The organism is Aquimarina sp. 433 (genome assembly GCF_054054605.1).
The window spans coordinates 1-56,597 of record NZ_JBSWZK010000017.1 but is presented as its reverse complement, the minus strand read 5'-3'; the positions used below and the strand labels follow the sequence as shown (position 1 = coordinate 56,597).

The 56,597-nt window shown below is 30.7% G+C and carries 70 protein-coding genes (1 of these 70 running past the window's edge); 7 read left to right on the top strand and 63 right to left on the bottom strand.

Annotated features, from left to right (window positions below; genetic code table 11):
- Together gltB and ACWNT5_RS23500 are read left to right on the top strand one after the other, a co-directional pair.
- Positions 1–634, top strand: the final stretch of a protein-coding gene (gltB, locus tag ACWNT5_RS23505) for a glutamate synthase large subunit (RefSeq protein WP_456518757.1). The gene continues 3,866 nt to the left of window position 1, outside the view; 634 of the gene's 4,500 nt are visible here — the last part of the coding sequence; its start codon lies beyond the left edge, outside the window; the stop codon is at positions 632–634.
- A gap of 12 nt (positions 635–646) precedes the next feature.
- Positions 647–2,110 carry a glutamate synthase subunit beta gene (locus ACWNT5_RS23500; RefSeq protein WP_299607333.1) on the top strand — a complete coding sequence of 488 codons (1,464 nt, stop codon included), beginning with the start codon at positions 647–649 and terminating at the stop codon, positions 2,108–2,110.
- Between the two features lie 81 nt (positions 2,111–2,191).
- Here the strand turns inward: ACWNT5_RS23500 and ACWNT5_RS23495 are convergent, their stop codons facing one another.
- The gene (locus ACWNT5_RS23495) at positions 2,192–2,926 is read right to left on the bottom strand and encodes a LytR/AlgR family response regulator transcription factor (protein ID WP_456518756.1); all 735 of its coding nucleotides are present in this window, start codon (positions 2,924–2,926) and stop codon (positions 2,192–2,194) included.
- 11 nt (positions 2,927–2,937) lie between these two features.
- The gene (locus ACWNT5_RS23490) at positions 2,938–4,101 is read right to left on the bottom strand and encodes a sensor histidine kinase (protein WP_456518755.1); all 1,164 of its coding nucleotides are present in this window, start codon (positions 4,099–4,101) and stop codon (positions 2,938–2,940) included.
- 245 nt (positions 4,102–4,346) lie between these two features.
- On the opposite strand from ACWNT5_RS23490, the gene ACWNT5_RS23485 reads away from it, so the two are divergent.
- From ACWNT5_RS23485 to ACWNT5_RS23470, 4 genes are all read left to right on the top strand, one after another.
- Complete coding sequence (locus ACWNT5_RS23485) at positions 4,347–5,288, top strand: hypothetical protein (protein WP_456518754.1); 942 nt, start codon at positions 4,347–4,349, stop codon at positions 5,286–5,288.
- An 18-nt stretch (positions 5,289–5,306) separates the two neighbouring features.
- On the top strand, positions 5,307–6,368 hold the full coding sequence (locus tag ACWNT5_RS23480) for an alpha/beta hydrolase (RefSeq protein ID WP_299607325.1): 1,062 nt from the start codon (positions 5,307–5,309) through the stop codon (positions 6,366–6,368).
- An 81-nt stretch (positions 6,369–6,449) separates the two neighbouring features.
- Positions 6,450–6,854: a nuclear transport factor 2 family protein gene (locus tag ACWNT5_RS23475; protein ID WP_299607323.1), complete on the top strand. Its 405-nt coding sequence runs from the start codon at positions 6,450–6,452 to the stop codon at positions 6,852–6,854.
- A 67-nt stretch (positions 6,855–6,921) separates the two neighbouring features.
- Positions 6,922–7,830 (top strand): hypothetical protein, encoded by a 909-nt coding sequence (locus tag ACWNT5_RS23470; RefSeq protein ID WP_299607322.1) that lies wholly within the window; start codon positions 6,922–6,924, stop codon positions 7,828–7,830.
- Between the two features lie 124 nt (positions 7,831–7,954).
- Here ACWNT5_RS23470 and ACWNT5_RS23465 read toward each other — a convergent pair whose 3' ends face one another.
- The 7 genes from ACWNT5_RS23465 to ACWNT5_RS23435 form a co-directional block, all read right to left on the bottom strand.
- Positions 7,955–10,714 carry a M56 family metallopeptidase gene (locus tag ACWNT5_RS23465; RefSeq protein WP_456518753.1) on the bottom strand — a complete coding sequence of 920 codons (2,760 nt, stop codon included), beginning with the start codon at positions 10,712–10,714 and terminating at the stop codon, positions 7,955–7,957.
- Positions 10,714–11,073 carry a BlaI/MecI/CopY family transcriptional regulator gene (locus ACWNT5_RS23460; RefSeq protein ID WP_280936580.1) on the bottom strand — a complete coding sequence of 120 codons (360 nt, stop codon included), beginning with the start codon at positions 11,071–11,073 and terminating at the stop codon, positions 10,714–10,716. The genes ACWNT5_RS23465 and ACWNT5_RS23460 overlap by 1 nt, the downstream gene beginning before the upstream one ends.
- Positions 11,074–11,226: 153 nt before the next feature.
- Positions 11,227–12,162, bottom strand: coding sequence for a threonine ammonia-lyase (locus ACWNT5_RS23455; protein ID WP_456518752.1), 936 nt, complete (start codon positions 12,160–12,162; stop codon positions 11,227–11,229).
- A 110-nt stretch (positions 12,163–12,272) separates the two neighbouring features.
- Positions 12,273–12,929 (bottom strand): hypothetical protein, encoded by a 657-nt coding sequence (locus ACWNT5_RS23450; protein ID WP_456518751.1) that lies wholly within the window; start codon positions 12,927–12,929, stop codon positions 12,273–12,275.
- A 70-nt stretch (positions 12,930–12,999) separates the two neighbouring features.
- A complete protein-coding gene (locus ACWNT5_RS23445) occupies positions 13,000–13,542 on the bottom strand; it encodes a DUF5655 domain-containing protein (RefSeq protein WP_456518750.1) in 543 nt (180 codons plus the stop codon).
- Between the two features lie 33 nt (positions 13,543–13,575).
- The gene (locus ACWNT5_RS23440) at positions 13,576–14,349 is read right to left on the bottom strand and encodes an anti-sigma factor (protein WP_456518749.1); all 774 of its coding nucleotides are present in this window, start codon (positions 14,347–14,349) and stop codon (positions 13,576–13,578) included.
- Complete coding sequence (locus tag ACWNT5_RS23435) at positions 14,349–14,906, bottom strand: RNA polymerase sigma factor (RefSeq protein ID WP_456518748.1); 558 nt, start codon at positions 14,904–14,906, stop codon at positions 14,349–14,351. The genes ACWNT5_RS23440 and ACWNT5_RS23435 overlap by 1 nt, the downstream gene beginning before the upstream one ends.
- A gap of 121 nt (positions 14,907–15,027) precedes the next feature.
- On the opposite strand from ACWNT5_RS23435, the gene ACWNT5_RS23430 reads away from it, so the two are divergent.
- Positions 15,028–15,546: a fasciclin domain-containing protein gene (locus ACWNT5_RS23430; RefSeq protein ID WP_299607313.1), complete on the top strand. Its 519-nt coding sequence runs from the start codon at positions 15,028–15,030 to the stop codon at positions 15,544–15,546.
- A gap of 119 nt (positions 15,547–15,665) precedes the next feature.
- Here the strand turns inward: ACWNT5_RS23430 and ACWNT5_RS23425 are convergent, their stop codons facing one another.
- The 54 genes from ACWNT5_RS23425 to ACWNT5_RS23160 all read right to left on the bottom strand — a co-directional run bounded on the left by ACWNT5_RS23425 (position 15,666) and on the right by ACWNT5_RS23160 (position 56,457).
- Positions 15,666–16,433: an MBL fold metallo-hydrolase gene (locus ACWNT5_RS23425; RefSeq protein WP_456518747.1), complete on the bottom strand. Its 768-nt coding sequence runs from the start codon at positions 16,431–16,433 to the stop codon at positions 15,666–15,668.
- 60 nt (positions 16,434–16,493) lie between these two features.
- Positions 16,494–17,072, bottom strand: coding sequence for a Crp/Fnr family transcriptional regulator (locus tag ACWNT5_RS23420; RefSeq protein ID WP_343913760.1), 579 nt, complete (start codon positions 17,070–17,072; stop codon positions 16,494–16,496).
- Positions 17,073–17,185: 113 nt separating this feature from the next.
- Positions 17,186–17,608 carry a DUF3592 domain-containing protein gene (locus tag ACWNT5_RS23415; RefSeq protein WP_299607310.1) on the bottom strand — a complete coding sequence of 141 codons (423 nt, stop codon included), beginning with the start codon at positions 17,606–17,608 and terminating at the stop codon, positions 17,186–17,188.
- Positions 17,609–17,749: 141 nt separating this feature from the next.
- Positions 17,750–18,220 (bottom strand): YHS domain-containing (seleno)protein, encoded by a 471-nt coding sequence (locus tag ACWNT5_RS23410; protein WP_456518746.1) that lies wholly within the window; start codon positions 18,218–18,220, stop codon positions 17,750–17,752.
- Between the two features lie 37 nt (positions 18,221–18,257).
- Positions 18,258–18,611, bottom strand: coding sequence for a hypothetical protein (locus ACWNT5_RS23405; RefSeq protein ID WP_456518745.1), 354 nt, complete (start codon positions 18,609–18,611; stop codon positions 18,258–18,260).
- 75 nt (positions 18,612–18,686) lie between these two features.
- Positions 18,687–19,745 carry a helix-turn-helix domain-containing protein gene (locus tag ACWNT5_RS23400; RefSeq protein ID WP_456518744.1) on the bottom strand — a complete coding sequence of 353 codons (1,059 nt, stop codon included), beginning with the start codon at positions 19,743–19,745 and terminating at the stop codon, positions 18,687–18,689.
- A 118-nt stretch (positions 19,746–19,863) separates the two neighbouring features.
- Positions 19,864–20,229 carry a DUF2200 domain-containing protein gene (locus ACWNT5_RS23395; protein ID WP_299607304.1) on the bottom strand — a complete coding sequence of 122 codons (366 nt, stop codon included), beginning with the start codon at positions 20,227–20,229 and terminating at the stop codon, positions 19,864–19,866.
- A 90-nt stretch (positions 20,230–20,319) separates the two neighbouring features.
- The gene (locus ACWNT5_RS23390) at positions 20,320–21,066 is read right to left on the bottom strand and encodes a Type 1 glutamine amidotransferase-like domain-containing protein (RefSeq protein ID WP_456518743.1); all 747 of its coding nucleotides are present in this window, start codon (positions 21,064–21,066) and stop codon (positions 20,320–20,322) included.
- Positions 21,067–21,123: 57 nt separating this feature from the next.
- Positions 21,124–21,711, bottom strand: a complete 588-nt coding sequence (locus tag ACWNT5_RS23385) for a hypothetical protein (protein ID WP_456518742.1) — start codon at positions 21,709–21,711, stop codon at positions 21,124–21,126.
- Between the two features lie 15 nt (positions 21,712–21,726).
- Positions 21,727–22,125 (bottom strand): hypothetical protein, encoded by a 399-nt coding sequence (locus tag ACWNT5_RS23380; protein WP_456518741.1) that lies wholly within the window; start codon positions 22,123–22,125, stop codon positions 21,727–21,729.
- Between the two features lie 239 nt (positions 22,126–22,364).
- A complete protein-coding gene (locus tag ACWNT5_RS23375) occupies positions 22,365–22,889 on the bottom strand; it encodes a GNAT family N-acetyltransferase (protein WP_456518740.1) in 525 nt (174 codons plus the stop codon).
- A gap of 69 nt (positions 22,890–22,958) precedes the next feature.
- Complete coding sequence (locus ACWNT5_RS23370) at positions 22,959–23,900, bottom strand: alpha/beta fold hydrolase (protein ID WP_299607295.1); 942 nt, start codon at positions 23,898–23,900, stop codon at positions 22,959–22,961.
- A 1,060-nt stretch (positions 23,901–24,960) separates the two neighbouring features.
- Positions 24,961–25,419, bottom strand: coding sequence for a hypothetical protein (locus tag ACWNT5_RS23365; RefSeq protein ID WP_456518739.1), 459 nt, complete (start codon positions 25,417–25,419; stop codon positions 24,961–24,963).
- A gap of 93 nt (positions 25,420–25,512) precedes the next feature.
- Positions 25,513–26,187 (bottom strand): SIMPL domain-containing protein, encoded by a 675-nt coding sequence (locus ACWNT5_RS23360; RefSeq protein ID WP_299607293.1) that lies wholly within the window; start codon positions 26,185–26,187, stop codon positions 25,513–25,515.
- Between the two features lie 100 nt (positions 26,188–26,287).
- A complete protein-coding gene (locus ACWNT5_RS23355; RefSeq protein ID WP_456518738.1) occupies positions 26,288–26,872 on the bottom strand; it encodes a GrpB family protein in 585 nt (194 codons plus the stop codon).
- Between the two features lie 114 nt (positions 26,873–26,986).
- Positions 26,987–28,360, bottom strand: coding sequence for a S41 family peptidase (locus ACWNT5_RS23350; RefSeq protein ID WP_456518737.1), 1,374 nt, complete (start codon positions 28,358–28,360; stop codon positions 26,987–26,989).
- Between the two features lie 66 nt (positions 28,361–28,426).
- Entirely contained in the window at positions 28,427–29,554 is a 1,128-nt protein-coding gene (locus ACWNT5_RS23345) for a helix-turn-helix domain-containing protein (protein ID WP_456518736.1), read from the bottom strand.
- Between the two features lie 152 nt (positions 29,555–29,706).
- Complete coding sequence (locus tag ACWNT5_RS23340; protein ID WP_456518735.1) at positions 29,707–30,300, bottom strand: hypothetical protein; 594 nt, start codon at positions 30,298–30,300, stop codon at positions 29,707–29,709.
- 48 nt (positions 30,301–30,348) lie between these two features.
- Positions 30,349–30,879 carry a hypothetical protein gene (locus ACWNT5_RS23335; RefSeq protein WP_456518734.1) on the bottom strand — a complete coding sequence of 177 codons (531 nt, stop codon included), beginning with the start codon at positions 30,877–30,879 and terminating at the stop codon, positions 30,349–30,351.
- 40 nt (positions 30,880–30,919) lie between these two features.
- On the bottom strand, positions 30,920–31,648 hold the full coding sequence (locus ACWNT5_RS23330) for a DUF2071 domain-containing protein (protein WP_456518733.1): 729 nt from the start codon (positions 31,646–31,648) through the stop codon (positions 30,920–30,922).
- Positions 31,649–31,663: 15 nt separating this feature from the next.
- Entirely contained in the window at positions 31,664–32,212 is a 549-nt protein-coding gene (locus tag ACWNT5_RS23325; RefSeq protein WP_456518732.1) for a VOC family protein, read from the bottom strand.
- 138 nt (positions 32,213–32,350) lie between these two features.
- The gene (locus tag ACWNT5_RS23320) at positions 32,351–32,767 is read right to left on the bottom strand and encodes a DUF3997 domain-containing protein (protein ID WP_456518731.1); all 417 of its coding nucleotides are present in this window, start codon (positions 32,765–32,767) and stop codon (positions 32,351–32,353) included.
- 124 nt (positions 32,768–32,891) lie between these two features.
- Positions 32,892–33,179: a biotin/lipoyl-containing protein gene (locus ACWNT5_RS23315; protein ID WP_456518730.1), complete on the bottom strand. Its 288-nt coding sequence runs from the start codon at positions 33,177–33,179 to the stop codon at positions 32,892–32,894.
- 76 nt (positions 33,180–33,255) lie between these two features.
- Complete coding sequence (locus ACWNT5_RS23310) at positions 33,256–33,516, bottom strand: hypothetical protein (RefSeq protein WP_456518729.1); 261 nt, start codon at positions 33,514–33,516, stop codon at positions 33,256–33,258.
- Positions 33,517–33,546: 30 nt separating this feature from the next.
- Positions 33,547–34,344, bottom strand: a complete 798-nt coding sequence (locus ACWNT5_RS23305) for a hypothetical protein (protein ID WP_456518728.1) — start codon at positions 34,342–34,344, stop codon at positions 33,547–33,549.
- Between the two features lie 106 nt (positions 34,345–34,450).
- Positions 34,451–34,906: a DoxX family protein gene (locus ACWNT5_RS23300; RefSeq protein ID WP_456518727.1), complete on the bottom strand. Its 456-nt coding sequence runs from the start codon at positions 34,904–34,906 to the stop codon at positions 34,451–34,453.
- Between the two features lie 65 nt (positions 34,907–34,971).
- Positions 34,972–35,538 carry a Crp/Fnr family transcriptional regulator gene (locus ACWNT5_RS23295; RefSeq protein ID WP_456518726.1) on the bottom strand — a complete coding sequence of 189 codons (567 nt, stop codon included), beginning with the start codon at positions 35,536–35,538 and terminating at the stop codon, positions 34,972–34,974.
- A gap of 153 nt (positions 35,539–35,691) precedes the next feature.
- Positions 35,692–36,510: a hypothetical protein gene (locus tag ACWNT5_RS23290; RefSeq protein WP_456518725.1), complete on the bottom strand. Its 819-nt coding sequence runs from the start codon at positions 36,508–36,510 to the stop codon at positions 35,692–35,694.
- A gap of 205 nt (positions 36,511–36,715) precedes the next feature.
- On the bottom strand, positions 36,716–37,093 hold the full coding sequence (locus ACWNT5_RS23285; protein WP_456518724.1) for a lipocalin family protein: 378 nt from the start codon (positions 37,091–37,093) through the stop codon (positions 36,716–36,718).
- Positions 37,094–37,170: 77 nt separating this feature from the next.
- Positions 37,171–37,770, bottom strand: coding sequence for a hypothetical protein (locus ACWNT5_RS23280; protein ID WP_456518723.1), 600 nt, complete (start codon positions 37,768–37,770; stop codon positions 37,171–37,173).
- Between the two features lie 197 nt (positions 37,771–37,967).
- Positions 37,968–38,462, bottom strand: a complete 495-nt coding sequence (locus ACWNT5_RS23275) for a hypothetical protein (RefSeq protein WP_299902013.1) — start codon at positions 38,460–38,462, stop codon at positions 37,968–37,970.
- Positions 38,463–38,744: 282 nt separating this feature from the next.
- Complete coding sequence (locus ACWNT5_RS23270; protein ID WP_456518722.1) at positions 38,745–39,185, bottom strand: hypothetical protein; 441 nt, start codon at positions 39,183–39,185, stop codon at positions 38,745–38,747.
- 88 nt (positions 39,186–39,273) lie between these two features.
- Complete coding sequence (locus tag ACWNT5_RS23265) at positions 39,274–39,924, bottom strand: hypothetical protein (RefSeq protein ID WP_456518721.1); 651 nt, start codon at positions 39,922–39,924, stop codon at positions 39,274–39,276.
- Positions 39,925–40,089: 165 nt separating this feature from the next.
- A complete protein-coding gene (locus tag ACWNT5_RS23260) occupies positions 40,090–40,599 on the bottom strand; it encodes a lactoylglutathione lyase family protein (protein ID WP_456518720.1) in 510 nt (169 codons plus the stop codon).
- A 97-nt stretch (positions 40,600–40,696) separates the two neighbouring features.
- Positions 40,697–41,293 carry an RDD family protein gene (locus ACWNT5_RS23255; RefSeq protein ID WP_456518719.1) on the bottom strand — a complete coding sequence of 199 codons (597 nt, stop codon included), beginning with the start codon at positions 41,291–41,293 and terminating at the stop codon, positions 40,697–40,699.
- 65 nt (positions 41,294–41,358) lie between these two features.
- Positions 41,359–42,237 (bottom strand): MBL fold metallo-hydrolase, encoded by an 879-nt coding sequence (locus tag ACWNT5_RS23250; protein ID WP_456518718.1) that lies wholly within the window; start codon positions 42,235–42,237, stop codon positions 41,359–41,361.
- Between the two features lie 194 nt (positions 42,238–42,431).
- Complete coding sequence (locus tag ACWNT5_RS23245) at positions 42,432–42,887, bottom strand: hypothetical protein (RefSeq protein ID WP_456518717.1); 456 nt, start codon at positions 42,885–42,887, stop codon at positions 42,432–42,434.
- Between the two features lie 38 nt (positions 42,888–42,925).
- Positions 42,926–43,354 carry a hypothetical protein gene (locus tag ACWNT5_RS23240; RefSeq protein WP_456518716.1) on the bottom strand — a complete coding sequence of 143 codons (429 nt, stop codon included), beginning with the start codon at positions 43,352–43,354 and terminating at the stop codon, positions 42,926–42,928.
- A gap of 4 nt (positions 43,355–43,358) precedes the next feature.
- The gene (locus ACWNT5_RS23235) at positions 43,359–43,904 is read right to left on the bottom strand and encodes an NIF family HAD-type phosphatase (protein ID WP_456518715.1); all 546 of its coding nucleotides are present in this window, start codon (positions 43,902–43,904) and stop codon (positions 43,359–43,361) included.
- A gap of 69 nt (positions 43,905–43,973) precedes the next feature.
- Positions 43,974–44,381 carry a hypothetical protein gene (locus ACWNT5_RS23230; protein ID WP_456518714.1) on the bottom strand — a complete coding sequence of 136 codons (408 nt, stop codon included), beginning with the start codon at positions 44,379–44,381 and terminating at the stop codon, positions 43,974–43,976.
- A 183-nt stretch (positions 44,382–44,564) separates the two neighbouring features.
- Complete coding sequence (locus ACWNT5_RS23225; protein ID WP_456518713.1) at positions 44,565–45,344, bottom strand: hypothetical protein; 780 nt, start codon at positions 45,342–45,344, stop codon at positions 44,565–44,567.
- A gap of 110 nt (positions 45,345–45,454) precedes the next feature.
- Positions 45,455–46,375: an NAD(P)-dependent alcohol dehydrogenase gene (locus ACWNT5_RS23220; RefSeq protein ID WP_456518712.1), complete on the bottom strand. Its 921-nt coding sequence runs from the start codon at positions 46,373–46,375 to the stop codon at positions 45,455–45,457.
- A 63-nt stretch (positions 46,376–46,438) separates the two neighbouring features.
- Positions 46,439–47,476 carry an RNA ligase family protein gene (locus ACWNT5_RS23215; RefSeq protein ID WP_456518711.1) on the bottom strand — a complete coding sequence of 346 codons (1,038 nt, stop codon included), beginning with the start codon at positions 47,474–47,476 and terminating at the stop codon, positions 46,439–46,441.
- A gap of 176 nt (positions 47,477–47,652) precedes the next feature.
- Positions 47,653–48,030 carry a hypothetical protein gene (locus ACWNT5_RS23210; protein ID WP_456518710.1) on the bottom strand — a complete coding sequence of 126 codons (378 nt, stop codon included), beginning with the start codon at positions 48,028–48,030 and terminating at the stop codon, positions 47,653–47,655.
- 332 nt (positions 48,031–48,362) lie between these two features.
- Entirely contained in the window at positions 48,363–49,766 is a 1,404-nt protein-coding gene (locus ACWNT5_RS23205; protein WP_456518709.1) for an SMI1/KNR4 family protein, read from the bottom strand.
- A 61-nt stretch (positions 49,767–49,827) separates the two neighbouring features.
- Positions 49,828–50,796, bottom strand: a complete 969-nt coding sequence (locus ACWNT5_RS23200; protein WP_456518708.1) for a peptidase — start codon at positions 50,794–50,796, stop codon at positions 49,828–49,830.
- A 160-nt stretch (positions 50,797–50,956) separates the two neighbouring features.
- Positions 50,957–51,619: a hypothetical protein gene (locus ACWNT5_RS23195; protein WP_456518707.1), complete on the bottom strand. Its 663-nt coding sequence runs from the start codon at positions 51,617–51,619 to the stop codon at positions 50,957–50,959.
- Between the two features lie 181 nt (positions 51,620–51,800).
- A complete protein-coding gene (locus ACWNT5_RS23190) occupies positions 51,801–52,400 on the bottom strand; it encodes a hypothetical protein (RefSeq protein ID WP_456518706.1) in 600 nt (199 codons plus the stop codon).
- 183 nt (positions 52,401–52,583) lie between these two features.
- Positions 52,584–53,027: a hypothetical protein gene (locus ACWNT5_RS23185; protein WP_456518705.1), complete on the bottom strand. Its 444-nt coding sequence runs from the start codon at positions 53,025–53,027 to the stop codon at positions 52,584–52,586.
- A 110-nt stretch (positions 53,028–53,137) separates the two neighbouring features.
- Positions 53,138–53,809: a hypothetical protein gene (locus ACWNT5_RS23180; RefSeq protein ID WP_456518704.1), complete on the bottom strand. Its 672-nt coding sequence runs from the start codon at positions 53,807–53,809 to the stop codon at positions 53,138–53,140.
- Between the two features lie 193 nt (positions 53,810–54,002).
- Positions 54,003–54,515, bottom strand: coding sequence for a hypothetical protein (locus ACWNT5_RS23175; protein ID WP_456518703.1), 513 nt, complete (start codon positions 54,513–54,515; stop codon positions 54,003–54,005).
- Positions 54,516–54,599: 84 nt separating this feature from the next.
- Positions 54,600–55,034, bottom strand: a complete 435-nt coding sequence (locus tag ACWNT5_RS23170) for a 2-dehydro-3-deoxyphosphooctonate aldolase (protein WP_456518702.1) — start codon at positions 55,032–55,034, stop codon at positions 54,600–54,602.
- 196 nt (positions 55,035–55,230) lie between these two features.
- Positions 55,231–55,734, bottom strand: a complete 504-nt coding sequence (locus tag ACWNT5_RS23165; protein ID WP_299611272.1) for a hypothetical protein — start codon at positions 55,732–55,734, stop codon at positions 55,231–55,233.
- Between the two features lie 81 nt (positions 55,735–55,815).
- On the bottom strand, positions 55,816–56,457 hold the full coding sequence (locus ACWNT5_RS23160; protein WP_456518701.1) for a hypothetical protein: 642 nt from the start codon (positions 56,455–56,457) through the stop codon (positions 55,816–55,818).
- Positions 56,458–56,597 lie beyond the last annotated feature (140 nt).

Genomic DNA, 56,597 nt, shown 5'->3' with positions numbered 1-56,597 from the left:
CTTTACTGGAGCAGCAGGACAAAGCTTCGGAGCATTTGCTACCAAAGGTCTTACCATGGTGGTTAATGGTAATACTAATGATTATTTAGGTAAAGGATTATCTGGAGCTAAATTAATTATTAAAGTACCAGACGAAGCGACATTAATTCCTGAACATAATGTGATTACGGGTAATGTAACTTTATATGGAGCTACAGATGGAGAAGTGTATATCAATGGTAAAGCAGGTGAGCGATTCTGTGTTCGTAATTCTGGAGCCAAAGCAGTAGTGGAAGGTATTGGAGATCATGGATGTGAATATATGACTGGTGGTGTTGCAGTGATTCTTGGAGAGGTTGGTAGAAACTTCGGAGCTGGAATGTCTGGTGGAATTGCATATATCTATGATGACAAGAAAACATTTGAAGCACATTGCAATAAAGAGGCTTTAAACCTAGATCCTGTAGTGATTCCTGAGGATGTTAAAGAGTTAAAAGATTTAATAGAGTCACATTATAATGCCACGTTAAGTCCATTAGCTCAGAGAATTCTTGAAAACTGGGAAAGTGAATTACCAAAGTTCATTAAAATATTCCCAGAAGAATATAAGCAAGCATTAAAACGATTAGAAGAAGAAAAATTAGCACAAGCATAAACGATAATAGACATGGGAAAGACAACTGGATTTTTAGAATTTGAAAGAGAGACGGAACAGTATGAACCTGTTAAAGATCGTATAAAAGGATATAAAGAGTTTACCGTTCCTATGACGGAAAGTAAACTTAAAGACCAAGGAGCAAGATGTATGGATTGCGGAATTCCATTTTGCCATAGCGGATGCCCATTAGGAAATCTAATACCTGATTTTAATGATGCGGTATATCGTGGGAAATGGGAGAAAGCAACACGCATTTTACACTCCACAAATAATTTTCCTGAGTTTACAGGGAGATTATGTCCAGCACCTTGCGAAGAAGCTTGTGTTTTAGGGATTAACGAAGATCCCGTAACCATAGAAAATATTGAAAAAAATATTGTTGAGGAAGCTTTTAAAAATGGATGGATTAAAGCTAATCCTCCCAAAGAAAGAACAGGTAAAACAGTAGCGGTTATTGGATCAGGTCCTGCCGGATTAGCAACAGCACAACAATTAAACCGTGCGGGTCATTTGGTGACTGTTTTTGAGAGAGATGAGAAGGTAGGAGGGTTACTTCGATATGGAATTCCGGATTTTAAGATGGAAAAAAATGTAATCGATCGTCGAATTGAAGTGTTAGAAGAAGAAGGAATTATTTTTAAGACAAATACCTTTATCGGAAAAGATGTAAAGGCGGATGCATTAAAAGAAGATTTTGATGCAGTTGTATTATGTACAGGAGCAACGGTTCGAAGAAATTTACCGGTAAAAGGTTCTGATCTAAAAGGTGTTGTGCAAGCAATGGACTTTTTACCACAAAACAACCGTAGAGTCGATGGTATTAAGGATTTAGGAGAAGAAATTTTAGCGACAGGAAAAGATGTTATCGTTATCGGTGGTGGAGATACAGGATCTGATTGTATAGGAACTTCTGTACGTCATGGAGCTACTTCTGTAACTAATTTTGAAATCATGGGCAAAGGTACTACAGCTAGACCCGCGAATCAGCCTTGGCCGTTTTGGCCAATGAGATTGCGTACAAGTTCTTCTCATGAAGAAGGAGTAGAGCGTAACTGGAGTATATCTACAAAGGAATTTTTAGGAGATGAAAATGGAAATCTGAAAGGATTAATAACATCTGAGGTAGAATGGATCAAAGAAAATGGACGTTTTACACTAAAAGAAGTTCCAAATACCGAAAAAGAATGGAAGTGTGAGCTAGCATTACTAGCGCTTGGATTTACTGGTTCAGAACCTACTATCGCAGAACAGTTAGGTGTTGATATGGATGCTAGAACAAATATCCAGGCTTCAGAAGATAATTATGCTACCAATGTAAAAGGAGTTTTTGCAGCTGGAGATACAAGAAGAGGTCAGTCTCTAATTGTATGGGCTATTGCCGAAGGAAGACAAGCAGCATATCATGTAGATACATATTTAATGGGAAGCTCTAATCTACCATTAAAAGGAGATGGAGATTTACCAAGAATTTAGTTTTTTAGAATCTAATATTCAATATTAGTGTTAATTAAAGGCTGCTAGTGAGCGTATGTGCTAGCAGCCTTTTTTTGGATACTATTTTTTGAGAATTTTATTGTGTACGATCTTTTCCATTATTTTAGATCTATAATTTCTGCCTAATGGAATATGATTAGATGCAATAGTAATCCCCTCCGCTTCTATAGAATCAATTTTATGGATACAAACGATATAAGATTTATGAACCTGCAGAAAAATATCAGCATCTAATTGCTTGGCAACTTCCTTTAGAGGAATTAGAGAGAGATATTTTTTTCCATCAGCTGTATGAAATGCCACGTAGTTTTGCATGGATTTTATAAAGAGAATATCATCAAAATATAACTTTTTATAACTGTTGTCACATTTTATAAAAACATAATCTGATGTTGTAGTATCACTAGCAGATATAGTTTCAGTTTTGTTATGGAGTAAGAGATATTGCTCCTTTACCTTACAAACTGCTTTAAAAAAACGAGTAAAAGTAATTGGTTTTAATAGGTAATCCATTACGTCTAAATCAAAGCCTTCTAAAGCGTAATTCGGAAATGCTGTCGTAATGATGACCATCGGTTTTGACTTCATGGATTTCAGAAATTCGATTCCATTCATTCTTGGCATTTGAATATCCAGAAATAAGAGATCTGCTTCATGAGCATTCTTAATTTTAGTCATTTCTAATGGATTCGAACAGCTACCATGTAATACTAAAAAATCTACTTCTGCTATATAATTCGAAATACACTCTCTTGCTAAAGGTTCGTCATCAATTACAATACATTTTAAAACCATACTTTATTTTTTTAAGATTGTAATGAGGTAATTGGATTGATTATCGGTTCCGAAGATATAGAGAGCGATTGTAACAATAATTGAAGCTCTATCGTAAATATATTATTGGTTTTTTGAATATCAAGATGATATTGATTTTTGTATACTAAATCCAATCGTCTTCTAACATTTTTTAAACCAATTCCACTATTTTTCATAAGATCTTCAGCGTTATAATTATCATAATTATTAATGCTGTTTTTTATTTTAAAGAGTATTTTCTCCTCATAACAATGAAGCTCAATTTCAATCCAGTTTTTTTGATCTTCTCCAAGAGAAACATGTTTAAAAGCATTTTCTACAAAAGGCATTAGAATAAACGGAGCAATTGAGATATTACCATATGCTTGATCTTTAATAGTAGTCGTAACTTTAACTGTATTGTCTAGTCTTAATTTTCCGAGGTTAATAAAATTTTTTAAGTAATTAATTTCCTTTTCTAATGGGATCTTAGATTCATTGCACTCATAGAGTTGATATCTCATGAGATCAGAAAAATTGGCTAAGGATTCAGAAGCCATGTCAGGGTTTTTATGGATCAAAACAAAGATAGAGTTGATGGTATTAAATAAGAAGTGAGGATTAAATTGAGATTTTAGAAATTTAAGTTCTGTTTCAATTTTTTCCTTTTCTAACAATTGCTGTTGCTGTTGAGATTTAATCCAATTTTTGGTAAGCTTTATACTCATTGCTAAGGTCATACTAGCCAGTGTAGAGGATATAGGTCCAGACCTTAGAAGTTTTGAAAAACTTTGATTGTCAAATAGCTCCGCAACAGTTGAATTTGCCACGTATGCTGTTACATAATAACCAGAAGTAAGAATAAATACAGTAACCAATATCGTTGCACCGAAAAAAAGAAGATAGGTAAGATATTTTCTTTTCTCTAGGAATTTAGGAATGAGGTAATATAAATTGAAATATACTGCTGCTGCCTGGAAAACAAAATAGAACAGAAATTTTACATTATATGGTGGAAAGAAAATATTATATGCAGCTTCTTTTGCACTTCCTATTCCAATAGCCCACCATATATAATGATATACAAACCAAAATAAAAGATGGTACGCTTTATAACGATATAAAACGTTCAGAATTTTAGAGTTCTTAAAGGTATCCAAGGATATAACGGACATACATGTATTACTTACAACTCATTAAAATAAGAAAATAGTTGCTAACCCTACTGTTCTTAATTGATTTATTGATCAACAGCGTTAAATTATTGACGAACGCAGAAAAACTCGTCTTTTTTTAATATCCTTTTTTACAGACTCCTAAAATTCGTCGAACATCAATACTTCAGTTCGTTTGATCAATTTTGTGTGTTAACAATTTAGTATTCAGGATATTTTAGCATAAATCACAAAACAAAATCATTATGAGACTTGTCCAAACATGCTTAAGTTTCTTGTTTTTAACTACTATTTGTTCTCAAGAAATACGGGCTAATACTACTCTAATAGATGAAGTAAGTATAGAAAAACAGCTTAGTGAGTTTATTAGAGACTACAATCAGGGAATGCAATCATCTAATGCAGAAATCATCGTGAAACATTATGATAAAGAAATGTATTTAATGCCAGCATTTCAAAAAACACTACTCGGAAAAGAGAATGCATTCTTATATCACAAAGCTTTCTTCGATCGATTTGATATTCTGGCATATGAAAGAGAAAATTTCGAAACCTTGGATTTAGGATCGCAACTCTGTGTACTGGGCGAATTTAAGATGAAGGTTCGATTAAAAAATGAAACTCAAGTAGTGGAATTAAATGGAAAGTATATGGATATATGGAAAAAAGGGCAAACAGATATTACTTTGATTTCTGAAATATGGAATTATAATCATCATACAGATCTTACCGAACAGCTAAAGTTTAACGATGTTCCGGGAACAGTACTTGCTTATCAAGGACATTTGCCGATTAATGATAATATCCGATTTGAAATAGCTTCTATTAACCATTTTACAGAAGAGTTTATAGCGCATCGGGATCATACCTTATGGAAACAATTATATGCAAAAGACGCGATTGCATTGTTTAGCTATAAACCAGTTTTTAAAGATAAAAACGCTTTAGATCAATTTATAAAAGATCATGTAGCGGAGCTTCCAATTTTCGAAAAACTAGATATAAGGAATAATTATATCAATGATCTTGGAGAATATGTGGTGAACTATGCAAGTCATATCGCAAACTGGAGAAATAATGAATATTCTGGAATTAGTACGGGTAAAGGAATAAAAATATGGCGAAGAGCACCAAATGGAACACTAAAAATAGTAAGGCAAATATCTACTTACGATTACAACTATTAATTTGAAAATCATTCTCTTATGCAATATTTCAAGCTAGCTTTACTTCCTTTTCTGATGATTTTTGTGATGAATGATTCTTCTGCACAATACAAGATGAAGGGAAACATAGTAGAAGACGTTATACCATCAAAGGTTTTAAAAAAGAATAAAATTGGATTAAACGCTACAAGAAAAATCAAAATTTACCTTCCACCGGGTTATTCATCATCAAAAAAAACATATCCAGTAGTTTATTATTTACATAGCCTTTTTGAAAATATAAACCGTGTAGTTTCTGATCAAAAAACTCCAGAAATTATCGATAAAAGTATCATGTCTAGCGCATCGAAGGAGTTTGTTTTCGTGGTAGCAGACTTCAGTTCTCCAACAGTAGGAAGTCTGTATGAGAACTCGGAAACTAGTGGTTTGTGGTTAGACTTCATTAGCAAAGAACTAGTTCCTTTCATAGATCAAAAGTATAGAACTATTTCTGATAAAAATAGTAGAGCTGTGATTGGACATTTTATGGGAGGCAGAGGAGCGCTTAAAGTTGCTATGGAATATCCCGAAATGTTTACTGTTGTATATGCTTTGCATCCTGTGGCTACTGGTTCTGGATACCTTCCCAGAGTTTCTTTGGGTGTAGATTGGGAAAAAATACATCAGGCTAATTCATTTGAAGAAGTAGGAGAAGATATAAGAACCAAAATTTTCACTAGTGTATGTCAGGCGTTTCTTCCAAACATCAATCGTGCTCCTTTGTATTGTGATTTTTTGTTCGAAAAAGATGAGAATGGACAACTAAAACTGCATCCAAATAATGTAAGAAAAGAACAAAAAGAGTTTCACTTAGATGAACGATTAGATGATTACGCAGAAAATCTTCGAAGTCTTAAAGCGATTGCTTTTGATTGGGCAAGATTTGATCAGACACAAGCTCATGTGATTTCTAATCGAAGATTTAGTAAAAAATTGATGGATCTTAATGTTGATCATCAGGGTGACGAGTTTGTAGGCGATCCGTGGAATAAATATTGGGGCGATGATGGTCGCATAGCGACTAGAGTTTTACCTTTTTTAAATAAACATTTATCGTTTTAATATTAAATCTAACAAAGCATGATGATAAGACGGATTCTTATATGGTTAGTTATTTCAATATCTTTTTTACAGTGTACATGTTTGGATAAAACTCCCGAGTTTTCTCTAGAAGAAGATCAAAAATCAGTACAGGAAATTTTAAAAATTTTGGATGATCATAGTATTTCCACGGAAGATAAAATGATGGTATGGGTTGATGATTTGATCCACATGGCTCCAAATCATCCATTGATTTCTGATAAACCCACACTTGTGGCTCATATAGAAAAAGAAAGGGAGTATGGTTTTGCAGATATGAAACATGAAATAACAGAGATGCATTCGTATGCTGAGGTGGTAGTGATGCATGGAAGAGTAACGGGAACTTTTTACCCTACAAACAAAGAAAAACATAATGCTTTTAGTACTAAAAATATGTTTGTCTTTAGAAGAATGAAAGACAATTCGTTAAAAATTTGGAAAGTGATATTCAATATGACTTCATAGATAAAATTAAAAGGGAAGTATGGTTATCTGTAAATATCCATAAGAATACTCATAAAAATAAGTAGTAATGAAAAGATATATTGTACTCATATTTAGTATAACAACACTAATCGCCTGTGAAAACAAGGAAAATAAAAATACTATAGAGATAGAAAAACCAGTAACTGTTGAAAATATGTTAGCCAAATATAATCAGATGATTGTAAAAGCTGGAAAAACAAATTCTTTTGAGATCATACAAGAACTATATGATTCTGAGTCTTTATTAATGACAGATTATAACCCTTTGATTGTAAGTGAAGCAAACATCAAAATTTATTACGATACTATATTTGATAGAATGAATATAAAGGAATACAACCGAAAAACGTTAGATGTTTTAGAGTTTTCTAGTAGAATCATTGAAATAGGATTGTTTACTAAAGTGTTTGAGGATGCAGAAAAAGTAGAGGGAAAGTATTTGAATGTGTGGAAGTATAATGGCGAAGGAAAATTAAAGTTAAGAGCAGAAGCTTTTGGATATTTGAAACGTATGGACGATCCGGACAAATTCTTGGTCCCCGAAGCTAGTACTACATCCCTTGATCCAATTAAAATACCAAGAGAATTGGCTGCCTATAGTGCTTTGGGAAAAAGTAATGTAAGAGCTAGAATTCCAGAAAGAACTGCAGATTCTTATACAGATGATGCCATGTATTTACCATTTGCGGATACCATAAAATCCGGAAAGTCTGTTTTGGTAGAACATTATAAGGGATACTACAAGTATCCTGCAACGATCGACTCGCTAGAGGTGATGACTTATGCTTATGATATCGTAGAGGATGGTTATATTAAATATGGTGGATTTTATGTGGATTGGTCTGTTCCAGGATATTCTGGGAATAGTACCGGAACTGGTATTTCTTACTGGCGTAGAGAAAAGGATCATTCTCTTAGGATACATAGGCAGATAGGCTTACATATTCATAAATAAAGGACTATTTCATTATTTACAAAGAGATGATAAAAACGAAAAATGCTGTTAATTGAAATAATTAACAGCATTTTCAATGATTGATGAATGTATATGTGATTGGCTAGTTTGAAATATTGATCACTTAAAAATGAATCTTAATACGGATTGCTTGCTCTAATGAAATATCATTATCCTGATCTTTTAAAGATTTTACAAACTCCGGAGTTACTCCATGGATTTTTAGACTTCTCGCTTGATCAGCAGAAATATTGCTATATCCAAGGTCTTCAAACGGCTTTACAAACTCAGGAGTAACATTATGAATTTTAAAAGATATAATATCATCTAAAGGAAGATTACCGAATCTTGTTTTTTTAAAGTCTTTGATAAATTGTGGTGATACGTTATGTATTTTAAGAGACATAAGATCATCTATAGAAAGATTATTATATCCCATTTTTGCGTATTCTGAAGCGTAATCTGAAGATACATTATGAATCTTAAGAGATTTGGCATCATCCAAAGATATATTCTTGTAACCTGCTTTTTTAAAGGTGTTAATAAACTCTGGAGTTACATTATGAATCTTTAATCCAACTACTTCATCTAAAGGAATATTTTTATACCCTGCATCATTATATCTTTTAATAAACTCTGGAGTCACATTATGAATTTTTAAAGAGATAATATCATCTACAGATACATCATCGTAACCAAGTGCTTTAAACTGTTTGATAAAATCATTTGGAGTCGTCTGCTGACTCTTTTGATATCCTTTACCAGAGCTATTTGTTGAACTCGATTGGCTATATTGCTGTGCAGCGGTTGTTAATTGTGGCGTCACATTATGAATTTTCAACTTCACTGCTTCTTTCAAAGAAATATTCTTTTGTCCAGCTTTTTTATAAGATTCAACTAAACTTGGAGTTACATTATGAATCTTTAAATTCTTAGCTTCTTTTAAAGTAATATTTGGATACCCCATTTTTTGGAAACTTTGTATAAAAGCAGGAGTAACATTATGTATTTTAAGGTTCTGAGCTTCTTTTAAAGTAATGTTTTTGAAACCAGCATTTTTGTACGCCTGAACATATTCTGGTGTTACGTTATGGATCTTAAGGTTTTGTGCTTGTTTTGCAGAAATATCAGTATAACCTTCTTTTTTGAAGTCAGCAATAAAATCTGGAGATACATTATGAATCTTTAATTTCATATAATCTTCTAAAGACATCTTTTTATATCCATTATCTGAGTAGGACTTAATAAACTCTGGTGATAGGTTGTGGATTTTAGCCTTAGTAATTTTCTTTAATGATGTCTGTTGACCGTTTACTTTGTTTATGAATTTTATATACGCGAGATCAACATCAAAAAGGTTTAACTTACTCACTTCATTCATAGTATAGTCATTGTAGCCAAGGTTGGCTAATCCTTTGCGGTACATCTTTAGTTTATCAAGAGAAAGCCCTTTATGGATAATGTCTTCAAAATCATCCTGATCTAAAGAAAGATTTTCTTGTTTTAAATATGCTAAATAAGTTTCATCAAAATCAGTAAGGAAACAATGAACAAGTTCTTCATTATCAGCCGAAAATCCATAATCTCTTAATGCTTTACTGAAATTGGTATTCGGAGTGAAGGTATATCTTCCATCTCCAAGCCCATTTTCAAATTCTCCTGTAAATAACATAGTTCCTGCATCTCTGGTAATTTCAAAATTTTGTTTGTTTCCAGCTGGAAAACCTGCAAAGAATGTAGGGTCATAACATCTAGTAATTGACCAGTAACTTCTTTTTAGTGGTTCTGCATTTCGATACATAATACATAATTTTCCTCCTCCAAGCTCAGCATCCCAAGATCCTCTGGTATAATCGTTCTTAAATTTTGATTCTTCGAAATGTTCTTCAGATGGAGTTTCTAATTCATCAGAATAGAAAGCATCGTTTTCTGCTGTTGTTGGATTCATGTGAACCGGATTAAAAGATAATACGGTTAGTGCCAGTAATGGAATAATGATTAGGTATTTCCATCCTGATTTTGCTGTCGATTTTTTAGAATTCATCATAATTATTCGTTTTTTGAGAAATGATTGATTGTAACTTGTTGCCAAACCTGTTGGCATATCTGGGGTTGAAACTTTTAGTAAATTCATTTGATACATCTCTTTATCTTCACCTTTCTTGAGCATGCCATCATCGGTAAGATATTCCAGGTTGTTATCAATAGCCTTGCGGTATAACCAGGCAAATGGATTAAACCATTGTATTGTAACTAATAATTCTACTAATAACATATCCAAACTATGAGCACCAGCTATATGCATTTGCTCATGTTTTAATATTTGTAAATAGGTGTCTGGATCGTATTGATTTGGGTTTATAAATATTCTGTTCCAAAAAGAGTAGGGAGCATGATTAGTATCTGTTTCTACAATTTTATAGGCATCCACTTCGATACTTGGATATTTTATCATTCTAAAGATGAGTACTGCAAGTTGTATTAAGAAATTTATTCCGAACGCCATGACCCCTAATACATAGATGTAAAGCAAAATTGATATCCAATCTAGAGCAATGATGGATGGAGCAATAGTATCTGTAATACTTTCTGAAGTTGAAGTTACAGGAGCCGAATCAGAGAATGGTATTGTATTTTCAATCGGAGTACTATTATTCTCTGAGATTGCTGTTTGTTGGATTTTGGAATCAGCCGAAGGCTGAAAAATTGTAGTCTTAAATGAAATGTTTTCTGGTACAGAAATAAATGGTAAACAAAAAGAAACAAGAACTAAACCAACTAAAACCCATCTATTTAGATGATAAAAGGTTTCTTTAGAAAGAAATAACCGATATATAATATAGGATAAACCTATAAGAGCAGCACTGTAGATAATATAAGCCATTACTTGTTGTTTTTGATGAGTTTGATGATTTCTTCTAATTCTTCGGTATTGATCTTTTCTTCTTTGGCAAAGAATTTAACTAAGGCTAGAGGTGAATTATCAAAGTAATTATTTACAACCTCACCTAAAACATCTTTTTGGTAATCATTTTTAGAGATCAATGGATAGTATTGAAAACTATTGCCAAAAGCTTTATGGCTAATAAAACCCTTTTCTTCCAGAATCTTTACAATTGTAGCAGTAGTATTATAATGAGGCTTAGGATCTGGTAATTCTTCTATGATTTCTTTGATAAAAGCTTTTTCCAGCTTCCACAAACTCTGCATGATCTGTTCTTCTCTTTTGGCTAACTTTTGCATGATTTCTTAATTTAATAATACAAACATACTCCTAATAAATTAGTTAAGCAACTAATTTATTAGGAATAAAACTAATTTATTAGGAGTTATGAAGCTAAAGCCCTTTTATTACTAGTGTTTTGAAATGATGTTAAAAAAAAGTAAAAGTGTTTTTTAGAAAGGGAGATTGCTTAAATCTACGTTACCACCAGATAAGATCATTCCTATTTTTTGATCTTGAAAGCGTTCTTTTTCTCTTAATAAAGCGGCAAGTGGAACCGCACAAGAAGGTTCTATAATGATTTTCATTCGTTCCCATATCAAACGCATGGCACTAACAATTTCCTCTTCATCCACACGAATAATTTCAGAAACATATTGCTGAATGATAGGGAAGGTAAGGTCTCCTAATGGCATTTTAAGTCCATCTGCAGCGGTATTAGTGGTTTCATTAATTTCTAAAGTTCCACTTTGTAATGCACGATACGCATCGTCTACTTCAAAGGGTTCTCCACCAATTACGGTGCAATTAGTACCAAAGTAATGAGCAGCTAAAGAAGTCCCAGCGATGAGTCCACCACCGCCAACAGGCGCGAAGATGTGAGTGAGATCCGGATGGTCTTCTAATAACTCCAACGCTGCAGTTCCCTGTCCTAATATTACATTGTGGTCATTATAAGGGTGTAAAAATGTAGCTCCTTTTTCGAGTTGTATCCTTTTAGCAGTTTCTTCTCTATCTTTATGTGTAGGAGGACATTCTATAATATGACCTCCATAATCTCTAACTGCATCCTTTTTAACTTGTGGAGCATTAGAAGGCATTACAATATATGCGGTAATACCTAAGCTTTGGGCAGCAAGAGATAAAGCTTGCGCATAATTTCCAGAAGAATGCGTAACAACACCCTTTGCTTTTTGTTCGTCTGAGAGTTGCAGAATAGCATGTGTAGCACCTCGCATTTTAAAGGCTCCCATTCGCTGAAAATTTTCGCACTTAAAATAAATTTCAGCTCCAGCAATATTATTTATAAGTCTAGAAGTTAATATTGGAGTTCTATGTATATAAGAAGAGATTTTAGCTGCCGTATCGCTAAGACTTTGTGCATTCATAATTATAGTAAGATTAGCCTTGGACGAAGATACTAATTTACCAGTCTATATGTATGATTGGCTAGTTAGAAACCATGAAAATAAAGACTTAATAATATGACATACTATATCTATGTACTCTCTTTTTTGATCTCTTCTAAAAGGCGTTTGTTACTTTCTAAGCATTTTTTTCCACTCTCTAAAACAATGTAGTAGGCACCATTCATACTGGATACAATATTTTTTAACAAAGGATCTTCTAAAAAGTCAAGATTACCACTTCTTATTTTGGTATAATCCATCTTATGAATGAAAAAATCTGCTAAATACTTTTCGTTAATCTTTTCTATTCTTTGATAATCTTGTAAGATGTTTTTATGTGATGAATAATGCTCTTCTATACTTTTACGCAAATCAAAATTATCAATCAACTTCATATCACCAGAATTGACCAATGTTCGGTAAGTAGTATTTTGAGGAGTAAAATTAATAAGTCTTGCTAATACAAAAACCTTTCTGCTTATAGAATCTCTTTTCGTTATCTCAGGATTTCTAAAAAAAGCTTGTATCTGTAAAGTAGTTTTAATTTTAGAATTGAACTTTGTTTCATTCTCTTCCAATAGTGCTATTTCACGTTCAATATCAATTGCAAGATTATCTAAATATTGCTTTTTAAGATCTACATTAGATCGGTTTTCTTTTATATTGTTTAAAGAAAAGGCAATAGTGATTCCAATAATCACAATGATGATTTCTCCGATAGCATATTTCCAATTAATACGTTTCATTCTGCCATTTTATCTTTTCTAAGATATGAAAAATGAAATGATTCAGAAAAATAAAAGAAGATTTGGATTTTTAAATAGAGTCTTCATAAGCTTCTTGCATCCAACTGATTAACTCTTGGTCTATTTGCTCTACGGATTGTAATTGTACTCGATGCGTGCACATAGTTCCGAATGGTCCAGAATCCAGTAATCTATCTGTAGTTGATTTCTCTTTAAGTTTGAAACCTAAATCAATTCTTGTTTTAGTAGCTGGTTTAATTAGTAGAAACTGTCTTTTTCTGATAATGCTAACGCTAGTTTTTTTAGGAGTTTTGGTAACATCTGTACCAAGGGAATCTACTACAGAAACTAGTTTCTCATAGATTGGAATTAACTGTTCCTTTCCTTTATATTGGTTCGCTACTAAATCTTCAGTAGTTTCATTTCCTTCCTTTGATAAAGTTACGATGGTATTAGCAAAACCATGAGTTACTCCGTGTTCTTGTTTTAAAAACTTCATTGCTTCTCCATGTTTAGCAAATGATTTGTCTTTTAGAATAGACTTCCATTCGTCCAATGATTTGCCTGTTTTTTCAGGCATATTATTAATCATAGTTTGTAATGCTTGATTCATGGTTGGTATGTATTTAAAAAAGAGAAATTTAAATTATAAGTACACATTAGAAATTAGCTGTTCCACCGTTGGATGGTCATTTCCGCCAGCAGGTTCGATAGTAATATTTAAGGATGCTGCATTTTCAATATATTTCATGGTGATCATTTCCTGATCTTGGGCGATTACGCCCATATTAATCATTTCTCCATCCACGTCTGCCCACATCTGATATGTTTTGCTATTATCTAATTTAGAAAGTCCTTGTGGATTAAGAATTACTTCTTTATTCTGATGATTTACATATGCTACGGCAGAAGAAGTAGGAGATTTTTCATTTCCTTTAAGTACCAATTGGACCACTTTTGGATTGTTAATCGCTCGATACCATTTATCGGTTTCCTTTAGATTATCTTCTACGGTTACCAGTCTGTCTTGTAGATTAGTAGTTTCTTTTTGCAAAGTCACAATAGTAGCTTCCGTATTTTTCCACTGATTATATAACCACCCTGAAGTACATAGAAATAGTGCTGCAAGGCTTGCAGCAATAGCAAAGTGGTAAGAGATTTTTTTCTTTTGTTGAAGAGGAATTACGGTTTCTTCATTCGTTTTTATGGCATTAAGAAGATTAGATTTGATATGAGTAGGAGGTGAGATGGCATTCTCAAAAGCCATTTGTTCCATGTCATCTTCCATTTTACGGAAGTACGCTTGTAATTCCGAATCTTCTTTCAGTATTTGAGCTACTTCTCTGGAATCTTTTTCAGAAAGTTCTCCCAGTAGATATTGTTCTAGTACTCCTGTATCTTTTATTGTATTCCTATCCATCATCTCATCATTTCAATAATAATCCATACGATTCCAAGTTCCTCTTTATAAGATTCCCTAAGTTTTTTCAATGCCTGTTTGATATACGATTTAAATGTTCCCAAAGGCACTTCCATCTCTTCATGAGCTTCTCTATGTGTAAGCCCATTAAAGTATACAAGTTCTAAAGCTTTTTGATGATGAGGTTCCAGTTTCTTTAAGGAGCCTTCTAGTTGTGTGATATCTTTTCCCGCTTCAGAAGTACTTCTCTCTTTATATACACTTAAATCTTCCGTTTGGATGAGGAGAGCATCTTTTTTTCTTAAAGAATTTAACGTTATGTTCCTTGCTATTTTATAGGACCAGGTAAAAAACTTCCCTTTCTCAGGGTCATAAGTGTTAGATTTTTGCCAAATTTTCATAAAAGTTTCTTGTAATAGATCCTGTGCTAAACCTTCGTCTTTGCACATTCGTAAAATGACACCATAAATCGCTCCAGAATAGAGATCATAGACCCTAGACAAAGCTTGGGTATCTTGATTCTGTAACTTTTTTATGAGTTCTAAATCGTCTTTCATTTATTATTGGCTTCTTCAAATTTAAAAAAAATCTCATCCAAACTCATCCAAACGAAACAATCTTGTGTATATGATAATGAAAAACGCGTTTAAAAATGTTTAATTATTAAAAAATAAAATCATGAAAAAACTAATTTTTATTGCATCAACATTATTCTTATTCGTAGTATCTCAATCTGTATTTGCACAATCAAAAAAAGATATTGTGGATGTTGCAGCATCAGTCAAAGACTTTTCGACATTAGTAACTGCTGTAAAAGCTGCAGATTTGGTCGGAGCGTTAAAAGGAGATGGACCATTTACAGTATTTGCACCAACAAATGATGCATTTGCTAAAATTGATTCAAAAACACTTAATTCTTTATTAAAACCTGAGAATAAGGGAAAATTAACTTCTATTCTTACTTACCATGTAGTATCTGGAAAAATTGATGCTGCTGCTGTGGTAAAAGCACTAAAAGGAGGCGGAGGTAAAGCTGAGTTAAAGACACTTAGTGGTGCTACCTTAAAAGTTATCAAAAAGGACGGAAAGATTTGGTTAAAAGATCAAAACGGGAACTATAGTCCAATTGTAAAAACTGATGTGATGGCTTCGAATGGAGTGATTCATGTGATTGGTGATGTTGTAATGCCTAAATAGTAGCTTTATACATCAGTAATAAGCGCTGTATCGGATACAGCGCTTATTTTTTTTCAATAAAATTGATAGGATAAAAAGTGTATTTTTAATATGGATACTTTGTTTATAACCAAAGTTTACTAAAACACCATGAGTTCTCCATCCTGCGGGATATATGTCTTGTCTATTAATCCTTTTTTTGATAATTCAGAAGTTAGTTCTTCTCTAGCAATTGGACAATGGTTAACGGCTTCTAAATGGTTAGCAATTACTTTATCTGGAGCATTTTTTACAAATTTGACAATATCTTCCATAGTCATTAATAAAGGTCGAAAGAGATCCAATTGCGCTCTACCACTTGCTACTACACTAATATCTGGTTTGTATTGTTTAAGTACTTTATCAACAGCTTGGGTGTAAATAGTATCGGAACTTAAATAGATTGTTTTTTCATTCGGAAGTTGTATGTAAAAACCCATAACATTTCCCATAGGTTTTGCTACGAATCCATACCCATGTCTGGCTGGAATTCCTTCTATAGTTCCTCCTAAAAAGTCTGAAGATTTCCAATAGTTAACAACTTGTGAGACGTTTAGTCCACGTTTAAGTAGTATTTTTTCATCTTTAACACTGCAGATTATCGGGATGTTTTTCGATTTTAAAAATTGTTCTGCCGCTTTATCCAAGTGATCAGGATGTAAATGTGTTAGCAAACAATGCGTTGTTTTATGTACTATTTCCATTGCGTTCTCGGGTAGATCTAGAATAGGATTTCGTTTGGGTTTATATCTAAAGAACGTAAAAGACGGTCCTGCGGTTCCTCTTTTACCCAACATTGGGTCTATTAAAATAACTTTATCCTTAGTCTCAATTACCATTGTAGCATTCCTGAGATGATGTATTTTCATGACTTCATATTTTAAAAAGATAAAATTAAAGTGCTAATTATTTGATTTCATTGATTTGAATCAAGAAATTCGTCTTCTGATTCTACTTAATGTTTCAGGAGTAATGTTTAAGTAAGAAGCAATGTGGTATTGAGGAATGGTTTGTAACCAATTTGGTTTGTAAATAAGTAATTCATTATACAGTTCTTCCGATGATTTGGTTATTCTATTATATTCAAAAAGTTCTTTTTGTTTTAGTAGTTTTTGAAAAGACAGATCAATAAATGATTTTCCACATTCGTATTTTTGCAGCAGTTGTCTAAATGGAATTTTATCAATTACCAATAACTCAATATCAGTCAACGTCTCTTGATTTTTTTTGGTTTTAGTATCATGAATAAAAGATGATAAATCGGTAATAAATTGTGGTTTGGTATAAAAATTAATGTTCGTTTCCCGGTTACTAGATGAATAGTATTCTCTTATCACACCATTATTCAAAAAACGAAGTTGCCTTTCTTCTTTATGTTCGGTAAGAATTTGTGTGTTCTTTTTTATTTTTTTGATACTAAATAAATCCAATAGTTCCCTTAATCCATGTTTGTTTAATGGATATTCCGTTTCAAAAAATGATGATATTTTAGATGTATCAAGATGCATAGCTGTATTTTACTTATACTTAAACCAAAGTATTTCGGATGCTGTTTAATTATTATATCAACTGTATATGTTTTATTTCGGTAATCAAAACTTTTAGAATATAATAGCGATTACTACTGTATAAGATATAAATAAAAAATCAACGTTATTATACAAAAGAAATAGCCCATTCCAATAAAGATCATAGGAAAATAGGTTTTCCAAAATTTATTATTAATGATTATTTCATAGGTGTCATTCTTTTTTAAATAGATAATATCCATATTTTTTTTAGAACTTTTAAAACTAGTACCATAATCAAGTTCTTGGATTTTTTCTATTCCATTGGTGTCATAAAATTTCACAATCGGATAGTACATTGTACTGGTGTATCCATCAGAATCTTTACTTCTTTTTTCTACAAAATCAATGATTGTTGCTTTTGTTTTAACCCCATTACTTTCAATTCTAATATTTTTATTTCGGAAATAATATCCGATATAAATGAAAACACCTCCTACGATAAAGAAGATAGCTATAACCAGAAGATTTTCCATTTTATAAAGGTTTATATTATGTTTTTTAATTTTCTATTGTAAACATATAAATATAGTTTTTACTTTTTAGTTAATTCTCAAAAACAAATAACGGTTTAAGTAACTACCTAAACCGTTATTCTCATGAAAAGGAACCAATCCTTAATTATGTGTTTTACTTAATTTGGTCCAATTTTTATCTGCCGTACTTTTCAGTTTATTATGATTGTTTTCTGCCAGCCATAGTTGCTTAGCATCTAACTCTACATTGTTGAGAAACAAGAAGTACTTACCATCTTTTACAATAAACTTTGTAGGGTCTACTCTAAATTTAGCACCTGCATAGGTTCCAAAGGCGCAGAACCCTCCATATGCTGGTAAATATTTAGAAGGATTTTTATCGAATTGCTTTTTCTGGTCAGCAGATGTGAAATAATAAACCACCTTTTGATGTTCAGATTTGAATTGTTTATTCCCTCGTTGTGCTAATCCTAAGTCCAAATAGGAAACTGGACTGTATCCTTGTAAAGCGATGTTACTATTGTCTATATTGTTAGCTTTTTTATCCTGTGCAGTTACTATAGAAGTTGCTAAAAAAGCGATTAAAATGATTGATAATTTGATAAGTTTCATAATTTTTTTGTTTAAATATTAATGTTTTTGTTTTTACTTATGCAGCGTTAAAGTATTCTTCTCTAATTACTTTTCCGTCGTTGTTCCAAACTCTTCGAATGATTTCATGCCAGTAGATTTTACTACCGTCTTTCATGTCAAAATCAAAAGTAAATTCAGACGCAGATACATTACCATCCACGATCGTATAATGATGTTCTATTCCGTTAACATTGGCAATTGATCCCGCAAAGCCTTCCATTTTTTCGATCATTGCTGGTTTGCCTGTTGTTCCTCCGTTGCCATAATCAGAAGTGATAGCATCAGGTGCGAAAAATTCTTTTACTGCTTCTACGATTGCACCTTTTGATACAATTGCATCCATTTTTTGTACTTGTTCTTTAATATTCATCTTTTTGTTTATTTAAATGATTAATACACTGCAAAGATGAAGCAGATTTCAAGTAAAAATGTTACCAAAAAAGGACTACGAATTGTACTTTTTAGATTTAAAGTCTGAAGGAGTAATTCCTGAGTAGTGTTTAAAGAATCGAGTGAAGTGGTTAGGTTCTTCAAAACCTAAAGTGTGAGAAACAGCGGTAATAGATTCATCTTCGAGCAACATGAACTTAGCAGTACTCACAAGTTCTAATCGAATTAATTGACCTATAGTGATATTCATTTTGGATTTTACTTTGTTTGAAAGCGCCTTAATAGAAAGGTTCATTTTATCAGCATAAAATTCTAATGATCTTTCGGTAGTATGATATTTTTGAAGAAGTTCTAAAATATCCTGAGTAAATACATCCCGTCTTTCAAAATCAAAATTTTCTCGAAATTGTTTTGGAGTTTGTCCGGTGGATTTTTTAAATACTCTGTTGAAATAGGCATCATCTTTAAAACCCAGATCATAAGAAATCTCCTGAATATTTTTATCCGTAAAAGCGATTTGTTTCTGGCTTTCTTGCAATCGTTTAGAACTTATTAAGTTCTTAATAGATAATCCTACTTTATTTTTTACCAAAGCTTGCGCATTATAACCACTTTCATTGATAAGACCTACTAAATCTTTTCCAGTAAGATTATTTGCGTATTCCAGGTCTATTACATCTTTTATATCAAAAATAATTTGATATTCCTCCTTATTAGCTTTAAAAGGATTCTGCCAATACCATTGTTTAGAGGATATATCAATAATGTTTGAAGAGTTATCCGCTAAAGCAGATTCGGATAAAAAACTATTGCATTCATCACATTCTATCAAGTCGATATACCCTAGGGATATAAGATGTTTAAATAATACCCTGACATCATTATTATAAAATTTTTCATCATTAGAAAATTCGATTTTTCGAACTTCAAATGTATCGGATAAGAATTTGATGTATTGTCCTTTCTCTAAAAAGATTGCTTTTTCTTGCCAGTCAAAGTAATTCTTAAAATCAACTTGAATGCTACCTTTACCTGATAAAATATGGAATAGGGTATGCTTTTCTATAAAGTATACTTTGTTCAGTTCTGGTGAGAATTTTTCGACTTTGTGCATAAGAGTGGAGGAGTAGTATCTTCTTAAGATAGAAGTATTTTTAGAGTAGGTATTATCTTATTACTAATAAATACTTAGACGTTTATGATCCTATTGATTACATTATTAAAGAATAAGATTACGCTGTTCTAAGGATCTTTTCTATTTTTCTCCCTTTGGCTAACTCTTCTATAAGTTTATCCATATACCTAGCTTGTTTGGTTAAAGGAGTGTCGATTTCCTCTATCCTATAGCCACAGATGACTCCTTTGATTAGGTGAGCGTTTGGATGTAGGGTTGCTTTTGCGAAAAATGTTTCAATCGTAGCCTTTTCATCGATTAATTCTTTTAGCTTTTTTTCATCAAAACCCGTTAACCATTCTATTACTTGATGTAGTTCTTCTTTTGTTCTTCCTTTTTTTTCTACTTTATTCAGATAATGAGGATATATAGAAGCAAATACTATTTTTGCAACTCGAGCATCGTGTTCTGGTGTTGTTGCCATAATGTTATCTCTTTAAGTATCCTGGGATATTTTTCCTTTCAAATTGATACAATGTTCTGGTAAAATATACAAAAAGTTATATAAAATTACTTATCGTATGATTTCTGTATGTAGTTTTTCTTCTATAATCTTACCGTTTTCTTCATAAACGTAATAAGAAAAGGATTCAGAGTCCAGAGAAACACTATTTTTTACTTTTCCATTGATGAACAGAATTCCAGATCTATCATCACAGGCATATCCATTGGTTAGTTTTTTGTCTAGTATATTTTGATGATAAAGCGGTTTTCTTGATTTTTCGGAATGATAATGAGGGCAGTGACTATAATTTAGAAAGCCTAGTCCTTTTACAATAGTAAGTTCTTTTGGTCTGGAATCGGTAGTCCCTGCATTAAACCAGCATAATGAACCTGCACTGCCTCCAGCCATTACAATTCCTTTTTCATATGCTTTTTGTAAAGCTGCATCGATTTTTTGGGCTTTCCAGATGGCAAGCATATTAAGTGTATTTCCTCCACCAACAATAATTGCATCCATTTCTAACAATATCTCTTCAAAAGTTTGTTTTTGTGTAGAAGAATTGATCCATACAGTCATTACTTTGGGTTCAATATCTAAATCAGAGCATAGTTCATACCAATAATTTATATATCGTTGATTATCTGCCGTAGCTGTCGGTAAAAAGCATATTTTAGGCTTCTCCTTAGTTGTTAGATTAGCAGTGTATTTTATAAATTCTTTCGTTATTTGACCACCATAAACAAATGCTTTTTTATCGGTTTGCGAGGAAGTTACTGTGGTAATGAGAATAAATAAAAAGAATAGAATTTTCTTCATGTACGTTGTGTTTTCAATAATTACTTATGTCGAATTTATATAAGATTGGAGAATACTTTATTTAAGAATTTGAGAGATATAAACAATTCCAAAAATCCATCCTGTATACAAAGCAGTATAGCCTATAGCATATAACATCGAATTTCCCAAATCTTCAATAGTATCTTTTGACTTGGCGAATACCAATTTAAGCGCCCTAAAGAAAATCCAATAGAGCATGGCCAATATAATAAAAACGGATACCCAAAAAACTGCTTCCAATAAAACCAGTAGAATAAGAAAAAGGATCGTCATTACGATCCATAATACAATAGACAGAAATATTCCTGCACCAAGTTCATCATCTAGATCTAAATCAATACTCGGTAAATCGGGTATTGTCCCAGAATCAGGTATAATATCTCCAGTTTTAAAACTTTTGAATTTAGGAAAATCATCTTTTAAAATCACCCCTTTATAAAGTCCATAAGACATAAAAATGAATAGCGCAGTTGCAATGATGGATAAGGAAATATAAAAATTTGAGGTTAAACTTCTATTATAGTTTATTCCAGTAAAGTAAACTGTTAGGATTGTAATTACGATTACAATTAGAGAAACTGTAAAGACTGATTTTCCATTAAGGTACGTCTGTTTTGCTTTCAAGATGGCGTGTTGTTATTATTTTGTGTTTTTAAAATTATCTTCAAAATATTTAACCCATTTACCGTCGACCAGTTTTTCTCCGTATTCGCGAAAACCACCTTCTTTTGTTCTACAGAAAATAAATCTATTAGTCTCGTTGCTTCTTACAATCAACTTTCCGTCTTCATATGCAGCAGGATATTTTCTTACGCCTCGCTTCGAAAAAGGATAATAGTAATATGTGTTATCCTTTTCATCATAATAAATTATAGTATGTAATTGTAGAAACTCACTATTTAATTTGATTACCAAAATACTTTTTTCAAGGTCATAGGAAATATGTTGATAAGCTGATCCTTGTTTGGTAACTTTTCCATTTTCATAAATGGTACTGGTGCCTATCCATTCTCCAATCATAAAGTCTAATAACTCCATTTGCTGCGTGTTAGAGGATTGACTAAAAGCTAGATTGAAGAAAAAAATAAAAGCTATATAGCTATAAAACTTGTGGAAGCTTAAGGAAGTGTTTTTGTATTTCATGTAATTTGCAAATGAGAATTGATTATTCAGTTTTTTGTGTTTTATACAGAACTAATGAAAATGAATTACTAGTAGCAATATACATTAATGAGAATAATACAGCTAGGTATTCCGAACGATATTTAATCTAGTTCCTACTGATTGGTTTTAGCATAGATATCAACACTAATCGGTTTACCATTTTTGATTTCAAAATCAGGAACGGTTTTTTCAAGTTTAAAGTCAAGCTTAGCCATTGCTCTTTTGCAATTTTTATTATTGGATTCTACAAATCCTTCTATTCGTTTTAAGAATAAGTGCTTAAATCCATAATTGCAAATCAATGGGAGAACTTCTTTCATAATGCCATTACCCCAAAAATCAGGAAGTAACCAAAGTCCAATTTCTGCTGTGTTGGTTTTATCATCTATATCGTTTAATCCACCTGCTCCATAAAACATTTTGGTATTAACATCACAAATTGCCCACCATAGCTGTTTTTTATCCGCAAACCAAGTCATTTGCTCTTTTGTGGCTTCTAAACTGTTATAGCTAACTCCATAATATTGAGTGATTTTTGGATTAGAAAGGCCATTGTAAATGTTTTCCAGATCAGAATCAATTATTTTGCGTAGCAGAAGTCTATCTGTTAGGATGGTTGGAAGTTTGTTCTCTGGCATTTACTCTTTTTTTAATAATGTTGGTTGAATTATCTTTAATCTTGCATCGCATTATGGATGAAAGGCTATTCATTTTTTTAGAAATGCTACCATTTTTTCATTCACAATTTTTGCTTGATCAACAGATAAAAAGTGTCCAGCGTTTTGGATCACTTCACCTTTTCCTTTGGGGAGTAAATTAGCAATTTCAACTGTTCTTTCTTTATTAATTACATCATTATCGCCAATTAATACTAAAACAGGCATTTGTAAGGATTTTAATTCATCATTAGAAAAAGGCGTCATACTCAATAAAAACTTGTTGTTAGATTCTTTTTCCAAACCTATTTTATATTGTCGTATATAAGCTTCGCTAATATTACCAACATCGTTAGACATACTTTCTAAAGTTTGTTCAACTTGTTTTTCTTTTGAAGAAAATAAAGCAACGACGTTTTTAAGCAATTCTGCGCTCGGTTTAATCCATGTAAAAGTCTGAGCGGGACTTAACAATAGTAAACTTTTTATTTTATTTTGGTTTTTTAATGCCATGGTAACAGCAAACCAGCCACCTCTGGAAGCACCTATTAAATGATAACTATCTAATTCTAAAACAAATAATACTTCCTCATACCAATCAGTTACTTTTTCGACGTCTTCAATTTCATTATACAGATACGATTTTCCAGGTTCTAAAATAAAATCTATTGCAAATACCTGATGATTCTTACTCAGTGACTCTATGTTGGGATACCACATTGTTGAGCTGGCATTCATTCCATGAAGTAATACTACAGCTTCTGCATTTTTAGGGCCACTTACGATGACATGAGCAATGCCATAAGTGGTAGTGATGTATAACTCTTCATAAGGTACATCCCATAATTGTAATGTTTTGTCATAAGCTTCATAGTAAGTTGCATCTAAAGCAGATGCTTCTGTAATGTATTGTGGCACTTTTTTGTATTTGTCGTATTTGTTTGTGCAATTAGCAAATAACACTAATAAAATAAACAATAAAAATAATCTCATAGTCAATATTTTACATATTTTTAGAAAGCATACCTTTTGGAGCTACTAATATACTAGCATTCGAAAGTTTTTATTTGCTATTACTCTGGTGCAAAATTGAGTCTAACGAAGTTTTCAAACATCTGATTTTCAAGATTCATTTCCACAAACTCAATCTGATAATGGTATGATTAACAGAAAATAAAAATCGTATTTATTAAATTTTTACATAACTAAAAATAATTGTAGTACGTTCAATTTCCTTTTCTTTTAATCAAACTTTCGGATGCTAATGATACTACTGCAATGTTTCTTTTCCACCTTTGTTTTCTGAATAAAAATAAACTATAGATGCTCTAGGTTTATTTTGTATTCTTCACCAAAATAAAAAATCTTACATTCTTTTACAAAAAGTTAAAATATTAAATCAGAACCATAAACATCAAAATCTATCTGTATTTATAGGTGTCAACGGGTTTTTGATTTTTAATTTTTTCATACTGAATTATTATTTTTTTGTGCTTTTTTGATTATTACGGTCTTATAATCGATACTTAATTCTGAAAAAGCACAAAAAAACATATTATGAATATTAGTTTACGAAAACAAACGCTAAAAGATGGTCGACAACTATGATTAATTACCAAACATTCAGGTTGTATAGAATGGATGTGATTTGCTAAAATATGATAAGGAAATTCTTCGAAGTTCAGACTTTTTCCCTAATCAGAGTCCAAGCCATCGATTATTATGCTGTTAATTTTGCCATAGTTCGTGAGTAGTCTGGTTAATTATTCTTTTGTAAACGCAATATTCTCTTGATCAATCCTTATTCTGTATCCATTTTTATTTTTTGAGGCATAATAATAAATTCCGTAAGTAGCACAAACAAAGTACGATAAAACTATCTCCAATTATACTGTATATGATGTTTGTGTAATTGATAAGCATAGCTAGAAAAAAGTATGATTTTCTTATGATTCGATTTTAAGTCAAGTTATCCAGATGAGTTTACTAAACATTATATAAGTCAGACGATGATGATTACTAAAGCATTTAAAAGTTTAAGAGCGCAGGTCTATTAAAAGAATAATTGTAACGTTCCTTGCTGTGGTATTTCATCCCATTGCTTACAAAGATGATCAAAGTCTATTTTCATTTTTTCAATTTGAGATAACTTCATTTGAGGAATACTAATTCCATCCATATTTTGAGCTTCCCATGCTGTTAATTGGATAAATTGATCAGTATTAGAAGCTCCAGAACCAATAGCTTGTAGATTTCTTGCCATGATTTCAGACAACCAAGTTTCTGCTTCTAAGGTTTTAATGATTTCTTTATCAGAAAGCTGTTCTATTGTCATTCCGGATTTTATTTTTCCATAAAATCCATGTTGTAGATCAAATTCCTTTTCTACAACATAATGCGCAAGATCATGGTTGGGAATATCAGGTCCCAAATTTATACTTGTCCAGGTTCCATCATTTCTTTTGCACGTAAGGGTATTTCTATTCTTACCCTTTGTAATCAGTATTTCCATGTTTTTTTGTCGACTGAGGAAAATGTAATCTTTTTAGTTATTTTCATTTCTCATGCAGTTTCCTACTATACGAATTGATTATTTTTTAGTGAATTATTCTGCTACAAATTTTATCAGAACAGTTTTCCATTTTTGAGTATATAAAACACCTTGTTTACCACCAAATGTTCCTTTTGTTTGGGATTTTACATACATATCCATAATATTAAAAGTAAGATTATCTATCTCTGGAACTTCTTTAAATTCTATGACTCTACCAAGTTTTAATTTTGATAGCGCAGCAATAGTTGTGGCTTTTTGAAAAGCTTTTTCCATAAGTTTTTTAAAAAGTCTTTTATCAGAAATGGACTCATCAGGTAATTCAAACTCACCCATAGAAGCTCTTACAAAATCCAGCTTTTTCAATTCTACCAGAAGTGCATCCAATTCTTCGGTATTTTTTAGTTTAACGGAGTACCCCAGATTTATAAACCCAACATAACTATGTAATTCATAATTTTCTTTATTGAGGTTTTTGAATTTATATCCTTTTGACTTTAGAATTGCACCAAGTTCTTCATGTTTCTCTTGCAGTTTATTTCTTGCTTCTTCATCATTTCTAGTTCCATCTTCTGCATATCTAAGAAATTTCGAATCATCCACATAGATTTCATAGGTAAAGCTTATAGGATCGATTTTTATAGAGTCTCTTACTTCTACTTGAATAGATCCATTTTGTCCGATAACTATTGTTGAAAATAGGAGTAAAGTATATGCTAGTTTTTTCATGGTTGATATGTTTTATAAAGCGTTTTATATAGGTGTCAAAACGCCATAAAATGTTACCCCTATTTATCCATGTTTTTCTTAAAACATAGAATTAATTGTTTTAGGATAGATTATGTTGTTTAATAATCTCTAAAGTTTCGTTTACAAAATCTGTTTTTCCAAGTACATATGAACCTCTATCATTTTTATATTTGGTAGCCAGTTCAATTTTTAAGTTTTCATAGGCTTTTGCTCTATCAGGATTCGCATTTAGATAATCTCTAAAGTCGATTTGTTGCCACATGATATTATCTTTCGGACACATATGAATATGAAAAATTTGCTCATTTGCTCCCTCTAAATTATAACCTTTTCCAAAGGATGAATACGCTTCGATATTCTCTCTAGCAGGAACTACAAAATGTGAATAACCTAGTTGCGTAAATTGGTTGATAAGGTCTTCATTAAATAGTAATTCTTTAGGGATTTCTATCATCAAATCGATATAAGGTTTAGATTTTATGCTGGGGATTGATGAACTTCCGAAATGTTCTATGCGTAAAATCTTTTCACTTCCAACAGTATTTAGAATCCTTTCTTTTTCATCTTGATACAGAGATTTCCAATTGGGATTATGATCCACTAGTTCAATAGGAAAAAGAGTGTTCCATTCATCTTTAGTTAAATCATATAAGGTCTTTTTCATCTGAGAAGTTTTTTGAAAGATTAACGATGTAATTAGGAGCCGCAATATACTAGGAAGAGAAAGAAAATGGCATTTTCTTTTTTACTTTTTTTGCGAGATTAGACTTATTTTTTTCTAATCTATTTGTTTTAAAAGTTGTTCGAGTATTTCATCTTTTTCATCTAATAAATAATCCTTCACATAAATATCCGGAATAACCCCTGTATTATTATCTAGACCACTGACACGTTGTATTTTTCCTTTAGCTATATCTACGCTTATACCAGTTTCCGGTAATTGGTAGTTAAAAATGGAAGCATATAGATTCGGATACTCTGCAGTTTCTTCCCCTACAATTTTCCCAAAATCATAATCTTGTATCTGGGCTGCCGTTACTGTAGACTGCGAATAGGATTGACGATTTACTAATACATAGACATCGCCAAGGAAACGTTTATTTTTAGGTTGCGGTTGATAAAACCCAAAGTCATATTCGTATATTTTGCCATCCTCATGTAGTAAGGTAGACTTCCAATATGATGTGGTTGTATCCTTGGTTTTTCTCACATGTTCTTTTAGTAAAGCACTGGTCTTAAGTTGAAATTTAGAACACCATTTAAATGGTTTGTTAGCAATATATGATACCAAGTAGTCACTAAAAGAATCATCACCGCCAGGATTATTTCTTAAATCAATGATGAGGTTTTTATTTTTTTTGGATTTTATTTCGGTAAAAGCACTATCAACAAACTTACGATATTGATCCTCATCTCCTCCAAATTCTCCTGGTCTAAGATATGCTGTGGACCTAGATAAAAATTTAATATTTCTATCGCGTTTTATGATATCATCACGTTTTGTCTCATAATCTTCCATGGCTTTTATAGAAGCTAACTTATAACTAGAAACTCGATCGTTTCTTGATATTTCAACTTCAAACATTTTTTGTTCTCCAAAAGCTAACCAATAGAATCTTGGAAGCGTTAGAAATTCTAATTGAGCATTTTTAAAGTATATCCTTTCTGCAGCGATATGTGGATATATTGTTTCTAAAATTTTCTGAATTGGTAGATTATTAATACTTATAAGTTGATCTCCAATCTTTATGTCTGATTTTTTTGCCCAGTTTTTTCTTACCAAGACTTTACCTTTTTCAATGGCTACTTCTAATGGAAATATGGTACCTCCTGTTTGAGCATAATTGATGTATGACTGAACAGGGAAAGAAATTCTAGTATGTCCATTGTTTAATAATGCTGGTAGTTGTTGTAATAAACGAGTAGCTTCTAATAGGCTTAAAGAATCCCTCGTAATCTTACTTTTAATTTTATGATACGCTTTTTCAAAAGCTTCTTCAGTAATCGTATGATAACAATTGTACTGAGTTGTAATTAGTGAATTCTTAAGATAATCAAGATCGTTTAGGACTTGTTTTTTTGAAAATTTAGCTTGCCCAAAAGTCAAACAAGTGTTTAGGATGATAAAGACAAGAGTAGTTATAAATTTCATGGATATAAATAATTTGAGGGAGCAATATTATAGAAATAAACTACTTTAATCGTCCTAATGCTTCTATTAGGACTTGTTTTTCGTGTTTTTAAGATACTGACTTGGTGTCATTTGTGTGAATTTTTTAAAAACATGATTAAAAGTTGATTTTGAATTAAATCCACATTCAAATGCATGTCCCAGTAATGATAGTTTATCTTGCTCTGGTGATTGTAGACGATTTTTGAATTCTTTTACACGATATAAATTGATTAAATCGTAAAAATTTTGATTGCAATTTTGATTAATTTTTGCAGATAACTGTTTAGGTTTTATAGCTAGCAAATCTGCTAAAGAATTAAGATTAAGATCTGGATTAAGATAAGGTTTTTCATATTGCATCAAATGATTAAGTTTTGAAAGAAAAGCTTCATCTTTTTCTAAGGGTGTTTTTGGAGGTTTCTTATCAATTGGTTGTACCCGAATAATATCACGCTCTTTTTGAACATATCCTTTAAAACCTATCCAACAAGTTATCGCTGCTAATACGGCAAAATTAGGTAGGAAGTAATATTCTCGTAGACTTTTATCAAAAACAAACCGATCCACTTCTGTAATTATTCTATACAGGATATGATAACTGGCATAAATGATAATAGGTGCTTGTAACCATTTTAGGGATAGATGTTCAATTTTAGAATAGTAATCTTTGAGACGTTTTTGGTATTTGATCAATATTCCTAATGATATAAAACTATATAGCAAGATCGAAATCACACCCAACCATTGTTGTGTTAGATAAAAATACGAATAGGAGGGAAGTTCTTCTAAGTAAAGTCCATTGGATCCAATCCTGTAGATTGAGGTTCTATAGAAAATGAACTCTAATAGCAAAGGAAGAAAATGTAGGTAGTGTATTTTTTTAAATTGAAATTTGGGATCACTGATACATAATGTATAGAAATAAAGAGAGGGACCAATACCATAGAGCATTTCCATTTGAATATATCGAAACACGTAGAGTAATTCATAGTCTTTTAATACATTCACTACTACAATATTAATAACAATTAGCGCATAAAAGAATACTAATAGGGATAAAAAAATGTTTGCTAACCGTTTTGGTTTTTTAAAAGCAATCAATCCACTTAGTATCATTGCCTGTAGCGCCAATACGCAGATAATAGTAAATAAAATAGGGTTAGAGGTAACCATCTAAAGTATTTGTTTTTCTATTTGCTAAAATAATGATGGGGATTATGATAACATAATATAATTAATGGTTACAAAAGATTCTACAATTTTTAAATTCTGTTTTACTTGATTTTATAATATGGTTAGATAATCAAAAAATTTTAAATTCTTTATTATAAAGATCCCTTCTCTTTGTTATATAGCTCAATCGCTTTTAGGTATTTTATTCCTGTAGATTTTGTTTGCGGATACAGAAAGCCACTTAGCTCTTTATGATTTTTATCAATCCATTGTACCAGCGAATCTCTGTTTTTTACAAACTTATCTATATTAAAGACTTCATATTCCATTCGATTCACTTTTACTATTCTGTTTTGATCAAACTGTAAAGTTTCTACCCAAACTACAGGTTCTTGGGTAAGAAAAAAGATTCTTTTATCGGTTTTGGAAACTTTTGCGATAACGATATCTTTTTCTTCTCTAATTTGAAGGATATTGTAGGTTGGATCAAAAACAGATTCCCATGCTAACCAAGTTTTATATCCTTGGCGAGAAAAACGTTCTTCATAGTTATCTTTATTTTCTCTGATCACAATACTATCTCCGACTAGCGAAGTCATCTTAGTACTATCAGATTGGTCTAATGCTTTATAATATTGTGTGCCAATCTCGAGTTTATTGAATGTTTTATTCTTTTCGTTTTCAGAAGTTTTACAGGATACGCATACTGTTATAAATAACAAAAATGAAATTATTAGTTTGTTCATTTTTAGAGACTTTGATATTTACTATAGGTATGCTGAAAGGAAAAAATGTTACTTTATTTTTTTTATTTTTCCGTTTTTTTGAATTTTGTAAATAGTTGTCGATACCCTTAATTTAGTAGTATTTGGGATTTTATTTGCATCAATATCTACTTGCCATGATTTAGAAGAATCTATTACAACTAATTTTAAGTTGGTATCCAAGATTGCACTTTCCAATGTTTGTCCTTTCATACCAAAACTAGAATTTCCTAATATGTTAAGAGAATCGATTTTGTTACCATTATTGTCGAAGGTTATTAAAAAAGGAGCTAGTCCATTATCTGCTATTGAATATTCGATTATACCAACAATTCTTTCATTGTTAAAAGCAATCCCATATGGAGCATAAGTCCAACGATGTTTGTATTTTTTAAATAAAATTGAATCATACTTGTTTGAAGAATTCATCGTAGAATTAAGACTGAACTTTTGTGGAAGTACAAGAGTATCTAGACTTCTTAGATAATCAGAAAAACCTTTTTCTTCTTTCTTACAAGAAAAAATAACGATTGATAAAAATAGAATTAGTATTTTTTTCATTCGATCAACTAAAATTTTTAATTCTAAGAATACATGGGTTTTATGGTATATGGTTGGTTGGTTTTATTTTCTCTAATCCGATCCATTCGTGTTCAATATTCTTCATTAAAAGTGCATTGTCAAATTTCACAGAGCCCTTTGGGAAGATATTTTCATCTTCGAAAAAACTAGATTGAACTTTTTTTACTTCTAAAAGAGAAACTTTCCAGTTGTATGCTTTTAATTCTAATCCGTCAAAATCATCCTTGTCTGGGGAATAACCAATGGCACCATTCTCGAAAAAATCTGAGACACAATTTAAATCGTCAAATACGCTTTCTTCATTCCATTTATGAGTCTCGCAAGCTTCAATGGATAACGTAGTGTCATCATCACTAATAAAGGCTACATTGTAATTTCCATCGGTTTCATTAACTTTAAATTCAGCAAGATGGTGTACTCCTGGAAAAATAGTTCCTCCTGCTAGTGAGTTTAGCTTAGAAGAAGTATCTCTTCTGGGAATATAAACTCCTTCGCACAGTTTTCCATTTTCATGCCATTCTACAGCAATCCTGTGCGCACCATTTTCAGAGGAGATTCCGATTTGTTTTGGTAATCCCTTTGGTCTAATTTCTTTTAATCGAATTAAGCAAATTCCGGCAATACCTTTTCCATTAACCAACTTCGGTTTAAAAGGCTTTGGCAAATAGTCTTCCAAAACTTCTTTTTCTACCTGATAATTAATTAGAATTCGTCTGTCGATTATCCCTTTTATTTTTGGTATTTTCATTTGCTCTGGTTTATGTTATTGTAAATTCAATTGCCATGAAACTCCAAATTGGTCTTCGACAAATCCAAATTTTTGACTGAAGCCGTAATTGTTCAAAGGCATCATAACTTTTCCATTTTCAGATAGTTTTGCAAATAAACGCTGAAGTTCTTCTTCGTTTTTGCATTCTACATAATTTGATACTGCTGGTGTAAAGCCCCATTCATGTATGGCTGGACTATCACTACACATAAACAAAGCACCATTTAGATTAAATTTGGCATGCATTATTGTTCCTTCTTTTCCTGGTCCTTCTTTTCCCCAGCGCTTGGTACTTATAATTTTAGAATTGTCAAACAGTGCTACATAAAAGTTCATCGCCTGTTCTGCATTTGCATCTTGAAAGGTTAGAAATGTTGCAATTTGATCATTTTCAAGATCTTGCTTTTTATGGAATATATTTCTTAAACTGTCAAGTTTACTTTTTAAATGAACCAACTCTGCATTTTTTTCATCTTCTTTTTTTACCTCTTTACAGCTGTATGTTATTAGCAGTAGGAGTATTAGTGGAATAATTCTGGTCATAGTTGATGTTTTTTAGATTTTACAGAAATTATTAATGTAATGAGAAAATATAACCTATGTAAAGATACAACAAAGACAGAATGGATATTCGATATGATTTAACTTATAAATGAGGTTGAGACCGTAGCTTAGGTATTATTATATATCATCTGGATACACCTGATCAAAATCAATTTTGGTAATATTTAGTTCGGATATTTTTTTATTAAAATCTAAGAGGTTTAGCGGTCCTAGAACATCACTTTTTTCTCTTATGTCTATAATATAATAATTGGTCTTTGATGTATCGATTTGATATCCTTTTTCAAATCCGTTAGTTGGGTGTTGTTTGGCAATGATAAATTCTGAATTATGTCCTACAGCAAAGACATATTCTGGAATTAAAACAGAACTTACAGTAGTACTATATCGTTCACAAATAGCACGTTTATTTGGAATGTCAACCCATTGCACTTCATATTTTCCGATAATCTTATCTGATTCACTGTCGAACAAATAGCAAGAATTCAAGGTTAAAATCCCGAGTATCAGTATGAGTTTAGTAATATTCTGCATATGGTTTGATCAAATCTAATTTCTTATTTCTAATATATAAAGTATTCTTTTCTGAAGGTATAAATAAGCTTAAGAATCTTAAATACGAATTCTATTAGAATTAATGTTACCCCGTTTTCTAGTTTTATTCTACACCTTTTATTTCTACTAAAATTGTATCAGCCGTAATCTTTTGTCCAATAGAACAGGTATATTCTAATTTTCCATGTAAGTAACTTTCGAATTCAAATGTTAGCTTTTTACTTTCGATGATTCCAATAATATCTCCTGGTTTCACGATTTCACCTGTTGTAAAGTTCATTTTTTTTAAGATCCATTCTTGTTGATCTTTAGCTAATTCTATAGGAAACTTCATTTTTATAGATTCTCCTGGCTTTAAACTATTACCATTTGATGTTGTTATTGTTTTCATATTCGAATTGTCTAAGCCCAATTTATCTATCTGTTTAAGTAACCATTTTCTCATAAATTAAATAGTATGTTTAATTTTATATATCCTTTGATTTCTTTTCTTGAGTTGCCCACATGATGACGTCGCGAAAATCAATTTTAGCTTGTTTGGTAAGTTCTATAACTTCATCTATATTACCTTGTGCCAAATATAGAATAGCCATTCTTGTATTTTTTAAGTTGTATTCCGATTCGGCCATAACATGTTTTAATTCAATAGATGAAAGTTCTTTTATTACAGATTCTCTGAAATCTAATGCAAAGTCTTTATCTACTATATCTAGTATTTCCTGATCCATTTTATTTGTGATATTATCAAATCATGCTTTTTAAAACCCGTCATCAGGATATTTCAAAAATTCGATATCATTTAAACAATTAAATAATTGACTTGCTATATTAGTCAATCGCTCATTTATTTTAAGAAATATATAATCATTTTCACCAACCATTTCAAGAAATTCATCATTTTTAAATATAAATTTTACATCTTCAAATTCATATTCAGAATTTTTACCTTTATAATATCCAGCAGAATGGAGTACACAGTTTCTTAGTTTTCCACAAAAGCCAATGAATTTCAGATCTTCTGAATAGTTCTCTCCATAACAGTGATCTCTTCTGTTAGAAAGAAACTTAAATTTTCTTAATAAAGGAATAAAAGAACTTTTAACTAGTTGATTAATGATCTCTTCTTTTTTATGGGACTCTTCTATAAGTTTAATAAGTCTAGTATTTAAATCGGTTACGATTGCTTTTGTAATTTCATCGGTCTTTAAATTCTCAAAACATAAATCTATAGTTACTTCAAAATTGGTAAAGGAATCAACAAATAGTTTACGATTAAGGTCGTTATGAAATCCATTTGACAATAATGGGATGTCAGCGACTTCATAGACTTTTAAAATATGGGGCTTTAAGTCCATGATTTCAGCATCAAATTTGATATTACCATTTTTTATTTCGGTACTAATTTCAAAAAATACTTTCCCTAAATAAAACTCATTAATGATAGAATAAAGATTTTCGTAGTACGCTATTCTTATATCATTCTCTGGATAATCTAATACATAAATTTCGTTTTTTATTAAATCCAGTACATTTTTTAGTTTATCAATATTCTTCATTCCGATTTACTATTGTCTAACATTTAATATATGTATCTCAGTCAAAGAAATTGTTACCTTAAAATTCAAAGAAATCTTTATAAATTTAGTTACGGAGTAGTTTTTTTTAAAGTATTCGGATAGAGCTAAAATAAGTCCAAGCAATAAAAAGAAATTGTAACGGAACTCTAAACCATAGATAAGAAAGGCCATTTCCACCAAATGTTCCCTTTTGATAATCTATTTGATGAACCGCTGCATAAATATTCATGGGTAGCATTACTAATAGAAAAAGAATCAGAGTCCATCCACTAATTGTTTTAGAATAGGGGACAAGTAATCCAATTGCTAAAAGAATTTCAAGAAATCCTGTCATATAAACAAGATTTGTTTTGAAAGGAATAAATTGTGGAATCATCATAGCCATTCCCTTGGTGAAAACGAAATGTCCAATTGCGGTAAAACACAACATTATTGACATTGCTATCCTAGCCGATAAGGTAAAGTCATATGTCGTGGTAGCGATTTTAATTGTGAAAACAGCAATGATAAAAGTGGATAAAAGTACTATTAAGGGTTTCATATCGTCTTGATTTTAATTCATTTACAAAGTTTGTGAATGAATTTAAAATAGACAATGAATCTAAGTTAAGTAATTCGTTTACGTATTCGGCTTAAGGCTTGGGGTGTAACACCAATGTAAGAAGCGATGTATTTTAGTGGAATCTGTTTTAATAATTCAGGGCGTTCCGAGAATAAGTCCAAATAACGTTCTTCAGCTGTTTTACTTAACAGGGAAACTTCTCTTTTCGACTTTATTAAAAACATATTTTCGGCCATTCTTCGTCCGATAAAATTTCCACTTTCAGTTTTCTTATAAACTTCTTGAAGATCTTTATAAGATATTCTCCATAAAGTCGTTTTTGTTAGTGTTTCTATTTGATAGAGTGAAGGAGTTTGCGTAATGAAAGAATCGTATGCTGTCACGAATTCGTTTTCAAATAGAAAACCAAATGTTAAATCGGTTTCTTCTTTAGGGATATAAAACCTCACTATTCCTTCAGAAATAAAAGATAAATAGTTTTCAATCATACCCACCTTTATGAGATCTGATTTTTTCTTTACTGTTTTTTTTTGCAGTTTTGAAGAAAAAAAGTCCCAATCAGCATAATTCATTGGATAAATATGATCAATGAATTTTTTTATTTCTTCCATGCTGTGGATATTATTAGAAGTGAATTTCTAAGAGCTACTAAGGTAATAAATCCGTAAGGAATTCTGTTTGCTAATTAGGATGGAGTGATTTATATTTCTATTTTACTTTTGCACCAAGAGATAATAATGTATTCTATTCATTGTTGGAGCTAGTTAATTTTTATTGTAATATTTTTTAATATTTCTTGTGATATATCCGTTGGAATAATTTTCTATTCTTTTTGTAGCTGGAAAATATCCAATTAAGTCATGAGTCTCTTTTTTCCAAAATCCATTTTTGTTAAACTTATACTTAAATTTATTGTAGGTAACTCTTAAATTAGCCCAATCTTTTGCTTTCTGTTTTAGATGATTGTATGAGTTTTTAGATAAATAATCTTTTAATGAGATCATTGGTTTTTTCTTGTCAATTGGATTTAAAATTATTCCAGCAATCTGATCCTTTGTATTGTAAACCATGATCTCGACCAAATTTAAGTCATAAAAATATTTAGCGACTTCATATCCCATTTTTCTTCTTTTATTGTCGAAAGTTTCTAATCTGATAGGATTTCCTAAAGAGTCATTTTTTATTATAATATCATTGATCAATTTTTTTTCTGGATCGAGGTATTTTATTGATGTTAAATAACCACTGTTATCATAATGGTATGAAAAATAGTTAATCATTTTTCCAAAATTTGTTTCTTTTATATCAGTACGGAATTTTTGTAATGAGTCTGTGTATTCCCAGAATATCGAAAAATTAGGAATTGATTTTAAACGAGGTACTTTTGATATTAGTTTACCATTTCTATCATAGGTAAAAATTGTTTGTTTTTTGCCAGAAAAAGTTTCGTAAACTTCTTTGATTGGTCTTTCGGAATCGAAATCAATTGTGTTTTTATCTAAAAGACCTATAATTGTTTGCGAATTACAATTTAATCCAATTACAAGAGCGATGTTTATGAATATTGTTTTAGTCAGCCTCACTTATCTGATTTTGTTTTTTATCAATCTTAATATTTATTGTATGTATGTATCGCGGTAGGGCGTAAAATGTTACCTTACTTTTCAATCTTTCTAGGCATTGATTGCTAACCTTTTCATTCTGCAAGTAATTTTCAATAATAAATACAAACTATTAGATTGATCACTTTGCAGCTTTAGTAGGTGTACAATATTGAGCTTAGTTTTGTTATTCAATTTTAGTTAGTAAGAATTCTCCTAATCCAAGTTTTAAAATTAGTTCACTTTTAGTTGATTTTAAAATTTTGAATTTCTGTGGTTCGCCTTCCTTACCAGATATGGTTATAGAATTAGAGTTTGAATCAAAATTCCAAGTTCCATCTGTTTGTTCTCCCATCATAGTAGTGTCAAATTTTCCATCAGGTTTAAAATTAATTTTCCACTTTCCTATAACTTCAGCTTCTAAGAATGCTAATCCAGCTTCATCTATCCCTTTGTTTAATGGTTTTGTAAAAACCCAATTACCAACAATTAAGTTAGATTTTTGAGCACATAAATTAATAGTTATAAATATGAATGATAATAATATGATTGTTTTTTTATGCATTTGTTTCTTTAATTATTATTTAATAACTGATATAGCATACATTGATGCTTTTTGGAGTAATGATACTATTATATACTTTAGTCACAGTATTTAACTTTCTCTTTAATTATGCTCTCATATTGATTTTTTAGTTCAATATCATTTTTTATAAACACAGCCTTATTCGCAGATTCTTTTGCTTTTTTACAATTTAATATGCCATTTGTATAAATATAGGTCAAATGAAGATTTGCGTAAGCTTTCCAATATTCAGATTCACATTTTAGCAACATACTTTTTAGAGTTTGTTCAGCACTTTCAAAATGAGATGATAAAATAAAAGTTCGTGATTTATTTATATGGCTTGGCCAATATTCAAATTCTTGTTTTATGCCATCATTAAAATAATTTAGAGCTTCTTGATAATTGTTTTTAGACAAAGCCATCGTTCCAAGTTCATTTAATACAATTGAATTTTTTTCTTGTTTTAATGATTTATAAAAATAAACTTTGGCGGAATCTAAATCTTGTTGCTTAAGTAATTTAACCCCTTTGTTGTAGAATTCAATCGCTTTTTTATTTCTAATCTTGTGATTTATGTGTTTTGAATGATCATGATTTTCAAGAAAATTGTTCGAGTTGTCAGATTTACAAGAAACGAGAAGAGTTAAAGAAAATAATAAAAATAAATTTCTCATTTTAATTTTAGTTTAGATAATAACTAACGTTTTAGATACATTCCGTAACAGGATAAAATGTTACCCTGTTTTCAACAAAAAAACTTCTTTTTTCTAATTTTTCGAAATAAAATTATTCCATTTGGTCAGGAATATTGCACCTTTTGATTGATCGTGTTGTTGTTACGAACGCATATCTATAGTTTTAAAAACAATTTTTACTTTAATTTTATTGACTCGATTATTCGCTTCCTAAATTCAGTGTTTTTGTTAAACTCGTCTTTATTATTCATAAATTGAATTGTGTAGATATTCTCTTTATATACAAAGACATAGTTTTCTATTATCTTTTTTTCTTCGCTCTGTTTTATAAAATATTTATAATTTAAAACATCAAGTTCATTAATTTTTATTATTCCTTCACTAATTAATTTTCCTTTACTAGCTTTTAAAGCGCCATCCTTAATTCCTTCAAAAAGTTTTTCTAGTTTCTTCCCGCTAACGTTTTTTAACCCTTTCTTTTTAGACTTTAAATAAACAATAGTTTCATTTTCAAATGTTCCTTTTACGAATTTACCGTTAGCAATTTCTCCTTCTTCTGAATTGTCAATAACGTTTAGGGTTAAATTTTCATCAAAATCATATTCAAATAATTCTTGGGCTAAACTGTTTAAACTTGTAAATAGTAAAAGAATGTAGATAGTCTTTCTCATTTTTATTAATATTTGTTGTGAAATGTTTTATTATGTAGCCTATCTCCAATTATATAGAATGTGAGTTATAATTATATCATTCTATATTTGGAAATCGGTTAGATTTGGGCTTAATCGGTATAATACTTTTTTGTATATAGTTATTTTACTTGTAGAGTATTTTGTATTTCATTAAGATCCAGATTTGAACCGATTCTTTTTTTAAAGTATTTACTTTTTTACTTCATATGATAGCTCAAATTAAAGATGTTTTAATACCATCTATTTTTGTGTGATAAAATGTTAGTTTGAGTGTTTTTTAACTAAATCAATAATTAATGTTTTTAATTCCTCAAGAGTTTCTTTTTTTTCGTGACTAAAAAAGAAAATTACCTGTTTTTTCTTTTTTTTAAACGTAGAATTATAAACATAAAGCCCTTTTTCGTTCGGATTCATATAAACGTGATAAGAATTACCTTTTCTTCCACTAAAACTAACTTCACCTTTTTTCTTAAATTTAAGTTTTTTTGTTGAGATTTTATTGATTGGGAAGGTTTGTTTACCTCTACCAGATACAACTAAATCATCTCCGGATATGGAAAACGTGTATTTTGTTTTTCCAATACTGGAGGACAAAATATTATTAATTTTTTCAATTTGTTTTTTTTCAGAATAATCTTCTTGTGCAGATATGCTCAAAGAACTTATTAAGAATATGAATAATAGGATGATTTTCTTTTTCATAATGATTTTGAATTAAGTTACATAACGTTTTTTGTGTAGTATGTTTGCTTCCTGAAGGGAGCATATGTGATATGTAAATTGTTGCGTGTTATTGTTTTTTGGATAAATTTTGCACCCATGTTTTATAGTCAACATTATAAGTTAAGCACTTGTTTTGATGGAAGAAATTAATTGCAGCATCAGTTCCTTTATTTATATATATATTCCTCAGATTGCATTGAAACTCCGCTGCTTGTTTGAAATATTCTTTGTTATACCATGGTCTCAAAGGAACTTCTATTCGAGGAATCATACCCATATAATTTCGAAATTTATTCATGCATTGATATATTCCTTCGTTTTTGTTATTTCCAGTTAGAATATTTAAAGCCACATTTACAAGCCAATCATTATAAGGTAAATTAAAATCTATATTTTGTAATTGCTTAGTCATATATTCCTCAGGATATGGTGTAATACAGCTGATCCAAGCTGCCCATACAACACCTCTCCATCCAAACTTGATGAAATCCTCAAAAAGTTTCTCATCTATAGCACTTACCGACTTAAAACAAAAATAAAAGAACTCTAGATGCTCACATTTAACATAGTGATATTGTGTAATAAACTCTGAGTGATAATCAATCAATGCCAACTCTTCTCTCAGCCACCTTTCGGAACTTTTTTTTTGTCCGATTTTTAAGTAGTAAGGAAAAATCAAAAACTCACGAAAATCTATATAGTTGTATTCTTTAAACATCTTTTTTAGTTTAGCTTTTTAGAAATGATAAACTGTTTTAGTGTGTGATTTCGTTATGGGTTTAATTACTAAATTTAGCAAATAAATCATAGATAGAAGTTTCTTAAGTACTTTCGTATTTAAGTTTTAACTAACATCGAATTCTACAAATGATTGTATATAGTTTTATTCTTGATAAGCTCCTGATGAATAAGTTAATTCATAGCTGTGAGTATAGATTTCAAATACAATTCCAAATGGGTCTTCTACATAAACCATTTTATAAGGTTTTTCATCTGGATAATATGCTCTTATTGGCATTCTTTGCTTTCCACCAGCATCGACGATTTTTCTAGTCAGATTTTCGATATCAGGGTCTTGGACACAAAAATGGAATAATCCTGTGTTGAACGGATTAAAGTCAGGTGCTTCTTTAACTCCGTTAGGAAAACAAAAAAGTTCAATTCCAATTCCATCTGAAGTTGACATATGTGCTATTTCGAATTCTTCCCAATTTTCTCCAAAAACATCTATACACATTTGTCCAATTGCTGTATCTCGTTCTTTTTTTACTACGGATGGTTTCATAATTACGTACCATCCCATAATTTCTTCATAAAAGTTTACGGCTTTATGAATATCAGGGACCGTAATTCCAATATGTGAAAATGATTTCGGGTATTTTATTTCTTTCATATTTCTATTTATTTTAAAAAATTATACACAACTGCCTCGACTATTGGTAGTTTTGGATCTTAATCACTATGATTATATAAATCTTGTAGTTTTGTTTTTATTCAGTTTTATCCTTTACAACCGTCGTTTTTGATAAATAATCGTGAATTCCATTTTTTACAAATAGAGACGAAATCCTATCGAATGGTATGAATCGGCAAAAAGTCCGAGCAATGATATCGCTATCGGTTGGTTTTTCTCCGTTAATTTTCACAACTTTTGTTTTTGTGACGAATTTTCCAATTGTTTTTTGGAATTTGATTTCCATTATAGCATAGTAAGCGATAAATGTTCCAAAAATCAAAATGTATCCAATTAATGAAATTATTCCTTGGTTAGTTGGTTGAATAAAAAATCCTATCACGGAACTTATCATAAATGCTAAAACTAACCATACGATAAAGTCAATTAAAAAGTTCACAAATCGAATCTCCGAACCAACAACATTTGAATTAACTTTTTCTTTTTGTTCCTTTTCAGCAAAAGCTTTTTCTCTAATTTGTTCAAAATCTGAGGTGTCAATATTCCGCTTTTTTACTTCCAATTCCGCTGCTTCGACTGCGATAGGCTGATATTTACCTATTTCAACCGTCAGTATTTTTATTAACTCTTCGTTAGTCCGTTGGGACATAACTTCTTTAAATTCGTTCTCCATTCAGTTTATTAATGTTAACGTTTAATGTAAAATGCGTTTTTATGAATTCTATATAGTGTTATAGCCTATTCATTTATTGGTTTAGTTCTTAAAATATCTCGTTTAATTTCTCCTGGATAAACCAAAAAAACGGGTATTTGTATTTTTAGCTCATCAATTAGTTTAATAACGGTTCTATCTATTTCATTTTTAGAATATCGACTTGAAAAATGATTAAGAATCAATGATCCAATTTCAATCTCTTTAACCATTTGTAAAACCTCATCAATTCGACTGTGTTTGTTCCCTTTGGACTCAATTTGCGTATCACCATCATTTTTTAGAAATGTAGCTTCATGCATAAGTACTTTCGAACCATCCCATTTTGAATAGTCATCAACAGGGGTATCACCAGAAAATGATAAGATATTGGATTCAACTTTTTCAGTAATAAAATCTCTTCCGTTCTTGGCTACAATCTCTTTAATTTCATTCCCTGATTTAGATAAAAACTCAGGTTTTAATTTATTCTTTATTTCAAATATTTTATAACTGAGACTTTTATGTATGCCTAATGGAGATTTTACATGCTCATTTCTAATAGCTTCGACTACGATATTTTTTTTTATTTCTATTCTTGATTTGTCTTCGATACCTATCCATGAGCTTAAAGAAACATGTGGGTCGAATTTTGTCAAAAAGCTGTTCATAGCTGGAAACGATCCCGAATCTTTTGGATAGTAAATTCTAGGAAATCCATCTCTTGAATTTAATTGAACAAATTGTGGCAAGCCGTTTAAATGATCTCGGTCTGGATGCGTAATAAATACATTCTTAATTTTTCGTGATTTTTGAAGTAAGCTTGCAGTTAATCCATCTCCAGCATCAATTAATAAATTTAGTTCTTCCACGTTAATCCATGTGGAGAATAAAGCTGTAGAATATGCTGAAATCTTGTACTTCATCTTTTTTATTGACTTTGACATTTAATATAGGTGTCTTATCAGGGCAAAATGTTACCCTACTTTCAACAAAAACTGCGCATTGGTTGCTAATTTTTACATTTTACGAGCATTGCGCTTCATAAATATACACAAACCAATCGATTGATCACTTTACTGCTATGATCACATACATTATGCTACATACAGAACTATTTTTAGTCATATTTATTAAAAATTACGTTTCCAACTTTTTTAGTTTTCCAATATTTTATCTGCTCCAATTCTACTTTGTCAAGAGCAGTAATATGTCTCGGCTTAAGAATTTCATTTAGAAAATCAGTTCGTAATTCTATGAGCTCATTTGGAATTAATCTAGAGATATTTTCTGGTAGATCACAAAATTCAACAGTTTCCCAATCTTCAAGACTTTTAATTCCACAGTAAAAAGGGTAAGTAGTATTTATTCCTATCTTATAGTTCCCATTCTTGTCAGAAATAAGAATTTGATAAAAATTATTATCAGCTTGTTGTTGTACAAGTAGAACCTTCCAAAAGTTAGAATTACTTTTAAAAATATTGACGACCTTTTTAATCATGGATTTACTAGTTTTTGGAATTCCATTTTGTCCCATTCTCCAAAATCCTGTTATGCCTTTAGGTAGTGTGTTCATGTTGTTTACAATAGTCTTTTATAAAAATAGAAGTGATTTTAAGACCATAAACTTTTCAATTTAGACCATAGTTTATTGTGATTGTTATCTTTTGTTTTAGCAGAATTTCTACCCTTCTTTTTATATGTAGTTGTAAGCTGTCTTTCTTCAGGAACATTTTTAATAAACCAATCAATCTTTTCTTGTTTTCCGACAACCATTTTGAGAGAAAGTTCCATTTTTTTGGTTATTCCCATTACTAAAACATGCGTTATAAAATCGGTTTCCTCCTTAAGATATGCCCTAAATCCACTCTTTGGATTTAGCATTATTGTTTTATAGTCCAGTTCAGATGCAAGTTTTACAAACTGTTTAGCATATATCGATTCATTGCTAGTCATTACTCCGTCAAGATATCCCATATCCATCGATTTTTCTTCAAACACTCCAATTTCATTGCCTTTCCAAATGATTTGCGAAGAATTCATACTTCTAAAGTTTATTTCTCCATCCTCTTTTTTCAATTGTTCGAACATTGTCAGAATCCTTAATTGATTTTAGGAAGTTGGATAAAATTATTAATTCATTATCTTTTTGATTCCCTTCAAAAGGATCAATATATATGGCATTACCAAAATTATCTCTGGTTTTCTCAGGAGAGTCATCTACTATAAGTGTCTTTTCTAAACGAAAACCTTGTTTTTTGATTTTCTTTAATCTTTTCTCTCTTACATATCTGTCCAATGCATAATCCCTTCTCAGTGTACATCTACTTCTTGCCCAAACAAATTCAAAAGTTATTTCACCAGGTCGAATTATGTTTACTATTTCGTTCACATATTTATCATCAGCGGATGACCATATAGCCAATTTAAAATGCTCCGCCATTTCGTTCAAAAACTCATATAAGTTTGGTCTTCTATAAACGAAATATTCCGCGTACTCAAAATCCGGATCGATCTCAAGTTTTTTGTCCGTTGCATGAATTAGAGTTTCGTCTAGATCCAGAATCAATAATATTTTTTCTTCGATATTCAATTTGATGATTTACAACGTTGCACGTATGAATTGTTGTGGAGAAAGCCACTAATGATTTCATACATCTTGTTATGGTAAGTTTTCAATTTTCTCAATCTCTTCGGATAAATTAAATCCGACATTTTTCGGGTAATAAATACTTACAACACCTCCCATCGCTACATCGCAAGCCCCTCCAATTTCAAGTAGCTTTTTTGATAATTTCTTAAAAGCAGTAGAATTAATCGCTTCTTTACTCCAACAATAAACATCAGTTACATATTTCGATTCAGTAATAACTTCTTCAATCCAAAGTTTACCTTCAAGTCCTTTTTTGGCTGATACAATAGTTCCGTACTCATAAAGTTTAGATTCTATTAATAATGGTGTTTCTAAAATCATATAAGTTTTGTCCTTCAATTCCTGAGAAAGAACAAGTCCGACATTTCCATCGTCCTTAAAATTAAGAGTTTTTTCTTTTCTTCTAAACTTTAACATTTTGAGTAAGTTAATTTACCATAACATTTAATAAATGTGTATTAGCAGGACAAAATGTTACCCTGTTTTCAATAAAAACTGCTTATTGGTTGCTAACTTTTACATTTTACGAGCATTACGCCTTCATAAATATATACAAACCAATCGATTGACCACTTTGCTGCTATGGGCACATATGTGTTGTTAGCATAAGTTTTTCACTATATTTTCAATTTTTTCTATTTCGGATATGTTAACTAATTTATTATTTTTTATAAATAAGTTATTGTCTTTGAATTCAATTTCTAATCCTTTGCTACCTTCAAATCTTTTTAATAGCTCTACTACTTGAGACAAATTAACCGTTTTTTTAATAGTAAATGATTCGTAGTTGGGTAATCTTAAATCATCGTCATTTCTAATTAGGTCAAAAAACTTTTCAATATGTGATTTTTCTCTTAAATAATAGTGACCAAAGTCTGTTCTTAGTTTTAACCAAAACATGATTTGTGGTTCTCTAAAATTGTCATAAGAAACAGTTGGAATAAATAAATAACCATTACAATTCTTTAATGCAAAAGAATCAGAATAACTCCAATCATTATATTTACTGAGAATACTAGTATGTTCAAGATAATTAATTTCATTAGGAGTTGGCCTTTGCTTCTGATATTGTTGACTTTGTTTCAAGTAATTTAAAGCCCTTTCCACATTTTTTTGTTCATCAGTGTAAAGTTTTTCTATTTCCGATTCTGATATTATTCGGTGTTCATTGTTATGAGATATCCAATGACCAGATTCTGCTTGTTCTAAAGTAAATTTAGCTCCGGTTTTAGGGTCATAAATATATTCATCAGCCAAACTTTCCTTTAGTTTACGGAGATACTCTTTTTCTTCTTCCGTTTTCTTAAAAAAGACTTTATAGATTTGATATAAAAGAATTAGTCCGATGCAAACATAAAAAGCAATTTCTCCTATTTCCATTTTCTTAGGTCTATCTTTGGTAAAATGTATATTAACAGCTTCCGCTATGAGTAGTTGCAGGGATTAGCACTTAACTTGGCAATTACTTTTAGCCATAGTTATGTATTCGTTTATTTTAATATATGAATTATCACATTTCCTCTTTTTCGCCCATTATCAACATATTCGTGAGCCTTTACTATTTCATCAAGTGTAAATGATTTGTCTATAAATGGTTTTAGTTTTCCTTTTTCAGCCATATCTTTTATTAACCTAAGATGTTCATTCTTTTCTTTTGTTAGCATTTTAACTGAAACGAAAACACCTCCAGTTTTAAGCACCTTTTTTGCCTTTGATTTTGTTGTTTTTCCAACAGCATCAAAAATAATATCGAAGCTCTCATTTCTCTGGGAATAATCCTCTTTTTTATAATCTATTAGACTTGAAGCACCTAAAGATTTCACCATTTCGAAATTCGAAGCACTACATACACCTATTACATAAGAACCTTTTTGATTTGCAATTTGTACGGCATAGCTTCCAACACTTCCAGAAGCTCCATAAATTAAAACGTTTTGTCCGTTTTTGAAATTAGCTTTCTCTAAAAGGTAAATTGCAGTCATTGCTCCAATTGGTAATGCTGCAGCTTCATGGTAACTCAAATTTTCTGGTTTTAAACCAACTACACCATTTTTCCATTTTTGAGGCAAGCATATATATTCTGCATATGAACCTGAATTTAGCATTGTTGTAGTTCCAAATACACTGTCACCAACATTAAATTCAGTTACGTTTTTCCCAATTTCTTCAACGATTCCAGCCAATTCATGGCCTAAAATTCTTTTCTTTGGTTTGAACAGTCCAAAAATTAATCTTGCAGGCAGCCAAAACAAAGGTGGAAAATCAGAACTTCGAAGCCTAACATCTCCAGAAGTAACAGTAGCTGAATGTATTTTTACTAGGATCTCATTATCCTTAGGTTTAGGTTTATCGATGTCTGTTAGTTTGAGAACCTCTGGAGGACCATATTTTTCATAAACTACTGCTTTCATATTAATTTTAGTTTTTTTGAAATGATACAAAACGTTAAACGTAAAATACGTTTTACTACATTTTTACAAAGTTTTATTGGCAGTTATTTTCTTATTTATTTCAGATTTCACTCTTTCGTTAATCCATTTTTTTTCATCATCGGATAATTCTTCCAATAGATTTTTATTGTTCTCATTAAAGTCAACTAATGTATCAAGAAAGAATTCATTTTTGATGTCAATGATTCGTTGTTCATTAGTGAAATCCAAAGCACCTATTTTAGAAATAGCACTCTCTAACCTATTTACAGTTATGTAGTTTCTTAGTTCATTTAATATGAATGATAAGTCTTCAGTTTTAGATGATATATTTGGAATGTATGTCCATTTTTCTGCTTGATGAAATTTTTTTTCTTCATCAAATTCCTTATTCTTTAGTTTGATTATTGGTCTAAATGGTATACTCTTATTATCTATTTGATTAAAAGGTTTTATTACAACACCTTCAATTAGATTTTCTTTTAATTCTGGAAGATTCAATTGCTTTGGAATTGCAGAATTAATTCTGGTATCAAAATTTAATGCTTCTCCAAATTTTCCAACCAATAAAGGTTTTGCGTAAAATATCTCATACTTTTCAAAGAATGAAACTGATGATTCATAATCAAGATAATATTTGGAATTTGAACCATTAATTTCAATTGCAATATCAAACGCACAGAAGTCTATGGTTGGTGAATAATAAACTCCTGTTTGGATAGCTTGAACGTTTGAGTCAGGCTCAATATCGGGATGAGGGTATTTACCACCAAATAATTCTCCATAAATAATGTACTTACTACCTTTTATTAGAGTACTTAAATCTTCAAATAATTGCAGAAGATTATCTTCTAATTTATTAACAATAAGCTGAAAACCAAAAAAGTCATCATTCCAAGAAAGGTAATCCTTTCTTTTTGCATATTTCAAAGTGCTTTGATCATAGATGAAACTGAAATTTGCTCCATGAACTTTTTCAGTAACAACCCAACTCAATTTCTCTAATTTAGAAAAATCGCTATCATTTAATCCAAGTTTTTTTAAACTATTTGGCATCTTCTCATAACCTGAGAAATCACTCATAACTTTTGTTTTTAACTTCTGCTAATGGTTAATATATGTCTTAGCAGTGCAAAATGTTACCCTGTTTTCAATAAAAACTGCTTATTGGTTGCTAACTTTTACATTTTACGAGCATTACGCCTTCATAAATAAATACAAACCAATCGATTGATTAATTATCACTTAGCTGCTATGACTTATATATCTTGTTGTGTACTGGCTTTTAGGTAAATATTATTATGCGTCCATAGTACTTCTTCTTTAGGGGTAACTTCACCATATTTACTTTTAACAAATCTACTTGAAATCACTTTTGGTTTTTCGTAGGGAACGCTAACATCAGAGTAGGGGCCTACCGTTCCGATCATCCACCCACATTTGGCTGCATAAGAAGGTTCATAAACTTTAAACTTATATGTGTGATAATAAAGTTGGGTTCCACTATCGTCAATATTAACCTTTTCAATATATTCTATTTCGTCAGGAACTTTTTCCAAATCTCCTGGAAAATCTAACCAATTAACTAAATTAGTTTCAGCACCCTTTTCTATGGTGTTAAACTCTTTTGGAAACAAATCAATTCTATTATATTCCTTAAGAAGTTGATACGTTATTTCTCTAGTCTTAATATCAAATGCATATTTCGTTAATAATTTCGGTTCAGGGATTTCTCCTTTAGCTATTTTTTTAAATAAGGGTTTTATGATATCAAATTTAACTTTGTCTTTCGGTAAATTTGAAATCCTGTAAAAGTTAAAAGCATTTTTATAAATAACAAAACCAACAAGAGTCAGTATTATTATTCCAAAAATTAGTTGAAAGTTTTCCCTTTATAATTTTATATGCACTTGTGCAATGTTTAATGTAAAACGCGTTTTTAATGCATCTTTACATAGTGTTAGCGATTTTATTTCCATATTTGATACCACTTTTTATCACTTTTTAATGGAATTTTATTTAGATCATTTTTTCTAATCCAATTTAAATCAATTTTAAACTCTGCAAGCCTTTGTTTCAAATTTGATAATATATAATCTTTTTCTACAGGAAAACGATCTGCAATTTTTTTATAATGAATAAGTAATTTCTCATTTTTTATTCCTGAAAGAGCTTGTAATGATGAGTGAATAACCTTATTAGAATCATCATTTAGTCCAATAATGAAAGTCTCCAGATAATCTTTTTTGTTACTCAACTGACCGAGGGAATATACTACTGTTGATCTAATATCTTTGTCAGTATTTTTAATAAACCCTTTGATAAGATAACCATAATCAAAATTGCATTCTTGAAGTAAATATGTACAAAATCGAAACGTTTCAGGATTAGTAATTTGGTTAATGTGGCTGGTAATATATTCTTTCCAATTCGCACTGTTTGCTTTATCGTACCAAAAAATGTATTGGAATACTGTTAAGAGATCATCTTTACCTTGTTTAGTTAAATATTCTTTCCAAGTTTTATGTTTGTATTTTACTAATATTTGAAGTAATAGCTTAGAGTTTTCTTTAGAAGTATTGAGATAAAGTTTATCAATTGAGTCAAGAGTAAAAGAATTTAATGTTCTCTTTTTTAGCAGACCGTTGAGCGCATCTTCCTTGGCAATATCACTAGATCCATTTTTATATGCTTCTAGTAGTTTTTCTTCGGATCCTCCCATTGTATACCCAAACCATGAAGGTGATTCAATCAACAAATCCTTAGAAATAACTTCGTCTAACCATCTTTCATACCAATCAAGAAAATTGTCCTCAAAAGTAAAATGTGGTTTTTGAAGATCTTGATCTATATTTACTACTTTTCCTTTGTGTGTACCATTAAGAATGATACCATGCAAATACGAACATCCTTGGGAACCAATTGGTAAAATACCACCGAATATTTTACCTAGTTCTTTTTCATATTCACTATCTGAAATATTATCAATCTCTATTTTTTCAATTACTTTCGACCAATAATCATTTGTCATTTTAGGGTGAAGTATTGACTCATTTTTAATATACTTTTCTGTATTTTTATAAACAAGTTCATCGACACCATCTCCCAATGGATATATTCCATAAAACGGTCCAGCTCCTGAATTAGCATATGATTTTCCTCCGTTTCCGATTTGCAATACAAATGATTTATAGCAATCAGGAAGGTTAATCGAATACTTTCTTTCAAAAGTATTTACTTCCTCAATACTAACGGGTTTATGTATATTGTATTTATGGCTACTTGCGCCAAAAGCTTTAAGGCCTTTGTCCACCTTTGCCGCTTCTAACAGCTTAGATTTTATACGTTCAATTTGAATGGAGTAGTCTTTCATTTCTAATATCTGCTAACGGCATTACTAAACGCAGTTACAACGCATAGGGGCAATTGACGCTTTAGCTTTTGTCGGCTTCCGTTTTGTTTTGTAATTCAAATTCAAATTCGTTAATCAATTCCTTTATTTCATCTTCATCATACTTCCTCGAAAAATGAACAGGAATAGGATCTTTAATCTCACTCTCTTTCATGATTCTGCCAGACATGGTCGAATAGCTATGATAATTTAATCTCGCTTGTTCTTTATCTTCTGCTTTATAAAAGCTTTCTATAAACACTTGTCTACACCTATAAAAATGATGCTTTATCTTTTTATGGTTTTCTTCATTTGCTACATGATCCATAATTATTCCTAGCGAATCTCCTTGTTGAACATGTAGTAAATGAAATAAATCTTCGGATTTATAGTCTTTATCTTCTATCGAAATAATCAAATCCCTTTCATCTTTTTCAAAAGCCTCTTTCAATTCTCTCACCCATTTACCTCCTCTAAATCCACTAGATTCAATATCTATTTTTATAGCATCTTCCCCTTTAAATTTATAGGCTAATGTAGGTGTTTTATGATCTAATAATATAGAACTTACTTTAAACGATTTATCTTCATATATTACCATTCCTTCGGTCTCTTTAATTTTCACCAAATCCCATATTGGAGGTTCTATTTCATAGATTATTATCCTTCCTTCTAAAACATATTCTCTTATCTCATAGGTTATTGCACCTTTCTCAATAAGATTCCAGGTATAACTTTTTATTCTTGATTGAACTTGATTCGCTATTCCCTTTGGACCACATATGATAATTCTTCTTTGAATTCCTATTTGATGCCTTAAAACTGAATCAAAATTCACAAAATGATCTATATGCGTATGACTTATAAATATAGCTTTACAATTTTGTAATTCTTTTACGGTCAAATTGCTAGCATCTCCACACTCACATAAATAATTCCATGGATGATTATCCAATCGCAATAATATTGAGATATCTTCTCCTATTTTACTTTTTACTTCTGCTTGAAACATGGCTCTATCTTTTTAATTGATAAATTTATAAAGCTTACCATTGTATAAAGTCTCTTTGAATCAGAAAGTCCCTTTTTCTTTTAATGGAAGCTAACGTTCCTTCTGTATTACGTATGTCAGCTGAAGGTGGGATATGCATTATATAAAATGTTATGCTTTTTTAATAATTTTCAATTCTCCAATTTAGGTCAATTTCTTCTAAATCCACATCAGGGTATTGAAATTCGGATTTTATAGTTTCCAAGTCAATTTCTCTTTTTTGAGGATCTATTATTAACCATAAAGTTTCGTCAATTTTATTAAGATTTTCGTTTATAGTTTTCTTTAATTCGCTTTGAAGATACTTACTATATATCAAACCTACAGCAAAACCTTCGTCCATTCCTCCCCATGGATAAGCAACTTTAAATATTTCTTGTCTAAAGTTCATTAGGTCATTAAACATCCATCCAACATGAATTGGTCTATTCATTCTACTTTCGGGTGGATTTTTATATAACTCTTTTATTTTGTCGAAAGCACGTATAATTAATTCTTCGTTTACATCATATTCTCGATCATTTAGAAATTCTCCTTGCTCAAAATATTGTATATCAGATAATTTGTTTAAATGCTGTGAACGATTTAATTCTTCTTTTCTTCCTGACAGGAAGTATTTCATCTGCACCAAAGGATTCACATGTTTTTTAGAGAGACCAAAAGCATCTAACAATGAGTTTAGTTGCTGTCGTCTAATAATACTGGGCTTTTCATTTAATCTGTCCGAGTTTGACCACAAATATTTATAATCAAGGTATTTATAAAGTAAATCTTTTCCTGTCATTTTTAATTAAGCATAACGTTTAATATATGTGTCGGAGCAGGGCAAAAAGTTACCTTGTTTTTTGATTTTTCTGTGCATTGGTTGCTAACTTTTCAATTCTGCAAGCATTGCGCCTTACCAAAAATACAATAACCTTTCGATTCATCGCCTAGCTGTTATGATCACATATATGTTGTTGTGCTTAGTTTTTTATTAATTTTAGTCTATTTAGTTCGGTTAATTGTTCGTCCCAATTTTTAGCAATTTCTGCTCCATTATCGTCATCAAGATCCTTTAAAGACTTTCCGTCGTTTAGATATCTAAGAGAATTTAATATTTTGTTATCCGTAATTTCATACTTAAATTTTCTTTCACCCAATTCTTGTTCATCAAGATATTTTGTTCTGAACTTATCAAGTCCGATTTTATTTAGGATCAATTCTGATTTTTCATTGAAATTGGAATCGATTTTGGAAAGAGTGACTAAAAGTTGTGGACTTACCCAAGTCCCTTGACAGAGACGTTTCCATAAAAAGTCAACAAATTTTTGCTGGTCAGGTTTTTCTAGTTTTAGAATAGCAATAAATGCGACTAAATGAGGTCTCCAATTTAGTTCAGCTAGCATTATTTTAACGTCACTAAAAATTTCTTCGATTGAACCGTCAGCAATAATTTGATCAATTAGTTTTAATGATTTTCCAAGATTGAAGGTATCCGTATCGGATAAATCAACTCTTAAATTTAAAAGTGGAAGATGATTTGGTTGGTTGTCCCAAAAATTATCGAATATTCCTAATTTCAATTTTGTTTTTTTAAATTAGGCACAACGTTAATATATGTGTCGTAGCAGGACAAATTGTTACCTTGCTTTTAGATTTTTCTGCAAAGTGATTGCTAACTTTTTCATTTTGCAAGCACTGGGTCTTATCAAAAATACAACAATCAATCGATTGATCACTTTGCTGCTATGATCATATATATGGTGTTATAAGTTTTTTTTATATTCGGTCAAAAATTGTTTTCCTTTTCTTATTAGTTTTTCAGAATTTGTAAAGTCAGATTTATTCTCATAAATGAGTTTTCCATTTTTCAGGAATATTGTTTTTTTGTCATTCTCATATTCAGGATTATAGCTTTCTGCATAAACCAATTCATTTTTTTTGTAAAAGAAATTTTCCTTTAGATTAGTATTAGTAGATTGTGAATATTGTAACCAAACCAAACTTTTATCATCAGGGCAAAAATGCTGGTAATATTCAAAGCCTCCGGTTTTCTTTAAATCATCTCCATAATTTAAGGTTCCTTCGATTATGGAATTTGATAGATTTTGATCAATTCTTATATTTCCGGTATAGTAGGATATTTCTTTGATATCTTCAACAAGTTCTTTGCTTGATTTACATGAAACATAGAATAAAAGTATTGCCAAAAATATGATTTTGAGTACCCTCATTAATTATCCTTGCTTGTATCGTTCCGTGTATAGTATCGTAGCATCCCGCAGGGAGCATATGCACTATACAAATTGTTAGCACTCGTTTATTTTATTGTTATCCAAAAATCACTTCTCCAATGACAAGCTCCAAATTCAACATAGTATCTTCCAATTTCTGATTTTGAAAAATCAACATAATTATTATCGTCCATCATCATATAAGATGTTGTTTTTATGGGCTTCTTAATTATTGTTGAATCTCTATAAATAGCTACACTTGATACCGTTCCACCATATGGAAAAGCCAGTTTAATATTGTCTTTACAATTGTTAGAAATGTCAATTATATGTTCTTTTCTATCTTTTATTTGGTCCGACTTTATTTGTAATACACCATAACTGATTTTAACAGTGTTGTTATTGTACTTTTCGTTATTTGTCTTGAATTTGAACAAACTATAATCCAATTTGGATTCAATATTATAGCGCAATTTTAGCAATAACGGTTTTTTTCTCGTTAATATTATTGTGTCTGATGGTTCAATTATCTGATTTTCTGAAGTCATATGGAAATTTTGTCCACTTAATTTGAAAGAATGGATTTCAACTTTTCTTCTTGAATCAGTTTTTATTTCAATTGTTGTTTCTACCTCTCGTCCAATACAGTTCTCAACAATTCCGATCTCTTTTGGAAACCAGATCCATATGTCTTTTTTAACCACTTTAAAAGAGGTTATAATTAAAATAAGGCTGAAAAATATTAATTTTCTTTTCATTCCAATTTATTGATGTGTGCTAACGCTAAATATATGAATCAGAGCAAGGCAAGCAATCTTAAACCAATAGATTCATCTGCGCGTTTTTATTTCTTGTTTAACTTATAAAAATTTAGCGCCTTTGCAAAAAAGAAATGACCATTCGATTTAGCGATAAATTGCTCTGATTTCATATATAATGTTACCAACTTTTTTATTCATTAGCATCCAAAAACTCTGCTAATTTATTCTCGTTTTTTGCTTTTATAAGGCTTTTAAGTTTTTTTGTCAGTTTAACTTTGTTTTTTGGGTTTTCTATGTATTCAGTTATTATTTTCCAAATCCCTAGCCTTGATTCAATCTCATAACTATTATTTTTCTTATTCTCCAGACAATATTTTATTTGAGAGGCCATTGAGATTATCATTAGCTCAATTTTTTCGTCAAAAAGATTTTTTAAATTTCCAGTTCCGAAACTATAGTTATCAATATTTTTCATCCAGTCATTAAGGAAAAATCCAGCTTCATACCTTAATTCTTCTTTTTCAGTTATAGGTTGTTTTAGGAGTAAGTTTGCAACGGATAAAACATCCTCTTTAGCCCCTTCCAAAGATTCTTGAGAATCAAATTTATACTCTTCAAAATTATATTTATTCAATTGAGAATAAGCTGAACTAACAGTAAAAGGTAAAATAATCAGAATTAAAATTTTTATATAATTATTCATTATTTATGGTATTTAACGAGATTTCATATTGCTGATAACGGCTTGACTAAGATGCGTTTTAATGCAGTTTAGGTTTTGTTGGCATTAGTTTTTTCTTATTCCAAATCCTTTAGGAGCCATAAGTTTCCCTGAATCATACATGTTTATGTAAATTGAAATAGTATCCTTTGATCCTTCCCAAGTCACTCTATAATTATCAAGCATAACTTTATTTCCAAAAATCGCCTTATCACTTTTAATTGGACAGCAACTTCCTAATCTATAATATGAAATAGCTTCTCCGTTAGGGCCAGAAAGAGCATTTAAATATCTTCTCTCATTTTTGGGGCCGCTATCCTCACTGCCAACTTCAATCGGGTTTTTTGGGGAAAGTCCGTATGAAGGGTCTGAAGAAATTTCTGTTATCACGAAAGTATTATCATCTAATAATGTTTGCTTAACATTCTTAGATACGTTCTTAGTTGTGGAACAAGAAAATAAGCTAAAAAGGATAAAAGTAATAAGTAATTTAGTTTTCATATTTGATTTTTAATTAATGCCAACGTTTAATATATGTGTCGTAGCAGAGCAAAATGTTACCCTATTTTCGACAAAAAATGCGCATTGGTTGCTAACTTTTAATTTGTGCAAACATTGCGCCTTACCAAATAGTCGATGACCATCCGATTCATCACTTAGCTGCTATGATCACATATATGTTGTTGTGCATAGTTTTTTATAAGTTGCTAATCTCATCTCTTATTGAAAACACTTCGTTTAGATCACAATAATATTCGGTTAATTTTCTTTTACCTTCTTTAATTACATCAAATTCATATTCGTCTATTACTTTATTAAATCCTGTTACGAAAACTTGGATTTTAAATTGTAATTTCAAGCTTGTATAATCAATCTCATTATTTTTGAATTCGAAATTTTCCTCAGTTTCGATTGCTTTAATGGGTTTACTATTTTTTAAGTAAATCAATCTTATACACCTACCATAAGAAGCTCCAAATTCTTCTTTGATTTTTACAATCTCATTATCTTTTTTCCAAATTTTTAGAATTGCTCCTTTGTCAATATGAGTCCCCGTAACTTTACTCCAATCATACTCATTTATTTTCAGGTCAGAATTTGAGTCAATACTTGTTATATATCTATTTATTTCATCAATTTTTTTATTCTGAGAAAAGGCAGTCAAATTTAAAGTTAACAGCACTATTAAGGTAAATCTCATTTTATATATTTTTTATTATGCACAACGTCTCTTGTATGTTGCGTTTGCCCGCCGAAGGTGGCATATGCAATATACAACTTGTTACCACATGTTTTTTATTTCAGGTTGATATTTATATGGGTTTTCAAATTCAGTTTTTCCATCGTGATATATTAAAAATTCCACTTTATTTTCTTTATGATCTAACGTCTCAATTTTGTTTATTCCAGTTACGCAAGCGTTATTTCCAACGTATTTTATTTTGTCCAGAATAAGCATAGTACTTTCTGTAATAAACAGACTTTCACCACACGCCATAAATCCACCATCTCTAACTTCTATGTTATGTTTTTTGTTAAGATCAAATTTTGCTTTTGGTGGATGAAATGGCATTGCTAAAAGATAGAAGAAAATAATAGGCATTTCCCAAATCAGGCTTGAAATCCCAAATATCGTGACGGGTATTGTTAAAATTCCGCTTAATATTTTAGTTTGTATTTTTTTAGTCAATCCGAATAGTAGAATCGTCGAGATTAAGAAAGTCAGTCCGATGATGGTAGTTGTATACTTTCCTTTAAATCGAAAGTCAAAAACCAAAAGTAATGCACAAATCAGAATTCCAATTAAAGAGAAAAACGAAGTTCGTTTAATGACCTTTTCCATTTTAGGAAAGTCAGATTTTGTTAAAATCAGCACTAAGCTAATTCCTAAAAATATTGTTATTAAAACTAAAAATTCCGTCATTTTTCAAATATGTGGTAACGTTTAATATATGTGTTGTAGCAGAGTAAAATGTTACCCTATTTTATGATTTTTCTGCGCATTGGTTGCTAACTTTTACCTTTTGCAAGCATTGCGTCTTCATAAATATACAATAACCAATC

What these genes read in the sequence shown, in the direction of transcription:
- ACWNT5_RS23490 (WP_456518755.1), bottom strand. Translation starts at nt 4,101, where the DNA reads ATGTCCGTTATATCCTTGGATACCTTTAAGAACTCTAAAATTCTGAAC.
- ACWNT5_RS23415 (WP_299607310.1), bottom strand. Translation starts at nt 17,608, where the DNA reads ATGGAAAATCTTCTGGTTATAGCTATCTTCTTTATCGTAGGAGGTGTT.
- ACWNT5_RS23340 (WP_456518735.1), bottom strand. Translation starts at nt 30,300, where the DNA reads ATGAACAAACTAATAATTTCATTTTTGTTATTTATAACAGTATGCGTA.
- ACWNT5_RS23175 (WP_456518703.1), bottom strand. Translation starts at nt 54,515, where the DNA reads ATGAATAATTATATAAAAATTTTAATTCTGATTATTTTACCTTTTACT.
- ACWNT5_RS23460 (WP_280936580.1), bottom strand. Translation starts at nt 11,073, where the DNA reads ATGCAAAAGTTAGCCAAAAGAGAAGAACAGATCATGCAGAGTTTGTGG.
- ACWNT5_RS23245 (WP_456518717.1), bottom strand. Translation starts at nt 42,887, where the DNA reads ATGAACACACTACCTAAAGGCATAACAGGATTTTGGAGAATGGGACAA.
- ACWNT5_RS23440 (WP_456518749.1), bottom strand. Translation starts at nt 14,349, where the DNA reads ATGGATAGGAATACAATAAAAGATACAGGAGTACTAGAACAATATCTA.
- ACWNT5_RS23350 (WP_456518737.1), bottom strand. Translation starts at nt 28,360, where the DNA reads ATGAAATTTATAACTACTCTTGTCTTTATCATCCTAAACACTTGTTTG.
- ACWNT5_RS23425 (WP_456518747.1), bottom strand. Translation starts at nt 16,433, where the DNA reads ATGAAAATACATCATCTCAGGAATGCTACAATGGTAATTGAGACTAAG.
- ACWNT5_RS23230 (WP_456518714.1), bottom strand. Translation starts at nt 44,381, where the DNA reads ATGTTAAAGTTTAGAAGAAAAGAAAAAACTCTTAATTTTAAGGACGAT.
- ACWNT5_RS23220 (WP_456518712.1), bottom strand. Translation starts at nt 46,375, where the DNA reads ATGAAAGCAGTAGTTTATGAAAAATATGGTCCTCCAGAGGTTCTCAAA.
- ACWNT5_RS23370 (WP_299607295.1), bottom strand. Translation starts at nt 23,900, where the DNA reads ATGAGATTATTTTTATTGTTTATTTTATTAGTGTTATTTGCTAATTGC.
- ACWNT5_RS23420 (WP_343913760.1), bottom strand. Translation starts at nt 17,072, where the DNA reads ATGCATCTTGATACATCTAAAATATCATCATTTTTTGAAACGGAATAT.
- ACWNT5_RS23375 (WP_456518740.1), bottom strand. Translation starts at nt 22,889, where the DNA reads ATGCCAGAGAACAAACTTCCAACCATCCTAACAGATAGACTTCTGCTA.
- ACWNT5_RS23315 (WP_456518730.1), bottom strand. Translation starts at nt 33,179, where the DNA reads ATGAAAACAATAACAACATCAAATGGTAATAGTTTAAAGCCAGGAGAA.
- ACWNT5_RS23200 (WP_456518708.1), bottom strand. Translation starts at nt 50,796, where the DNA reads ATGTTTCAAGCAGAAGTAAAAAGTAAAATAGGAGAAGATATCTCAATA.
- ACWNT5_RS23335 (WP_456518734.1), bottom strand. Translation starts at nt 30,879, where the DNA reads ATGAAAAAAATACTAATTCTATTTTTATCAATCGTTATTTTTTCTTGT.
- ACWNT5_RS23270 (WP_456518722.1), bottom strand. Translation starts at nt 39,185, where the DNA reads ATGAAAAAGAAAATCATCCTATTATTCATATTCTTAATAAGTTCTTTG.
- ACWNT5_RS23445 (WP_456518750.1), bottom strand. Translation starts at nt 13,542, where the DNA reads ATGAATCAAGCATTACAAACTATGATTAATAATATGCCTGAAAAAACA.
- ACWNT5_RS23500 (WP_299607333.1), top strand. Translation starts at nt 647, where the DNA reads ATGGGAAAGACAACTGGATTTTTAGAATTTGAAAGAGAGACGGAACAG.
- ACWNT5_RS23400 (WP_456518744.1), bottom strand. Translation starts at nt 19,745, where the DNA reads ATGCACAAAGTCGAAAAATTCTCACCAGAACTGAACAAAGTATACTTT.
- ACWNT5_RS23160 (WP_456518701.1), bottom strand. Translation starts at nt 56,457, where the DNA reads ATGACGGAATTTTTAGTTTTAATAACAATATTTTTAGGAATTAGCTTA.
- ACWNT5_RS23250 (WP_456518718.1), bottom strand. Translation starts at nt 42,237, where the DNA reads ATGAAGTACAAGATTTCAGCATATTCTACAGCTTTATTCTCCACATGG.
- ACWNT5_RS23410 (WP_456518746.1), bottom strand. Translation starts at nt 18,220, where the DNA reads ATGAAACTTATCAAATTATCAATCATTTTAATCGCTTTTTTAGCAACT.
- ACWNT5_RS23450 (WP_456518751.1), bottom strand. Translation starts at nt 12,929, where the DNA reads ATGAAACGTATTAATTGGAAATATGCTATCGGAGAAATCATCATTGTG.
- ACWNT5_RS23170 (WP_456518702.1), bottom strand. Translation starts at nt 55,034, where the DNA reads ATGAAAACTAAATTACTTATTACTTTTATCCTTTTTAGCTTATTTTCT.
- ACWNT5_RS23165 (WP_299611272.1), bottom strand. Translation starts at nt 55,734, where the DNA reads ATGAGATTTACCTTAATAGTGCTGTTAACTTTAAATTTGACTGCCTTT.
- ACWNT5_RS23305 (WP_456518728.1), bottom strand. Translation starts at nt 34,344, where the DNA reads ATGAAGAATATTGATAAACTAAAAAATGTACTGGATTTAATAAAAAAC.
- ACWNT5_RS23365 (WP_456518739.1), bottom strand. Translation starts at nt 25,419, where the DNA reads ATGGAAATACTGATTACAAAGGGTAAGAATAGAAATACCCTTACGTGC.
- ACWNT5_RS23390 (WP_456518743.1), bottom strand. Translation starts at nt 21,066, where the DNA reads ATGAAGAAAATTCTATTCTTTTTATTTATTCTCATTACCACAGTAACT.
- ACWNT5_RS23215 (WP_456518711.1), bottom strand. Translation starts at nt 47,476, where the DNA reads ATGAGTGATTTCTCAGGTTATGAGAAGATGCCAAATAGTTTAAAAAAA.
- ACWNT5_RS23265 (WP_456518721.1), bottom strand. Translation starts at nt 39,924, where the DNA reads ATGTTTAAAGAATACAACTATATAGATTTTCGTGAGTTTTTGATTTTT.
- ACWNT5_RS23275 (WP_299902013.1), bottom strand. Translation starts at nt 38,462, where the DNA reads ATGAGAAAGACTATCTACATTCTTTTACTATTTACAAGTTTAAACAGT.
- ACWNT5_RS23280 (WP_456518723.1), bottom strand. Translation starts at nt 37,770, where the DNA reads ATGAGAAATTTATTTTTATTATTTTCTTTAACTCTTCTCGTTTCTTGT.
- ACWNT5_RS23435 (WP_456518748.1), bottom strand. Translation starts at nt 14,906, where the DNA reads ATGAAAGACGATTTAGAACTCATAAAAAAGTTACAGAATCAAGATACC.
- ACWNT5_RS23320 (WP_456518731.1), bottom strand. Translation starts at nt 32,767, where the DNA reads ATGCAGAATATTACTAAACTCATACTGATACTCGGGATTTTAACCTTG.
- ACWNT5_RS23380 (WP_456518741.1), bottom strand. Translation starts at nt 22,125, where the DNA reads ATGGAGTTATTAGACTTTATGATTGGAGAATGGATAGGCACCAGTACC.
- ACWNT5_RS23310 (WP_456518729.1), bottom strand. Translation starts at nt 33,516, where the DNA reads ATGGATCAGGAAATACTAGATATAGTAGATAAAGACTTTGCATTAGAT.
- ACWNT5_RS23405 (WP_456518745.1), bottom strand. Translation starts at nt 18,611, where the DNA reads ATGAATATTAAAGAACAAGTACAAAAAATGGATGCAATTGTATCAAAA.
- ACWNT5_RS23345 (WP_456518736.1), bottom strand. Translation starts at nt 29,554, where the DNA reads ATGGTTACCTCTAACCCTATTTTATTTACTATTATCTGCGTATTGGCG.
- ACWNT5_RS23255 (WP_456518719.1), bottom strand. Translation starts at nt 41,293, where the DNA reads ATGGAGAACGAATTTAAAGAAGTTATGTCCCAACGGACTAACGAAGAG.
- ACWNT5_RS23485 (WP_456518754.1), top strand. Translation starts at nt 4,347, where the DNA reads ATGAGACTTGTCCAAACATGCTTAAGTTTCTTGTTTTTAACTACTATT.
- ACWNT5_RS23430 (WP_299607313.1), top strand. Translation starts at nt 15,028, where the DNA reads ATGAAAAAACTAATTTTTATTGCATCAACATTATTCTTATTCGTAGTA.
- ACWNT5_RS23355 (WP_456518738.1), bottom strand. Translation starts at nt 26,872, where the DNA reads ATGAAAAAGACCTTATATGATTTAACTAAAGATGAATGGAACACTCTT.
- ACWNT5_RS23295 (WP_456518726.1), bottom strand. Translation starts at nt 35,538, where the DNA reads ATGGAAGAAATAAAAAAATTCATTGATCATATTTATCCAATGAATTAT.
- ACWNT5_RS23240 (WP_456518716.1), bottom strand. Translation starts at nt 43,354, where the DNA reads ATGAATTCTTCGCAAATCATTTGGAAAGGCAATGAAATTGGAGTGTTT.
- ACWNT5_RS23180 (WP_456518704.1), bottom strand. Translation starts at nt 53,809, where the DNA reads ATGAAAAGAAAATTAATATTTTTCAGCCTTATTTTAATTATAACCTCT.
- ACWNT5_RS23470 (WP_299607322.1), top strand. Translation starts at nt 6,922, where the DNA reads ATGAAAAGATATATTGTACTCATATTTAGTATAACAACACTAATCGCC.
- ACWNT5_RS23495 (WP_456518756.1), bottom strand. Translation starts at nt 2,926, where the DNA reads ATGGTTTTAAAATGTATTGTAATTGATGACGAACCTTTAGCAAGAGAG.
- ACWNT5_RS23260 (WP_456518720.1), bottom strand. Translation starts at nt 40,599, where the DNA reads ATGAAAGAAATAAAATACCCGAAATCATTTTCACATATTGGAATTACG.
- ACWNT5_RS23225 (WP_456518713.1), bottom strand. Translation starts at nt 45,344, where the DNA reads ATGGAAATAGGAGAAATTGCTTTTTATGTTTGCATCGGACTAATTCTT.
- ACWNT5_RS23395 (WP_299607304.1), bottom strand. Translation starts at nt 20,229, where the DNA reads ATGGCAACAACACCAGAACACGATGCTCGAGTTGCAAAAATAGTATTT.
- ACWNT5_RS23360 (WP_299607293.1), bottom strand. Translation starts at nt 26,187, where the DNA reads ATGAAAAAACTAGCATATACTTTACTCCTATTTTCAACAATAGTTATC.
- ACWNT5_RS23205 (WP_456518709.1), bottom strand. Translation starts at nt 49,766, where the DNA reads ATGAAAGACTACTCCATTCAAATTGAACGTATAAAATCTAAGCTGTTA.
- ACWNT5_RS23330 (WP_456518733.1), bottom strand. Translation starts at nt 31,648, where the DNA reads ATGAAAATACCAAAAATAAAAGGGATAATCGACAGACGAATTCTAATT.
- ACWNT5_RS23455 (WP_456518752.1), bottom strand. Translation starts at nt 12,162, where the DNA reads ATGAATGCACAAAGTCTTAGCGATACGGCAGCTAAAATCTCTTCTTAT.
- ACWNT5_RS23285 (WP_456518724.1), bottom strand. Translation starts at nt 37,093, where the DNA reads ATGCATAAAAAAACAATCATATTATTATCATTCATATTTATAACTATT.
- ACWNT5_RS23195 (WP_456518707.1), bottom strand. Translation starts at nt 51,619, where the DNA reads ATGACAGGAAAAGATTTACTTTATAAATACCTTGATTATAAATATTTG.
- ACWNT5_RS23480 (WP_299607325.1), top strand. Translation starts at nt 5,307, where the DNA reads ATGCAATATTTCAAGCTAGCTTTACTTCCTTTTCTGATGATTTTTGTG.
- ACWNT5_RS23465 (WP_456518753.1), bottom strand. Translation starts at nt 10,714, where the DNA reads ATGGCTTATATTATCTACAGTGCTGCTCTTATAGGTTTATCCTATATT.
- ACWNT5_RS23300 (WP_456518727.1), bottom strand. Translation starts at nt 34,906, where the DNA reads ATGAAACCCTTAATAGTACTTTTATCCACTTTTATCATTGCTGTTTTC.
- ACWNT5_RS23325 (WP_456518732.1), bottom strand. Translation starts at nt 32,212, where the DNA reads ATGACCAGAATTATTCCACTAATACTCCTACTGCTAATAACATACAGC.